Genomic DNA, 57671 nt, shown 5'->3' with positions numbered 1-57671 from the left:
TGCCGTGACGACAGCGGCCAAACCTTTGGACAGAATCCAAGTGGTTGCCACGGTGTCCTCCGGTTCTCAGTAGTGGGTTAGCCGATTGACGGTGCTGCTCAAGGCAGGGCAGCGAGCAGCGGTGCCACCGGACCGGCCGGGCTGGCCGCCGGCGCGGGTGCCGCGGGTGCGGCGGGGGCCGCCGGTGCGCCGGGGGCCTGCCCCGACGCCAGCGCCGGCAGATCCTTGGGCAGCGTCACCTGCGCGGGCACGCTGACCGGCAGGCCGGCCGGCATCGCCGGCATGTTGACCTGCGCCTGCGGCAGCTGCGGGGCGGGCGGCGTGGCGGGCGCCGCCGGTGCCGACAACCCCGGGATCGCCGGCAGGCCGGGGATCGACGAAGAGGCCGGAGCGGCGGGAGCCGCGGCCGAGGGCTGCGCGCCCGTCAATCCCTGGATCATTCCGGGGATGCCACCGGTCGCCGTCGACGGCGCCGAGGGCGCCGCCGCCTGCGGCAGGCCCGGGATGGAGGGCACGGCCGCCGGGGACGACGCGGTCACCGGCGAGCCGGCCGCCGGAACACCCGGGAAGCTGATGCCCGGGGTGGCCGGCGGCGCCGGCGGCGTGGCGCCCAGCGCGGTCGCGAGGTTCTGCAGGATTTGCGGTGCGTTGGCCGCCGAGCTGATCAGCTGCTGCGGGATGTTGGGCACCGGCGGAGTGGGCACGGGGTCGGCGTGGGCGATTCCGCCCGTCAGTAGCGCTGCGGACGAGCCGACCACGACGGCGGCTGCACGCAAGTAAGTCCAAATGGTTGGCATGACTCTCCCTGGTTGATCGATTACAGGTCCCGCCGCCGAAGCTACTTTGATGCAGATGGGACTCAAGTGACACGTGTGGCATTTATTTGATCGTTACCGATACGAGCGACAGCGGTGACCGGTCGCGCGAAAACCGCTTGAAAACGGGTCATCTGGGCACCGAGGCCACGGCGGCGCGCGCCCCGATCGCTAAAGTCGGGCGGATAGACACCACCTCGGCCGCCCCGGCGGCACCCAGCACCCGGCGTGCAGCGGACGTCCTCGCGGTGGCGGCCCCGCTGCTGCTCGTCGCGAGCGTCGCCGCGCGCCTGGCCTGGACGTACCTGGTCCCCAACGGCGCGAACTTCGTCGACCTGCACGTCTACCTCGGCGGAGCGGCCGCGCTCGACCACCCCGGCACGCTGTACAGCTACGTCTACGCCGACCAGACGCCGGACTTCCCGCTGCCGTTCACCTATCCGCCGTTCGCGGCCATCGTCTTCTACCCGCTGCACCTGTTGCCGTTCGGCCTGGTGGCCCTGGGTTGGCAACTGGCGACCATCGCCGCGCTGTACGGCGCCGTCCGGATCAGCCAGCGCCTGCTGGGCGTGCCGGCCGGCGCCCACGGCCGGCGTGTCGCGATGGTGTGGACGGCGGTCACCATCTGGATCGAGCCGCTGCGCAGCACCTTCGACTACGGGCAGGTCAACGTGTTGCTGATGACCGCGGTGCTGTGGGCGGTCTACAGCACGCGATGGTGGGTGTCGGGTCTGCTGGTCGGATTGGCGGCCGGCATCAAGTTGACTCCCGCGGTCTCCGGTGTGTACCTGGCCGGTGCCCGGCGGTGGGCCGCGACGGTGTTCTCAGCCGTCATTTTCCTTGCCACCATTGGGATTTCGGTCCTCGTCGTCGGCGACCAGACGCGCTACTACTTCACCGAGCTGCTCGGCGACGCCCACCGGGTCGGCCCCATCGCCACCTCGTTCAATCAGTCCTGGCGCGGCGGTCTCTCACGAATCCTGGGTCACGACGTGGGATTCGGACCGTTGCTGGTGACCGCCGTCGCGGGCACCGCGGTGCTGGCCGTGCTGGCTTGGCGCGCACTGGACCGCTCCGACCGGCTGGGCAGGTTGATCGTGGTGGAGGTGTTCGGGCTGCTGCTCTCGCCGATCTCCTGGACACACCACTGGGTGTGGCTGGTGCCGCTGATGATCTGGGCGATCCACGGCCCGGTGCGCGCCTGGCGCGGCGCGCGCCTCGTGGGGTGGGGTTGGCTGGCGCTGACCCTCATCGGGGTGCCGTGGTTGTTGAGCTTCGCGCAACCGAACATCTGGCAGATCGGCCGGCCGTGGTATCTGGCCTGGGCGGGGTTGGTCTACATCGTCGCGGCGGTAGCGACGTTGATCTGGATCGCGGCCGCCGGCCGCCGCGCCGGTCACCAGGTCACCGCGCCGAGCGTCACGCCAGCGTGACCGCCGCCGGCGAGCGTCACGCCAGCGTGACCGCCGACGGCGAGGGCGAGGGCAGGCGAGCCCAGGCGAGGGCTAGCTGCCGACGATCCTGTTGATATCGCGCGCCATGTCGACGTCGTTTTGGGTGATACCGCCCTCGGAATGCGTGACGAGCGCGAAAGACACTGTCCGCCAACGAATATCGATGTCGGGGTGGTGATCCTTGCTTTCCGCGTGCTCGGCTACCCGGCGCACGGCGTCGATGCCGTCCAGGAAGCTGGGAAACTTGATCGACCGCCGCAGCGCGCCGTCGGCACGCTCCCATCCGTCCAGATCGGGCAGTGCGGCGTCGATTTGCTCATCCGTTAACACAGCCATAGCTCTGTCCTCAAGGCGCTTTTGCGGTAGGGGTGCCGGGTCCACCGTCCACCACGCCCCAGCTTAGTTTCCCGTCACCAGATGTACAGGACACGTCGCGAAAGAGCGGTGAACCCCAGCGGCCGGTCGACTACGAGGCGACCGCGGGACCCGGCGCCTGATTCTTCGGGTCCAAGGGCACCACGACGCTGGCTTCCGAAGGACTCGTTCGTTCTTGATAGGCGGATTCCAGGCTGGCCGGAAGACCTTGGAGGTCGCGGGCCACGTCCATCAGTTCCTCCAAGATCATGATGCGTTGCTGATTCGCTTCCTCGACCGTGCGCCGTGCCCGCTCATCGAGATCATCGGCCTTCTGCTTCGCCTCGGCGAGGAGCCGCGCGCACTCACGCTCAGCTTCCTGGCGCGCCTCGTCGATCGACGCTTGGGTCTCCGCACGCATCGTCGCGAGTTCGGCCTCGAGTTCCTTCTGGGCTTCCTCGCGCTCCGTTTCCAACGCCTCCCGCTGTGCGGCCATGTCCGCCAACAGCTCTTGGTGCTCTCGATGCGATGCTTCGACCTGCGCCGCGGCCGCCGCGATCATCGACTCCGCCTCGGCCTGCGCCTCGGCCTGCATCCGGGAAATCTCCTCGAGCGTGCGGCGCAGCATCTTCGTCATCCGATGCTGGATCGCGTACGGCGTCGGCGAGGTGTCCGAGAGGTGGGCAACCTCGTCCTTGAGGCAGGCGACTTCGATCCGCAGCGCGGCCAATTGGTCGCCGGATTCGTTTCGCTGCGCCCTGAGGTTCTGAACTTCGTCGATCAGAAGCTTCTGCTTGGCCAGCAACGCCTCGACGTAGGCATCGACCGCGGCGGGGTCATAGCCCCGGAACACGCGTGAGAACGCCGTTGCGGGTTCGGTGATCATGTGCCAACCCCCATTCTGCAAAAGTGCCTGGCAGAGGCCACACCGGCCACCGTCAAGTATTCCACGGTCTCCGCGAAACCGTAAGAGAGTTGTTGTGCGGCAAGGGAATTGGGTGCGATGCGCGGGTAAGGAGGGCGGCGTGCGCGCCGACGGTATACCGTCACTGGCCATGCCGACCCAGATCGTGGTCGCCGGGGCCCTCATCCGCGGTTCGCGCCTGTTGGTGGCCCAGCGCGCCCGCCCGCCGGAGTTGGCCGGGCGCTGGGAACTGCCCGGCGGCAAGGTCGCGCCCGGCGAGACCGAGCGCGACGCGCTGGCCCGCGAGTTGGCCGAGGAGCTGGATCTGCGGGTCGGCGACATCGCGGTGGGCGACCGGCTCGGCGGGGACATCGCGGTCGACGGTGGGATGACGCTGCGCGCCTACCGGGTGCGGTTGCTGCGCGGCCGACCGGAAGCGCGCGACCATCGGGCTCTGCGCTGGATCACCGCGGCGCAGCTGCACGACCTCGACTGGGTGCCGGCCGATCGCGGCTGGCTGGGCGACCTGGCGCGGGTCCTTTAACCAAGTCCACAGACTTCCGGCAGCTGACGCACAGCCGTGTTGCAGGTCGTCGCAGTGAACTGAATAGAACAATATGACTTGTAATAACGACGCCACACGAATCTGCCCTGGATGTGCGTGCCGATAGCGAGCCGAGTGCTTGTTCCGACCGTGCCGTCCCGGCTTCGGTGCCGGACCGGCAGGCTTCCCGCTGCCCGCATACCGGCGCGGCTCACCTGGTGTTTTGCCAGCCGGTCGCGCGCCCTCGCCGCGGCGGCGGCGGCCTATGCTGGGCCCGTATCGCCCCCAGCCCGCGGGCCTGAAATGCCGACGGACGAGCCGATCCGGGCTGGTGTGGACGGGTGGGTCCACCCCGCCGGTCACAACTGAGAGCGTGCCCAGCTCGCGGCGTGACGCTATCGACCAGGAGGAGTACTTCTTGACTGCCACACCCCACGTCGGTGGAGTGCTCGAGGAGCTGCTGGAGCGCAGCGGGCGGTTCTTCACGCCGGGCGAGTTCTCCGCCGACCTGCGCACGGTGACCCGGCAGGGCGGCCGCGAGGCCGACGTGTTCTACCGCGACCGGTGGAGCCATGACAAGGTGGTTCGCTCCACGCACGGGGTGAACTGCACCGGGTCGTGCTCGTGGAAGATCTACGTCAAGGACGGCATCATCACCTGGGAGACCCAGCAGACCGACTACCCGTCGGTCGGTCCGGACCGGCCCGAGTACGAGCCGCGGGGCTGCCCCCGCGGCGCGTCGTTTTCCTGGTACAGCTACTCGCCCACCCGGGTGCGCTACCCGTACGCACGCGGCGTCCTGGTCGAGATGTACCGGGAAGCCAAGGCACGCCTCGGCGATCCGGTGCTGGCCTGGGCCGACATCCAGGCCGACCCCGAGCGCCGCCGCCGCTACCAGCGGGCCCGCGGCAAGGGCGGACTGGTCCGGATCACCTGGGCCGAGGCCACCGAGCTGATCGCCGCCGCCCACGTGCACACCATCAAGACCTACGGCCCCGACCGGGTGGCCGGATTCTCGCCGATCCCGGCGATGTCGATGGTGTCCTACACCGCCGGCTCCCGGTTCTTCGAGCTGATCGGCGCCCCGATGACCTCGTTCTACGACTGGTACGCCGATCTGCCGGTGGCCTCGCCCCAGGTGTTCGGCGACCAGACCGACGTCCCCGAATCCGGGGACTGGTGGGACGCAGCGTATTTGATGATGTGGGGCTCGAACGTCCCGATCACCCGCACGCCCGACGCGCACTGGATGGCCGAGGCGCGCTACCGCGGCACCAAGGTGGTCACTGTCAGCCCGGACTACGCCGACAACACCAAGTTCGCCGACGAGTGGATGCCCTGCGCCGCCGGCACCGATGGGGCGCTGGCGATGGCGATGGGCCACGTCATCCTCTCGGAATGCTATGTGCAAGAACAGGTTCCGTTCTTCACGGACTATGCCCGCCGCTACACCGATCTGCCGTTCTTGATCAAGCTCGAAGAGCGCGGCGACATGCTGGTGCCCGGCAAGAACCTCACCGCGGCCGACCTCGGCGAGGCGGTCGAGAATGCGGCGCTCAAGCCCGCGCTGCTCGACGAGACCACCAATTCGGTTGCGGTGCCGCACGGTTCGCTGGGCTTCCGGTACGGCGAGTCGGGCGTGGGGAAGTGGAACCTGGACCTGGGCGACCTGGTGCCGGCGCTCAGTGTGCGGGCCGCCCCGACCGAGGACGGGGAGACGGCGCTGGTGCACCTGCCCAGCTTCGACACCGTCGACGGCGAGGGGAAGTCCGTGGCGCGCGGCGTCCCGGTGCGCCGCGTCGGTAAACACCTGGTGTGCACGGTCTTCGACCTGATGCTCGCCCAATACGGGGTGGAGCGGCCGGGGCTGCCCGGTCAATGGCCCACCGGCTATGACGACGCGACCCAGCAGAACACCCCGGCCTGGCAGGAGGCGATCACCGGCGTGTCGGCCGCCCAGGCCATCCGGGTGGCGCGGGAATTCGCGCGCAGCGCAGAGGAATCCGGCGGCCGCTCCATGATCATCATGGGCGGCGGCATCTGCCACTGGTTCCACAGCGATGCGATCTACCGCGCGGTGCTGGCGCTGCTGATGCTGACCGGGTCGATGGGCCGCAACGGCGGCGGCTGGGCGCACTACGTCGGCCAGGAAAAGGTGCGCCCGCTCACCGGATTTCAGACCATGGCGATGGCGACGGACTGGGTGCGCCCGCCGCGCCAGGTGCCCGGCGCCTCGTACTGGTACGCCCACACGGATCAATGGCGGTACGACGGCTGCGGGGCGGACAAGCTGGCCAGCCCGGTGGGCCGGGGCCGGTTCGCCGGCAGGCACACCATGGACCTGCTGGCCTCGGCGGTGGCGATGGGGTGGAGCCCGTACTACCCGCAGTTCGACCGGTCCAGCCTGGACGTCGCCGACGAGGCGCGCGCCGCCGGCCGCGATGTCGCCGAGTACGTCGCCGAGCAGCTCGGCCGCCGCAACCTCAAACTCGCGGTGACCGATCCGGACAACCCCGTCAACTGGCCGCGGGTGCTGACCGTGTGGCGCGCCAACCTGATCGGTTCGTCGGGCAAGGGGGGCGAATACTTCCTGCGGCATCTGCTGGGTACCGACTCCAACGCGTCGGCGGTGCCGCCCGAGGACGGGGTGCGGCCCGTCGACGTGACCTGCGAGGGAGACATCCCCGAGGGCAAGCTCGACCTGATGATGTCGATCGACTTCCGGATGACCTCGACGACGCTGGTGTCCGACGTGGTGCTGCCGGCGGCGACCTGGTACGAGAAGGCCGACATCTCCAGCACCGACATGCACCCGTATGTGCACGCGTTCAGCGCGGCGACCGACCCGCCCTGGGAAACCCGTTCGGACTTCGACGCTTTCGGCGCCATCGCCCGCGCGTTCAGCACCATGGCCAAGGAGCACCTGGGCACCCGCACCGACGTGGTGCTCACCGCGCTGCAACACGACACACCCGACGCGATGGCCTATCCCGATGGCGCCGAACACGATTGGCTGCGCAGCGGGGCGACGCCGGTGCCCGGACGCACCATGGGCAAGCTCACCGTGGTGGAGCGCGACTACGCCGCCGTCTACGACAAGTGGCGCACGCTCGGCCCGCTGGTCGACAAGTTCGGGTTGACCACCAAGGGCGTCACCGTGCATCCGTTCCGCGAGGTCGAGGAATTGGCCGCCCGGTTCGGGGTGCTGAAATCCGGTGTGGCGGCGGGCCGCCCGGCCATCACGACCGCCGCGCGGATGGCCGACGTGCTGCTGCTGCTGTCGGGCACCACCAATGGCCGGCTGGCGGTCGAGGGTTTCCACGAGCTCGAGAAACGCACCGGGCAGCGGCTGGTGCATCTGGCCGAGGGCAGCGAGGACAAGCGCATCAGCTACGCCGACACCCAGGCGCGGCCGGTTCCGGTGGTCACCAGCCCGGAATGGTCGGGCAGCGAGACGGGTGGCCGCCGGTATGCGCCGTTCACCATCAACATCGAGAACCTCAAGCCGTTCCACACGCTGACCGGACGGATGCACTTCTACCTGGCGCACGACTGGGTCGAGGAACTCGGCGAGCATCTGCCGGTGTTCCGACCGCCGCTGGACATGGCGCGGTTGTTCGGCCAGCCGCGGCTGGGCGCATGCGAGGACGGAATCGGGCTCACCGTGCGGTATCTGACCCCGCACTCGAAGTGGTCGTTCCACTCCACCTACCAGGACAACCTGTACATGCTGTCGCTGTCCCGCGGCGGCCCGACCATGTGGATGAGCCCGGGAGACGCGGCGAAAATCCAAGTGCGCGACAATGATTGGGTCGAGGCGGTCAACGCCAACGGCATCTACGTGTGCCGGGCCATCGTCAGCCACCGGATGCCCGACGGGGTGGTGTACGTCTATCACGTCCAGGAGCGCACCGTGGACACGCCGCGCACCGAAACCAACGACAAGCGCGGCGGCAACCACAACGCGCTGACCCGGGTGCGGATCAAGCCCAGCCACCTGGCGGGCGGGTACGCCCAGCACGCGTTCGCGTTCAACTACCTGGGGCCGACCGGCAACCAGCGCGACGAGGTGACGATCGTCCGTCGTCGCAGCCAAGAGGTGGTGTACTGACATGAAGGTCATGGCGCAGCTGGCGATGGTGATGAACCTCGACAAGTGCATCGGCTGCCACACCTGCTCGGTGACCTGCAAGCAGGCCTGGACCAACCGGTCGGGCACCGAATACGTGTGGTTCAACAACGTCGAAACCCGTCCGGGACAAGGCTATCCGCGCACCTATGAGGACCAGGAGCGGTGGCGTGGCGGCTGGATCCGCGACAAGCGGGGCCGGCTGCGATTGCGTGACGGCGGCCGTTTCCAAAAGCTGCTGCGCATCTTCGCCAATCCCAAGCTGCCGGTGATCGGCGACTACTACGAGCCGTGGACCTACGAGTACGAGAACCTGACCACCGCACCCGCCGGTGACACCTTCCCAACGGCCGCGCCGAAAAGCCTGATCAGCGGCGAGCCGATGAAGGTGTCCTGGGGACCGAACTGGGACGACAACCTGGCCGGGTCGCCGGAGATCCTGGCCGAGGACCCGATCCTGAAGAAGGTCAGCGAAGAGGTGAAACTCTCGCTCGAGCAGACCTTCATGTTCTACCTGCCCCGGATCTGCGAGCACTGCCTCAACCCGTCCTGTGTGGCCTCGTGCCCGTCGGGCGCGATGTACAAGCGCAGCGAGGACGGCATCGTGCTGGTCGATCAGGACCGCTGCCGCGGCTGGCGGATGTGTGTGTCCGGATGTCCTTACAAGAAGGTGTATTTCAACCACAAGACGGGCAAGGCCGAGAAGTGCACGCTGTGCTATCCGCGGATGGAGGTGGGGCTGCCCACCATCTGCTCGGAGACCTGCGTGGGCCGGCTGCGCTATCTGGGTGTGGTGCTCTACGACATGGACCGGGTACTCGAGGCGGCGTCGGTGGAAAACGACACCGACCTCTACCGGGCGCAGTGCGATATCCTGTTGGACCCCAACGACACTGACGTCATCGCGGGCGCGCGGGCGCAGGGCATTCCCGACGAGTGGATCGAGGCCGCGCAGCGTTCCCCGGTGTACGCGCTGATCCACACCTATCGGGTGGCGCTGCCGCTGCACCCGGAATACCGGACCATGCCGATGGTGTGGTACATCCCGCCGCTGTCGCCGGTGGTCGACGCGGTCAGCCGCGACGGCCACGACGGCGAGGACCTGGGCAACCTGTTCGGCGCGCTGGACGCGCTGCGCATCCCGATGCAATACCTGGCCGAGCTGTTCACCGCCGGTGACACCGCGGTGGTCGAGGGCGTGTTGCGGCGGCTGGCGGCGATGCGCTCCTACATGCGCGACATCAACCTCGGCCGCGAAACCCAGCCGCACATCCCGCATTCGGTGGGCATGACCGAGGAACAGATCTACGAGATGTACCGGTTGCTGGCCATCGCGAAATACGAAGAGCGCTATGTCATCCCGACGGCGTTCGCGCCGCAGGCCCGCGACCTCGAGCAGATGGGCTGCTCGTTGACCGGCGACGGCGGGCCGGGCATGTACGAGTCGGAGCCGGTGGCCGTGGAGACCTTCCACGCCCTCAAGCAGCGCGGCGGCCCCACCGAGGCAGAGCCCGGCAGCACCCGGCCGCGGGTGAACCTGCTGAACTGGGACGGCGGCCAGGTGCCCGCCGGCATGTTCCCCGAGGCGCAGCGGCGATGAGGCTGCTGTCGGCGCTGCGGGAGCGCTCCAGCAGCCGGGTGATGCAGGATCGCCTGGTGTGGCAGGCGGCGTCGCTGCTGCTGGCCTACCCCGACGACGGGTTCGGCGGGAGGCTGGACACCGTGGAAGAGTTGCTCGGCCATGTCAGCGGCCCGGCCGGCGCGCTGCTCGGGCAGACGGCCGCGGCGCTGCGCGGCCGCGAACCGATGGCCGCGGCCATGGACTACGTCGCGACCTTCGACATGCGCCGGCGCGCCACCATGTACCTGACCTACTGGACCGCCGGGGACACCCGCAACCGCGGCCGCGAGATGCTGGCCTTCGCCACCGCCTACCGCGAGGCGGGCGTGCAGCCGCCCAGCAACGAGGCGCCCGACCACCTGACCGTGGTGCTCGAATTCGCCGCCACCGTCGACCCCGACGCCGGGCGGCGGCTGTTGATCGCGCATCGGGTGCCGATCGACGTGCTGCGCTGCGCCCTGGCCGACGCCAAGTCGCCGTACGAGCCGGCCGTCGCGGCCGTCTGCCAGACCCTGCCCGCGGCAACCGATCAGGAGGCGCGCCGCGCCGAGCGGCTGGCCCGTCAACTGTTAGAGGCCGGCCCGCCCGCGGAAGCCGTTGGGCTGCAACCGTTTACCTTGACCGTGCCACCTCGAGCCGAAGGAACCCCCGGTGTTTAGCAACGTCCTGTTCTGGGACATCTCGCCCTACGTCACGCTGTCGGTGCTGATCGTGGGCACCTGGTGGCGCTACCGCTACGACAAGTTCGGCTGGACGTCGCGGTCGTCGCAAATCTACGAGTCGCGGCTGCTGAGCATCGCCAGCCCGATCTTCCACTTCGGCATCCTGGCCGTGTTCGCCGGACACGTGATGGGGTTGTTCATCCCGCCGCGGGTGACGCACATGCTGAAGATGAGCGACCACCTCTACCACATGCAGGCCGTCATCGCCGGGTCGGCCGCCGGCTTCGCCACCCTGGCCGGCGTCGGGCTGCTGATCTACCGCCGCTTCACCCGCCCGGCGGTGTCGGCGGCCACCACCCGCAGCGACAAGGTGATGTACGTGGTGCTGGTGCTGGCCATCGTGGTCGGCCTGTACTGCGACCTGATCGGCACCGGCCCGCACGGCGGGGAGTTCCACTACCGCTACACCGTGGGGTTGTGGTTCCGCCGCATCTGGATCCTGCAGCCGCACGGCGAGGTGATGGTCAACGCGCCGCTGGACTACCAGTTGCACGCCCTGATCGGCATGGTGCTGTTCACGCTGTGGCCGTTCACTCGGCTGGTGCACGTGTTCAGCGCCCCGGTCGTCTACCTGTTCCGGCCCTACATCGTCTACCGCAGCCGCGAGGTGGCGGCCAAGGACCAATTGGTGGGCACGGCGCCGCGCCGCCGCGGCTGGTAAGACAGCGCGCCCCGGCGTTCAGTGTGCAGCCAGGTAGGCGACACGCCGATGGGGCCCGCCCAGGATGCACACTGAAACGCCCAGGATTCACACTCGACGAGCGGACCCGAGCGGCCCGGGTTATCCAGCCGGTTCGCTATCGGTGGCCCCGCGCTGCCAGAATCTCCGACGTGCCATTTCGCAACGTCGCCATCGTCGCCCACGTCGACCACGGCAAGACCACCCTGGTGGACGCGATGCTGCGGCAGTCCGGGGCGCTGCACCACCGCGGCGACGACACCCAGGAGCGCATCCTGGACAGCGGTGACCTGGAGAAGGAAAAGGGCATCACCATCCTGGCCAAGAACACCGCCGTGCACCGCCACCACCCCGACGGCAGCGTCACGGTCATCAACGTCATCGACACCCCCGGGCACGCCGACTTCGGCGGCGAGGTGGAGCGCGGGCTGTCCATGGTGGACGGGGTGCTGCTGCTGGTCGACGCCTCGGAGGGGCCGCTGCCGCAGACCCGGTTCGTGCTGCGCAAGGCGCTGGCCGCGCACCTGCCGGTGATCCTGGTGGTCAACAAGACCGACCGGCCGGACGCCCGGATCGCCGAGGTGGTGGAGGCCAGCCACGACCTGCTGCTCGACGTCGCCTCCGACCTGGACGACGAGGCCGCCAAGGCCGCCGAGCACGCGCTGGGCCTGCCGACGCTGTACGCCTCCGGCCGCGCCGGCGTTGCGAGCACCGAGCAACCGGCCGACGGCGAGGTGCCCGCCGGGGAGAACCTCGACCCGCTGTTCGACGTGCTGCTCGAGCACATCCCGGCGCCGTCGGGCGACCCGGAGGCGCCGCTGCAGGCGCTGGTGACCAACCTCGACGCGTCGACCTTCCTGGGCCGGCTCGCCCTGATCCGCATCTACAACGGCAAACTGTGCAAGGGCCAACAGGTGGCCTGGATGCGCGAGGTCGACGGGCTGCCGGTGATCACCAGCGCCAAGATCACCGAACTGCTGGCCACCGAGGGCGTCGAGCGCAGCCCCACCGACGAGGCGATCGCCGGCGACATCGTCGCGGTGGCCGGGCTGCCCGAGATCATGATCGGCGACACCCTGGCCGACCCCGACCACGCCCACGCGCTGCCCCGGATCACCGTCGACGAGCCGGCGATCTCGGTGACCATCGGCACCAACACCTCGCCGCTGGCCGGCAAGGTGCCCGGCCACAAACTGACCGCCCGGCTGGTCCGCAACCGGCTGGACCAGGAGCTGGTCGGCAACGTGAGCATCCGGGTCGTCGACATCGGCCGGCCCGACGCCTGGGAGGTGCAGGGCCGCGGCGAGCTCGCCCTGGCCGTGCTGGTCGAACAGATGCGCCGGGAGGGCTTCGAGCTCACCGTCGGCAAGCCGCAGGTGGTGACCCGCACCATCGACGGCCAGCTGCACGAGCCGTTCGAGGCGATGACGATCGACTGCCCCGAGGAGTTCGTCGGCGCCATCACCCAGCTGATGGCCGCCCGCAAGGGCCGCATGGAGGAGATGACCAACCACGCGGCGGGCTGGGTCCGCATGGACTTCATCGTGCCCAGCCGCGGGCTGATCGGCTTCCGCACCGACTTCCTCACCATCACCCGCGGCACCGGCATCGCCAACGCCGTGTTCGACGGCTACCGGCCGTGGGCGGGGGAGATCCGGGCCCGCCACACCGGGTCGCTGGTCTCCGACCGCGCCGGCACCATCACGCCGTTCGCCATGATCCAGCTCGCCGACCGCGGCCAGTTCTTCGTCGAACCCGGCCAGGACACCTACGAGGGCATGGTCGTCGGAATCAACCCGCGCGCAGAGGATCTCGACATCAACGTCACCCGGGAGAAGAAGCTGACCAACATGCGGTCCTCGACCGCCGATGTCATCGAGACGCTGGCCAAGCCGCTCGAGCTGGACCTGGAGCAGGCCATGGAATTCTGCGCGGCCGACGAATGCGTCGAGGTGACTCCGGAGATCGTGCGGGTGCGCAAGGTCGAGCTGGACGCCACCTCGCGGGCGCGCAGCCGGGCCCGCGCCAAGGCCCGGGGCTGAACCACTGGTGGTCGGACGGGCTGCTGTGCGGCTGCTCGATACCCTGATCAGCGTGCCGAGACGAGTGCGCCGGGTGTTCATGGTGCTCGGCGGCCTGGTTTCGGTGGTCGGCCTGGTGCTTTCGGCGTGCACGGTCAACCCGCCGCCGGCCCCGCAGAGCACCGACACGCCGCACAATTCGGTGCCGCCGCCGCCCCGGGTCAGCCAGATCATCATGGGCATCGACTCGATCGGGGCGGGCTTCAATCCGCACCTGCTCTCCGACCTGTCCCCGGTCAACGCGGCGATCAGCGCGCTGGTGCTGCCCAGCGCGTTCCGGCCGGTGCCCGATCCCAACACGCCCACCGGCTCCCGCTGGGAGATGGACCCGACCCTGTTGGTGTCCGCGGAGGTGACGAGCCAGAACCCGTTCACGGTGACCTACAAGATCCGGCCCGAGGCGCAGTGGACCGACAACGCCCCGATCGCCGCCGACGACTTCTGGTATCTGTGGCACCAGATGGTCAGCCAGCCCGGGGTCGTCGACCCGGCCGGCTACGACCTGATCACCGGCGTGCAGTCGCTGGAAGGCGGCAAGCAGGCGGTGGTCACCTTCTCCGAGCCCTACCCGGCGTGGAAAGAGTTGTTCAACAACATCCTTCCGGCGCACATCGTCAAGGACGTGCCCGGCGGTTTCGCCGCCGGTCTGGCCCGGGCGCTTCCGGTCACCGGCGGGCAGTTCCGGGTGGAGAGCATCGACCCGCAGCGCGACGAGATCCTGATCGCCCGCAACGACCGCTATTGGGGGCCCCCGGCCAAGCCCGGGCTCATCCTGTTCCGGCGCGCGGGAGCGCCTGCGGCCCTTGCCGATTCGGTGCGCAACGGCGACACCCAGGTGGCGCAGGTGCACGGCGGCTCGGCGGCGTTCGCGCAGCTGTCCGCCATCCCCGACGTGCGGACCGCCCGGATCGTCACACCGCGGGTCATGCAGCTCACGCTGCGCGCCACCCAGCCCAAACTTGCCGACACGCAAGTGCGTAAGGCGATCCTGGGATTGCTCGACGTCGACCTGCTCGCGGCGGTGGGCGCGGGCAGCGACAACACCGTCACCCTGGACCAGGCCCAGATCCGGGCGCCCAGCGACCCCGGCTACGAGCCGACCGCCCCGCCGGCGATGACGACACCGGCGGCGCTGGCGTTGCTGGAAGGCGCCGGGTACAAGGTGGAGCCCAACACGTCGGCCTCACCGGCGACGCCCGCCCCGGGTCCGCCCAACACCGGGCCGCCCGAGGTCATCCGGGGCCGGATCAGCAAGGACGGCCAACAGCTCTCGCTGGCCATCGGGGTGGCGGCCAACGACCCGACCGCGGTGGCGGTGGCCAACACCGCCGCCGACCAGCTGCGCAACGTCGGCATCGCCGCCACCGTGCTGGCGCTGGACCCGGTCACCCTCTACCGCGACGCGCTGAACGACAACCGGGTGGACGCGATCGTCGGATGGCATCAGGCGGGCGGCAACCTGGCCACCCGGCTGGCCGCCCGCTACGGCTGTCCGGCGCTGCAGTCCACCCAGGTGCCGGCCTCCACCGAGCCGACGCCCACGTCGCCCGCCCCGGGCGGGCCCGCCCCGTCGACCGGACCGGCCACCAGGTCGGCAACCCCCACCTCGACACCACCGCCGAGCCGGCCCGCCGACCCCAATGCCCTGGTACAGGCGCCGTCCAACCTCACCGGCATCTGCGATCGCAGCATCCAGTCCAACATCGACGCCGCCCTCAACGGCACCAAGAACATCAACGACGTGATCACCGCGGTCGAACCGCGACTGTGGAACATGTCCACGGTGCTGCCGATCCTGCAGGACACCACCATCGTGGCGGCCGGCCCGAGCGTGCAGAACGTCAGCCTGTCCGGCGCGGTCCCGGTCGGCATCGTCGGTGACGCCGGCCAATGGACCAAGACCGGGCCGTAGCTAGTCGGCGGCGCGGTCCGAACCCCGCGGCGGGATCACGGTATCGACGATCAGGGCCAGTTCCCGCCGGTTCGGCGGCGACCCGTTCAGCAGGAAATGCTGGTTGATCAACGCCGACCCGATGCGAGCGGTGAGCGGGGTGATCGACTTCGGATCGAGGTCGCCGTCCTGCACGGCGGACTGCAGGATCGACTCCACGATCTTCAGCCGCGGCCGGACCACCGCGTCGGCGAAGATGGCCCGCATCTCGGGCTCGTGCAAGAGCTGCTGGATGACCTCGATGCCGGGAAACGCGGTCTTGCCGGCCAGCAGGTCGCGCTGCGCGGTGAACATCGCCAGCAGGTTCTCCCGGGCCGACCGGCCGGACCGCAGCTCGGGCACCGGCGGCAGCGCGAAAACCAAAGCGGCGTGCACCAGTTCGCACTTGGTGTCCCAGCGCCGGTAGAGCGCGGCCTTGCCGGTGTGGGCCCGCGCCGCGATGCCCTCCATGGTCAGGCCCCCGTAACCGACTTCCGTCAGCTCGGCCAGGGTGGCCTCGTAGAGGGCGCGTTCGAGGACCTCGCCGCGCCGACGGCTTCGGCTGCCGGTCCGGTCGGTCAGCTGGGGCATTTCTTGATAGTAGCCGTGCGCGTTCCTATCTGCTGCTTCCCGGCGCAGCAACCGCACCACGGCGGCCGGTAGGGTGCGCTGCATGGCTGAGACGCCGCGGCTGCTGTTCGTCCACGCGCATCCCGACGACGAGAGCCTGGGCACCGGCGCCACCATCGCGCACTACACCGCGGCCGGCGCGGACGTCCGGGTGGTGACCTGCACGCTGGGCGAAGAGGGCGAGGTGATCGGCGAGCGGTGGGCCGAACTCGCCGTCGATCGCGCCGACCAGCTCGGCGGCTACCGGATCGGCGAACTGACCGCCGCGCTGCGGGAGCTGGGCGTCGGCGAACCGTGCTATCTGGGCGGCGCGGGCCGCTGGCGCGATTCCGGCATGCCCGGCACCCCCAAGCGGCGCCGGCAGCGATTCATCGACGCCGACGAGCGCGAGGCCGTCGGCGCGCTGGTGGCCGTCATTCGCGAGCAGCGCCCGCACGTCGTCGTCGGCTACGACCCCGCCGGCGGGTACGGCCACCCCGACCACGTCCACGTGCACACCGTGACGACGGCCGCCGTGGCCGCGGCCGGCGCCGGCGACTTCCCGGGCGAGCCGTGGGCGGTACCCAAGTTCTACTGGTCGGTGTTCGCGACCCGGCCGTTCGAGGCGGCCGTGCAGGCGCTGACGCCCGAGGACCTGCGGCCGGACTGGTCGATGCCCTCGGCGGAGCAGTTCACCTTCGGCTACGCCGACGACCACATCGACGCCGTCGTCGCGGCGGGCCCGCACGCCTGGGCGGCCAAGCGGGCGGCGCTGGCCGCGCACGCCACCCAGGTGGTCGTCGGGCCGACCGGCCGCGCCTGCGCGCTGTCCAACAACGTGGCCCTGCCCATCCTGGACGAGGAGCATTACGTCCTGGTCGCCGGCGCGGCCGGCGCGCGCGACGAGCGCGGCTGGGAGACGGATCTGCTCGCGGGCCTGGAATTCGGCGCCGCCCCCAGGCGGTAGGCTGCCAATCAGGCAGCCACGGAAGGAATTCGCATGGACCCCGACCTGGACCCTAATCAGCAGCACTGGCAGGACCGGCTCGACAGCCTGCAGTGGGTTATCGGCTCGATACTCTCCAACATCGACAGCGTTCCGACCTGACCGAAACCAAGCCGCGCGTCGCGTCCGGTGAAGACAGCGGCGCGACAGACCCCGCGATTCGTTTCGTTGTCCTGGCGCTGTTGGCGGTCGACGGGGTTCTCTCCGCACTGGCCGGGGCCCTGCTGCTGCCTTTGTATATCGGGACGGTTCCCTTTCCCATCAGCGGATTGATTTCCGGGCTGCTCAACGCGGCGCTGGTGTGGGCCGCCGGGCGCTGGACCCGATCACCGCGGCTGGTCGCGCTGCCGCTGTGGACCTGGCTGCTGACCGTCGCGGTGATCAGCATGGGCGGCCCGGCCGACGACGTCATCCTGGGCGGCCGCGGGGTGATGGCCTACGGGGCCCTGCTGCTGCTGGTGCTCGGGGTGGCGCCGCCGGTCTGGGTGCTGTGGCGGCGCGGCCGCGGCGGCTGAGTCGCCGTGTTCCGGGCCGGGATGTCGCCCGCTTGCCGGTGTGGGCGTGGCGCTACTGTTGACAGTTGCCCATCCGGGACCCGCTACGGGTGCCACGATTTCACATGTTGGGACGCGCGGATGAAATTCGATCGTGGGGAAGTTACACCAAGGTGCTGTTGACTCCGGGCGAGGAGCCTACCGCCCTACCTGATCCTGTGGTTCCGGCCAGGGCCTCATCGCGGGCCACGCCGAAGGCGACCGCCTCGGCGTTACGACGGGTGTTGCGGCGGGCTCGAGATGGCGTTGCGCTGAACATCGACGAGGCGGCGGTCGCGATGACCGCGCGCGGGGACGACCTGGCGGACCTGTGCGCCAGCGCGGCCCGGGTCCGCGACGCAGGCCTGGAGTCGGCCGGCCGGCGCGGCCCGGGCGGCGGGCTGCCGATCACCTACTCGCGCAAGGTTTTCATCCCGGTCACCCACCTGTGCCGGGACAACTGCCACTACTGCACCTTCGTCACCGTGCCGGGCAAACTGCGCGCCCGAGGCGCGGGCCTGTACCTCGAGCCGGACGAGATTCTCGACATCGCCCGCCGCGGCGGTGAACTCGGTTGCAAGGAAGCACTATTCACCCTCGGCGATCGCCCCGAGGATCGCTGGCCCGAGGCGCGGGAGTGGCTGGAGGCGCGCGGCTACGATTCGACGCTGTCCTACGTGCGGGCGATGGCGATCCGGGTGCTCGAGGAGACCGGGCTGTTGCCGCACCTGAACCCCGGCGTGATGAGCTGGTCGGAGATGGCGCGGCTCAAGCCGGTGGCGCCGTCCATGGGCATGATGCTCGAGACGACGTCGCGGCGGCTGTTCGAGACGAAAGGCCTTGCGCACTACGGCAGCCCGGACAAGGACCCGGCGGTGCGGCTGCGCACGCTGACCGACGCGGGCCGGTTGTCGATTCCGTTCACCACGGGTCTGCTGGTCGGTATCGGCGAGACACTCGCCGAACGCGCCGACACCTTGCACGCGATTCGCAAGTCGCACAAGGAGTTCGGCCATGTGCAAGAAGTGATCGTGCAGAACTTCCGGGCCAAGGAACACACCGCCATGGCCGCGGTCCCCGACGCCGGCATCGAGGATTACCTGGCGACCGTGGCGGTGGCGCGGCTGGTGCTGGGCCCCGGGATGCGGATTCAGGCCCCGCCGAACCTGGTGTCCCGCGACGAATGCCGGGCGCTGATCGCCGCCGGGATCGACGACTGGGGTGGTGTGTCACCGCTGACGCCCGACCATGTCAACCCCGAGCGGCCGTGGCCGGCGTTGGACGAATTGGCCGCCGTCACCGCCGAATCCGGCTACGAGCTGGTCCAGCGGCTGACCGCGCAGCCCAAATACGTGCAGGCGGGTGCGGCCTGGATCGACCCGCGGGTGTCCGGGCACGTCCGGGCGCTGGCCGATCCGGTGACCGGTCTGGCCCGCGACGTCAATCCGGTGGGGCTGCCGTGGCAGGAACCCGACGACGTCGGCTCCTCGGGCCGCGTCGACCTCAACGCGGCGATCGACACGCAGGGCCGCAACAGCGAGACCCGCAGCGACATCGACAGCGCCTTCGGCGACTGGGAGTCGATCCGCGCGCACGTGCACGAGCTGGCCGCGCAGGGCGCCAGAGCGCCGGAACGCCTGGACAGCGACGTGCTCGCCGCGCTGCGCTCCGCCGAACGCGACCCGGCCGGCTGCACCGACAGCGAATACCTGTCGCTGGCCACCGCCGACGGTCCTGCGCTGGAAGCCGTTGCCGCCCTTGCAGATTCGTTGCGCCGCGACACCGTCGGCGACGACGTGACGTTCGTGGTGAACCGCAACATCAACTTCACCAACATCTGCTACACCGGCTGCCGGTTCTGCGCCTTCGCGCAGCGCAAGGGCGACGCCGACGCGTACTCGCTGTCTACCGAGGAGGTCGCCGACCGCGCCTGGGAGGCGCACGTCGCCGGCGCCACCGAGGTGTGCATGCAGGGCGGCATCGACCCCGAACTGCCGGTCACCGGCTACGCCGATCTGGTCCGCGCGGTCAAGGCGCGGGTGCCGTCGATGCACGTGCACGCGTTCTCGCCGATGGAGATCGCCAACGGGGTGACCAAGAGCGGGCTGTCGATCAGGGAGTGGCTGATCAGCCTGCGCGAGGCCGGGCTGGACACCATCCCCGGCACCGCGGCCGAGATCCTCGACGACGAGGTGCGTTGGGTGCTGACCAAGGGCAAGCTGCCGACCTCGCTGTGGATCGAGATCGTCACCACCGCACACGAAGTGGGGCTGCGGTCGAGCTCGACCATGATGTACGGCCACGTCGACAACCCCCGGCACTGGGTGGGCCACCTCAACGTGCTGCGCGACATCCAGGACCGCACCGGCGGTTTCACCGAGTTCGTGCCGCTGCCCTTCGTGCATCAGAGCTCGCCGCTGTATCTGGCCGGCGCCGCCCGTCCCGGCCCCACCCATCGGGACAACCGGGCGGTGCACGCGCTGGCCCGAATCATGTTGCACGGCCGCATCTCCCAGATCCAGACCAGCTGGGTCAAGCTCGGTGTGCAGCGCACCCAGGTGATGCTCAACGGCGGCGCCAACGACCTGGGCGGCACGCTGATGGAGGAGACCATCTCCCGGATGGCCGGCTCCGAACACGGGTCGGCCAAGACCGTGGCCGAGCTGACCGCGATCGCCGAGGGCATCGGGCGCCCGGCGCGCCAGCGCACCACCGACTACACCCCGCTGGCCGCCTAGTTCGCTTTCCTGTCACAGCCGGCGGGTATACCCGAGACCGTGAAGCGACGAATTGACGACGATCGATTTCCGGAGTGGCGTCCGTTCTGCGACGCGGCGCAACGGCGCGGTCCCGACGCGGGCACCTGGTGTGAGGCCTGGACGGTGCGCGACGTCGTCGTCCACCAGGCCGGAAACGCCGAGGAGCTGGCCCGGGTGCTCGGCGCTCACCTGGCGGGCGAGCCGGTGGCCACCCGCGGTTTCGAGGAGCGGGAAGGCCCGCTGCGCGTCCTGAACGACGCCGACCTGTGGGGCGCGCTGGCCGACCGGATGGCCACCCTCAACGAGGTCGCGGAGGCCGCCGAAGCCATCCCCGCCGACACCGACGTGGCCTGGACCGGCCGCACCATGAAGGTGCCGTGGTTCGCCGAGCACATGCGCGAAGAACTCGTCCTGCACGGCTGGGACATCACCGGGGACTCCGACGGCGGCGGGGCCTTCCAGGCGGGGCTGGCCGAGCCGTGGATGACCACGCACAGCGTGCTCGCGGTCGGCCGGCCGCTGCTGGTGAAGGGGGCCAGGCAACTGCAACCCGGCGAGCGGGTCGAAGCCCGGCTGCGCGTCGACGGCACCGACGACGTGGTGCTGGACGCCGATCCGGAGCGGATCAGCATCGGGTTCGCCGAGCCGCAGGGCCCGGCCACCCTGGAAACCGACGCGGCCGCGCGGGTGCTGCTGCTGTGGGGGCGCAGGCCCGCCGACCCGTCACGCATCCGCAGCCGCGTCGGACCGCAGGTCCTGGGACGGGTGCGCTGCCTGCTCGGCGGCTACTGAACGGCTTCCGGCGACCCGGCGCGCTCAGAAGTTGTTACAGGTGACCGCGACCTGGTTGATGTCGTTGATGTACTGCTGCGCGGCCGGCATGCCCTGGATCTGCTGGGCCATCTGCTGACGCTTCGCCGGCGGGGAGGCCAGGAACCGCTGGATGTAGGACTGCGCCATCGGCGACGAGTTCAGCTGCTGGGCAGCCGCCGGGTCGGACGCGTTCAGCGCGGCGATCACCTGCCCGTAGTTGCAGGTGGTGTTGATGATCGCGTCCATGGGGTCGGCGGATGCGACACCGGCCGCGGCGGTCAATGCCACTGCCGCGCTGCCCACCGCAACGCCCAATTTGCTCAACGACAGCCTCATGTGTGGACACCTTCCCCAGTCAATGCACCGCTATTCCGGCGAGAACATCTGCCCAGCGGTTGCCGTCTTTCGGTTGAGATTACCAGGCCCCGCGAGCGTGCTTGTACCGCAACAGATATCGAAGACCGCCGGGTCGACGCAACTCCGCGCAGGTCAGCGGCGTGTCGACGGTGTTCGCGCTGGGCGAAACGGGGCCCGCGCGCGGGCTGCGAGACTGTCAGTCTTAAATCGGTAACCCGAGGGGCGCGCCAAATGGTTGACCTGTATCTGCAACGTCTAGTATCAGTAACCGAAAGCTCCGCCGGAAGCGGTCGCGACGCGCCGGTGAAAGCTTGAACAGCAGCCCACGCGTTGAGCCCTAGTGCACGGACTAGAACATGGAGGAGACGTCTGTGACGTACACGATCGCCGAACCCTGTGTCGACATCAAGGACAAGGCCTGTATCGAGGAGTGCCCGGTCGACTGCATCTACGAGGGCGCCCGGATGCTCTACATCCACCCCGACGAATGCGTCGACTGCGGGGCGTGCGAGCCCGTCTGCCCCGTCGAAGCGATCTATTACGAAGACGATGTGCCGGACCAGTGGAGCCAGTACACGCAGATCAACGCCGACTTCTTCGCCGAGCTGGGTTCGCCCGGCGGGGCGGCCAAGGTCGGGCTGACCGAGAACGACCCGCAGGTGGTCAAGGACCTGCCACCGCAAGGCGAAGGCGACTGAGCGGCCCGGTGCCACACCAGCTCAGGAAGCGTCGCCCGGCCGTCTCGGCGGCCCTGCCGGAGTTTCCCTGGGACACGCTGGCCGAGGCCAAGGCGCTGGCCGGTTCGCATCCCGACGGCATCGTCGACCTGTCCGTCGGCACCCCCGTCGACCCGGTGGCGCCCGTGATCCAGCAGGCGCTGGCCGCCGCCGGCTCGGCGTCCGGATACCCCGCCACCGCGGGCACCGCCCGGCTGCGGGACTCGGCGGTGGCCGCCCTGGCCCGCCGGTTCGGGGTGGTCGGGCTGACCGAGGCCAGCGTGCTGCCGGTGATCGGCAGCAAGGAGCTCATCGCGTGGCTGCCCACCTTGCTGGGCCTGGGGCCGGCGGACCTGATCGTGGTGCCCGAGCTGGCGTATCCGACCTATGACGTCGGCGCCCGGCTGGCCGGGGCGCGGGTGCTGCGCGCGGACTCGCTGACCCAGGTGGGCCCGCAATCCCCGGCGCTGTACTACCTGAACTCCCCGAGCAACCCGACCGGGCGGGTGCTGGGCGTCGATCATCTGCGCAAGGTGGCGGCATGGGCCCGCGACCGGGGCTGCCTGGTGGCCTCCGACGAGTGCTATCTGGGATTGGGCTGGGACGCGCAGCCGCTGTCGATCCTGCATCCGCAGGTCTGCGACGGCGACCCCACCGGGCTGCTCGCGATCCACTCGCTGTCCAAGAGCTCGTCGCTGGCCGGCTACCGGGCCGGTTTCGTCGCCGGGGACGCCGAGCTGATCGCCGAGCTGCTGGCGGTGCGCAAGCACGCCGGGATGATGGTGCCGACGCCGGTGCAGGCGGCCATGGTGGCCGCCCTCGACGACGACGCGCACGAGCGGGCGCAGCGGCAGCGCTATGAACGGCGCCGGGCCGCCCTGTTGCCCGCGCTGCGGTCGGCCGGCTTCGCCGTCGACCATTCCGAAGCCGGCCTGTATCTGTGGGTCACCCGCGGCGAGCCGTGCCGGGACACGATCACCTGGCTGGCGCGGCGCGGCATTCTGGCGGCGCCCGGCGAGTTCTACGGCCCGCGCGGCGCGCAGCACGTGCGGGTCGCGCTGACGGCCGACGACGAGCGTATCGCCGCCGCGGTGCGCCGGCTCGCCTGATCGCACCGGCTCGCCTGATCGCACCGGCGGCCGTGCGGGCGTGCACAATGCTCGGAGGCGTCTCACATAAGGACGGTGCTCGTGACCAGTTCGACCGGCAACCTGCGCATCCCGCTCTCGTTCGGGGATGTGGCCAAGCGCGTGTTTCTGGGCAAGCCGCTGATCACCGAGGACATCGCGTCCGAGAAGTTGTCCAATGGTGTTGCGCTGGGCGCACTTTCGCCGGACGCGGTGTCGTCCGTCGCCTACGGTCCCGAGCAGATCCTGATCGAGCTGTTGCCGCACGCGGGGCTGGCCGCGTTCCTGTTGCTGCTGCCCATCACCGGCGTCATCCTGCTCATCCTGGTGCTGGTGGCCGCCTCCTACCGGCAGGTCGTCATGGCCTACACCCGCGCGGGCGGCTCCTACATCGTCGCCCGGGACAATTTCGGCCCCCGGGTGGCGCAGATCGCCGCCGCCGCGCTGCTGATCGACTACGTGGTGACCGTGGCCGTGCAGTCGGCCGCCGGGACGGTCGCGGTGGTGTCGGCGATCCCCGTGCTGGGCCCCTACAGCCTGGCGATCACGGTCGGCGTGGTGCTCGTCATCTGCTACGCGAACCTGCGCGGATTGCGGGAAGCGGGAATGCCGTTCGCGGTGGCGACCTATTCCTTCATCGTCATGGTGGGCCTGACCATCGTGATCGGCGTCGTGCGCGCGGTCATCGGCAACCTGCCGATCTACGATCCCGCGCACCTGGCCGGGACCGTGCCGGTCCATCAGGGCAACGGGCTGGTGCTGGGCGCGACGATCCTGGTGTTGCTGCGGGCCTTCGCCAACGGCGGTTCGTCGCTGACCGGGGTCGAGGCGATCTCCAACACGGTGGACTACTTCCGAAAGCCGCAGGGCCGCAACGCCCGTCGGGTGCTCACCGCGATGGCCAGCATCCTGGGCTTCCTGCTGGCCGGGGTCGCCTATCTGGCCCACGTCACCCACGCCACCCCGTACCTGACCGAATACCCCTCGGTGCTGTCCCAGATCGGCCACGCCGTCTACGGCGGCGGCGTGGTGGGCGACATCTTCTTCGTCATGGTCCAGGCGTCGACGGCGGCCATCCTGTTCACCGGCGCCAACACCAGCTTCAACGGGTTCCCGGCGTTGGCCAGCTTCGTCGCCGAGGACCGCTTCCTGCCCAGGCAGTTGACGAAACGCGGTCACCGCCTGGTGTTTTCGAACGGCATCATCACCCTGACCGCGCTGTCGGTGGCGTTGCTGGTCGCGACCGGGGGCTCGGTCAACGCGCTGGTGCCCTTCTACGCGATCGGCGTGTTCACCGGGTTCGCGATGGCCGGTTACGGGATGACCAAGCACCACTTGACCCATCGGGAAGCGGGCTGGCGGCACCGGCTGACGATCAACCTGTCCGCGGCGGTCCTGTCGACGATCGTGGTGGGCATCTTCGCGGTGGCGAAGTTCACCGAGGGCGCCTGGCTGGTGGTCGTGGTGTTCCCGCTGCTGGTGTTCGTGCTGACCCGGCTCAACCGCGAATACCGGGCCGAGGCAGCCATTCTCGAAATGTTCCGCACCGACCGCCCGGAGCTGGTGAAGTACGCGCGGCACAAGGTGCTGGTGTTCGTCGACTCGGTCGACCTGGCGGTGATCGAGGCGCTGCGATACGGCCGGGGCCTGCGGGCCGACGAGCTGGTGGCGGTGCACTTCATGGTCGACCCGGCGCACGCCGCGCAGCTGCGGAACCGCTGGGACCACTTCTCGCTTGACACACCGCTGCGGATCGTGGACTGCCCGGACCGGCGGATCAGCCGGTCCGCGCAGCTGATGGTCGCCAAGGTGCGCGACGAGCATCCCAATACCAACGTGACGGTGCTGCTGCCGCGACGGACCTTCGCGCGGCTGCTGGGCCGCCTGCTGCACGACCGGACCGCGGACAAGGTCGCCCGGGCCGTCAGCCAGATCCCCGACGCCGCGGCGACGATCGTGCCCTACGACGTGGAATCGCGGATCCGGGAGGCCTACCCGGACACGTTCGAGCAGCGCATCGCCAAGGAGCTCGACAAGATCCAGGCGTGGGTGTCCCAGGACGAGGACCAGAAGGTCGCGGCCTACGAGCATCCGGCGCGGTCGTCGGCGGTCATCATGGTGGCCGGCCTGATCTCCGGGCAGCGGGCCACCATCGAGGGGCGGGTCAGCGAGGTCGAGGACGTCGCCGAGCGCGGCGGCACCCGCCGGCGGATCGTGGTCGGCGACAGCAGCGGGGAGATCACGGTCATCTTCCATCACGGCCACGGCGGCGCCGACATCCAGCCCGGTCAGCTGTTGCGGATCAGCGGCAAGGCCCGCCAGGCCGGTCAGCGGGAATTGTCGATGGTCGATCCGGCATATGAGGTGATCGAGGATCCGGCCCGGGAAGCCGAGGAGTCCGGGGACTCCGAGGAATCCGGCGACTCGCAGCGGGCCGACAAGAAGTAACACTCGGCGCTGCGGGCGCATGAAATGGGCTGATTTCCAAGCGGTTTCGCTGCACACGCCGGCACGTGTTCCCGGCCGGCCGCTGGTGACGCGGATGCGTCGCGGGCGCGTTTCCGCTACCCCCGGGAGAAATTCTTCACTCCCGCCAAGCGGGCGTGGTTCCGCAGGTAAATTGACATCTGCACAATAACTGCTGTACGTACTTCCTCCGGCACGCGCGAAGAGACGGTCCGCGCCGGCCAGGGGAGTGGGCGAGAACAGGGGACTGCACATTGCGTGCCGCAACTGCCACACCCGTTGCCGTCATCGGAATGGCCTGTCGGCTTCCCGGCGGGATCGATTCCCCGCAACGCCTCTGGGAGGCATTGCTGCGCGGTGACGACCTGGTCGGCGAGATTCCCGCCGACCGGTGGGACGCGGACCTCTACTACGACCCCGAGCCCGGCGTGCCCGGCAGGTCGGTCACCCGGTGGGGGGCGTTCCTCGACGACGTCGGGGGCTTCGACTGCGACTTCTTCGGGATGACCGAGCGCGAGGCCACCGCGGTCGACCCGCAGCACCGGCTGCTGCTGGAAACGTCGTGGGACGCCATCGAACACGCGGGCCTGGACCCCGCGTCGCTGGCCGGATCGCAGACCGGCGTGTTCGTCGGGCTGACGCACGGCGACTACGAACTGCTGTCCGCCGACTGCGGCGCGGCCGAGGGCCCGTACGGATTCACCGGCACCTCCAACAGCTTCGCCTCCGGGCGGGTCGCCTACACGCTGGGCCTGCACGGGCCGGCGGTCACGGTGGACACGGCGTGCTCGTCCGGGTTGATGGCCGTGCACCAGGCCTGCGGCAGCCTGGGCGGCGGCGAAAGCGACCTCACCCTGGCCGGTGGGGTGGTGGTGACCCTGGAACCACGCAAGTCGGTGTCGGGTTCGCTGCAGGGCATGTTGTCCCCGACCGGCCGCTGCCACGCCTTCGACGTGAACGCCGACGGCTTCGTCTCCGGTGAGGGATGCGTGATGCTGTTGCTCAAGCGGCTCGACGACGCCCGGCGCGACGGCGACCGCATCCTGGCGGTGCTGCGGGGCACCGCCGCCAACCAGGACGGCCGCACCGTCAACATCGCCGCGCCCTCGGAAACGGCTCAGGTCGCCGTCTACCGAAAGGCGTTGCAGGCGGCGGACATCGACGCCACCACGGTCGGCCTCGTCGAGGCGCACGGCACCGGCACCCCGGTCGGCGATCCGATCGAATACTCCAGCCTGGCCGCGGTGTACGGAACCGACGGGCCGTGTGTGCTGGGGTCGGTCAAGACCAACTTCGGCCACTTGCAGTCGGCGTCCGGGCCGCTGGGGATGATGAAGGCGATTCTCGCGCTGCAGCACGGCGTGGTGCCACGGAATCTGCACTTCACCCGGTTGCCCGACGAGATGGCCCGGATCAACACGGAACTTTTTGTGCCGCAGGAGAATACGCCGTGGCCCAGCAACGGCCATCATCCGAGACGCGCCGCGGTGTCGTCGTACGGCATGTCCGGCACCAACGTGCACGCCATCCTGGAGGAGGCCCCTGCCCCGGAGGCGGCGGGTTCGGCTGCGCCCGAAACCGTTGGGCCACTGCTGTTTCCGTTGTCGTCCACCTCCGCCGAGCAGCTGCGGGTCACCGCCGCCCGGCTCGCGGCGTGGCTCGACGAGCAGGCCGGCGACGCGCTTGCCGGCCTAAGAGGCTGGGGCCTAAGGGATCTGGGCTACACGCTGACGCGCCGCCGTGCGCACCGCCCGGTGCGCACGGTGGTGTCGGCCAGCGGTTTCGCCGAATTGCGCACCGAACTGCGCGCGGTCGCCGACGGCGACATCCCGTATCAGCCCGCCGTGGGACAAGGCGACCGCGGGCCGGTCTGGGTGTTCTCCGGGCAGGGCTCGCAATGGTCGCAGATGGGCGCCGAACTGCTGGACAAGGAGCCGGTGTTCGCCGCGACGATCGCCGCCGTCGAGCCGTTGATCGCCGCCGAATCGGGGTTCTCGGTCACCCGGGCCCTGTCGGCCCCGCCGGCCGTGACCGGCATCGACAAAGTCCAGCCGACGATCTTCGCGATGCAGGTCGCCCTGGCCGAGACGATGAAGTCCTACGGGGTGCGTCCCGGCGCGGTGATCGGGCATTCGCTCGGCGAGTGCGCGGCCGCGGTGGTCGCCGGCGGGCTCTCGCTGGGCGACGGCGTGAAGGTCATCTGCCGCCGCTCCCGGCTGATGGCGCGGATCGCCGGCCGCGGCGCCATGGCATCGGTGGAACTGCCCGGCCAGCAAGTGCTTTCGGAACTGTCCATCCGCGGCATCTCCGACGTGGTCCTCTCGGTGGTCGCCTCACCCACCTCGACCGTCGTCGGCGGGGACGCCGAGGCGATCCGCGAGCTGGTCGCGGCCTGGCAGCAGCAGGACGTGATGGCGCGCGAGGTCGCGGTGGACGTCGCCTCGCACTCGCCGCAGGTGGAGTCGATCCTCGACGAGCTGGTGGAGGTGCTCGCCGAGCTGGAGCCAACGGCACCCGAGGTGCCGTACTACTCGGCGACCCTGTGGAATCCGCGCGAGCGGCCGTCGTTCGGCGGCGACTACTGGGCCGAAAACCTGCGCCACACCGTGCGATTCGCGGCGGCCGTGCAGGCCGCGCTCAAGGACGGATTCCGTGTGTTCGGTGAGCTGGCGCCGCATCCGTTGCTCACCCATGCCGTCGAGCAGAACGCCGCCAGCCTGGACGTGCCGATCGCCGCGCTGGCCGCGATGCGCCGCGAGCAGGAGCTGCCACTGGGGTTGCGCGGCTTCGTCGGCGACCTGCACAGTTCCGGCGCCCTGGTCGACTTCTCGGTGCAGTACCCCGCCGGGCGATTGGTGGATGCGCCGCTGCCCACCTGGGCGCACCGGCGGCTGATGCTTCGCCGCGAGTCGGTGCAGCGGGCGCACGGCTCGTCGGTCCAGGCGGTGCACCCGCTGCTCGGGGCGCACGTGCACCTGCGGGAGGAACCGGAACGGCACGTGTGGCAGGGCGAGGTCGGCACCGATGCCCACCCCTGGCTCGCCGATCACCAAATCCACGGTGTCGCAGCGTTTCCCGGAGCCGGCTATTGCGAGATGGCGCTGGCGGCCGCCGCCGCGACGCTCGGTGAGCGCGCCGAGGTGCGCGATGTCACGTTCGAGCAGACCCTGCTGCTGGCCGGCCGGACGGAGGTCTCCTCGACGGCGACGGTGACCGGGCCCGGGCGGCTCGAGTTCACCGTGGACACCCACGAAGACGGCGAGCGCATCCGGCGGGCCGGCGCGGTCCTGCACGCCTTGCCGCCAGAGCACGGCGGCGAGACCGGGCCGCCCGCGCACGACGTGGCAACGCTGATCGCCGACCACCCGTCCCGCATTGAGGGCGCCGAGTTGCGAAAGGCGTTCGGCGCCGTAGGTATTCAGTACGGCCCGGCCTTTTCGGGTCTGGCCGCGGTGTCGGTCGGCGACCGGGACGTCGGCACCGTGCTCGCCGAGGTGGCGCTGCCGGGCGCGATCCGCTCACAGCAGTCGGGTTATGGCGCGCACCCGGCCCTGCTGGATGCGTGCTTGCAGTCCGTCATCGCCGCGCCCGAGGTGCAGCGGGCGGGGGCCGGCGGTCTGCTGCTGCCGGTGGGCGTGCGCCGGCTGCGCAACTATCACTCGACGCGCAACGCGCACTACTGCCTCACCCGGATCACGTCCTCGCGACCCGGTGAATGCGAGGCCGACGTCGACGTGCTGGACCAATCCGGGACGGTGCTGCTGACGGTCGAGGGGCTGCGGCTGGCCGGCGCGGCCTCCGAACACGAACACGCCCAACGGCTGCTCGACGATCGGCTGTTGACCATCGAGTGGGAAGCCCGGGAACTGCCCGAGGCGCCGCAGGGCGAGCCGGGATCCTGGTTGCTGCTCAGCGCGTGCGACGCGGCGTCCAACGGCGATGACGCGTTGACGACGCAACTCGCCGACGTCCTGAAAACCGATGGCGCGCAATGCCGTACCGTGTCCCTGCCGCCGGGGGCGGTGGATACCGAAGAGCTGCGTTCGCTGCTGTCCGGCGGCGAGCCGGGCGGCAACGGTCACCGGCCGCTGCAGCGGCTCACCGGTGTCGTGGTGGTGGCCGCCGCCTCCGAGGCCGACCACCCGGCCGCGCCGCGGCGAGGCCGGGACTACGTGTCGCACCTCGCGACCGTCGCCCGCGAGCTCTCGGAGCTACCCGGCGAATCGCCCCGGTTGTTCGTGCTGACCCGCAATGCCGCGGTAGTCGTCGCCGGCGATGCGCCCAATCTGACCCAGGCCGGGCTGCGCGGGATGATGCGGGTGATCGACGCCGAGCATCCGCACCTGAGCGCCACCCAGATCGACGTCGACGACGCCACCGACCCCGGACACGTTGCGCGGCAACTACAAAGCCGCTCCGGAGAAGACGAGACCGCCTGGCGCGACGGGCAGTGGTACACCGCGCGGCTGCGCCCCGGCCCGCTGCGGCCGGCCGACCGGCGAACCACCGTCGTCGATCACGGGCGCGACGGCATGCGGTTGCACATCCGCACGCCCGGCGACCTGGAATCGCTGGAACTCACCGCGTTCGACCGGGTGCCGCCCGGGCCGGGGGAGATCGAGGTGGCGGTCGCCTCGTCGACCATCAACTTCGCCGACGTCCTGGTGGCCTTCGGGCGCTACCCGACGTTCGAGGGCTACCAGCAGCAATTGGGCGGCGACTTCGCCGGGGTGGTGACCGCCGTCGGACCGGGCGTCACCGAGCACCGGGTCGGCGACCGCGTCGGCGGCCTGTCCGGGAACGGATGCTGGGGCAGCTTCGTGCTCGCCGATGCCCGGCACGCGGTCACCCTGCCGCCGGAGATTCCACTCCGGGAGGCCGCCGCGGTGCCGACCGCGTCGGCCACCGCCTGGTACGGCCTGCACGACCTGGCCCGCATCGCGCCGACCGACAAGGTGCTGATCCACTCCGGGACCGGCGGCGTCGGGCAGGCGGCCATCGCCATCGCCCGGGCGGCAGGTTGCGAGATCTTCGCCACCGCGGGCAGCCCGCAACGCCGGCAACTGTTGCGCGACATGGGAATTGAGCACGTGTACGACTCGCGCAGCCTCGAGTTCGCCGAGCAGATTCGCCGTGACACCGACGGGTACGGCGTCGACGTGGTGCTCAACTCGCTGCCCGGCGCGGCGCAGCGCGCCGGGATCGAACTGCTGGCCCTGGGCGGGCGCTTCATCGAGCTGGGCAAGCGCGACATCTACCGCGACAGCCGGCTGGGGCTGTTCCCGTTCCGCCGCAACCTCTCGTTGTTCGCCGTCGACCTGGCGCTGCTGACCCACAGCCACCCGCACACCGTCCGGCGGTTGCTGACCACCGTGTACCAGCGCACCGCGGCCGGCGAGCTGCCGATGCCGCGCACCACGCACTATCCGCTGCAGGACGCCGTCGCCGCGGTGCGCCTGGTCGCCGCGGCCGGGCACACCGGCAAGGTGGTGCTGCAGGTGCCGCGGACCGCCAGCAGCGTGGCCGCCCTGCCGCCGGAGAAGGTGCGGCCGTTCCGCGCGGACGGCGCCTACATCATCACCGGCGGCCTCGGCGGCCTGGGCCTGTTCCTGGCCGGCGAAATGGCTTCCCGCGACGGCGATGTGGGCGCCGGGCGGATCGTGCTCAACTCCCGCTCGCAACCCGGCGAACAGGCCCGCCGGGCCATCGAGCGGCTGCGCGCCGCCGGGGCCGACATCGCGGTCGAGTGCGGCGACATCGCCCAGCCGGACACGGCCGAACGTCTGGTGACATGCGCGACCGCCACCGGGCTGCCGGTTCGCGGGGTGCTGCACGCCGCGGCCGTCGTCGAGGACGCCACCCTGACCAACGTCACCGACGACCTCATCGACCGGTGCTGGGCGCCAAAGGTGTACGGCGCGTGGAACCTTCACCAGGCCACCGCGGGGCAGCCGCTGGAGTGGTTCTGCCTGTTCTCCTCGGCCGCCGCGCTGGTGGGGTCTCCCGGGCAGGGCGCCTACGCGGCGGCCAACAGCTGGCTGGACGCGTTCGCCCGCTGGCGGCACGCCCGCGGCGCACCGGCCACCGCGATCGCGTGGGGGGCGTGGTCGCAGGTGGGCCGCGCCACCGCCCTGGCCGAAGACGCCGGCGTCGCGATCACACCGACCGAGGGGTTCCGCGCCTTCGAAACGCTGCTGCGCCACGACCGCCCGTATGCGGGCTACGCGCCGATCATGGGCACGCCGTGGCTGACCTCCTTCGCGCAACGCAGCCCGTTCGCCGAGGCGTTCCGGTCGGCGGGGCAGGGCCGGCCGGACGCCGGCAAGTTCCTCGCCGAGCTGCGGGCGCTGCCGCGCGAAGAATGGCCGTCGGCCATCCGTCGGCTGGTCTCCGGGCAGCTCAGCCTCTTGCTGCGCCGCACAATCGATCCCGATCGGCCGCTGTCGGACTACGGCTTGGATTCGCTGGGCAACCTGGAGCTGCGCACCCGCATCGAAACCGAGACCGGGGTGCGCATCAGCCCCGCCACGATCACCACCGTGCGCGGTCTGGCGGAGCATTTGTGTGACGAGCTGGCCGATCTGCCAGCCGCGCCGCCGGCTGGTGCCCCGCGCTAGCCGGCCGCGCCGCGATCGCTGACGTCGTGATTGCCGGCCTGCCGGGCGCAGTGCGCGCAGCAGAACATCGCGCCGCCCGATTCGACCCCGTGACCCAGGATCCGGCACTCGCAGTGCTCGCAGGTCGGCGCCAGCTCGACCGCGGCGCATTCCACGCTGTCGAACGTGGCGCTCCTGCCGTCGGTCCAGGTCACCGTGAACGCCTTGTCGTAGTCGTTGCCACAGGTATCGCAGATCGCCATCGGCCGTGACCTCCTCGAAGCGGGCGAACAGGCTGTGGTGACGGGCTTCCCGGCGCGGGTCGCGGCAAACATCGAACACCGCGACACCGGGGCGCCGGGGGAATCGTCCGGGCGGTGATTTCGGCCACCGACGATTGGGCTTACGCCCAGGGGGTATTGCTGCCCCATGAAGAAGACGGTCGAAATCGAGGTTGACGTCAACATGATTGACGACGCCATACGCCGGTTCCATCTGGCCGACGCCCGGGAGGCCGTCAATCTCGCGCTGCGCACTCTCATCGACGACGCCGGCCCCGGCCACCACGACGGCGAATTCGGCGACCTCGGCCCCTGGCGTGGCCCCGGGGACATCGCCACCAACACCGGCTAACCGCCGTAGGCCGGCCGCGGCATCCGGAAAGCGCGACGCCCGTTGCGCAGCACCGGGACACCGGCCGAGCGATCGGCGGTGCGCAGCGCCGGCGGGATTCCGGGGCCGGCGGGCGAATCCGGTGCGGACGCCGACACCAGCCGAACCATGCCGCCCGGCTGCCGGATCACCGTCTCGCCCAGGGGCGCAACGGGATTCGCCGCCGGCCACGCCGGCGGAACGGACAGCCTGCCCACCGTTGCCGCCCGCCCCAGCCCGCCCGACACCGACGGGCCGGCGACCGCGGCGGGCAGGCGGACCGCTCCCGCTGCGGCCTTGGCCGCCTGGATGTTGGCCAGGTTGAGCCCGGTGCCGAATTGTCCCCAGCCCAACAGGGTGCGGGCCGCGGCGAAGAACGACTGCCCCGGCGTGGTGACCACGGTGTTGAAGCCGCTGACCGAGTTGACCAACGACGACCAGCCCGGTGGTTGCGAATCGGCGGCGTGGCTCACCGCGGCCGCCTGGGCCGCCCGCCCGTGCGCGGTGGTGGTGCGGGGCGGGTGGGTGAACGGGGTGAGCGTGGTCGCGGCCGACGACGCCGCGGCATAGCCGTACATGGCGGTGGCGTCCTGGGACCACATCTCGGCGTAGCAGCTCTCGGTGGCCGCGATCGCCGGTGCGTTCTGCCCGAAGAAGTTGGTCGCGATCAGGGTGGCGAGCTGAATTCGGTTGGCGGCCACCACATGTGGTGGCACGGTGGCGGCGAACGCGGCCTCGTGGGCGGCCGCCGCGGCACGGGCCTGCGCGGCGGCCTGCCCGGCCCGCGCGGCCGTGCCGGTTGCCCACGCCACGTACGGTTCGACCGCGGCGGCCATCGCGGCGGCCGCGTCACCGGACCACGCGGGGCCGCGCAGTTCGGCCAGCGTGGCCGAGTAACCGGCGGCGTAGCTCTCCAGCTGGGCGGCCAGCTCCTCCCAGGCCGCCGCGGCGGCCGTCAAGGGACCCGACCCCGGGCCGGAATACATTCTGGCCGAGTTGATCTCGGGCGGCAGCGCCCCGAAATCAAGCATCGGCGATCCTTTCTCAGCCATCGGTGACACCACCCGCACTGTGGGGGTGAATTAACCAGCGGTTCGGCGACCGGCTACCCGCCGGCGGACGGCCGCGGCATCTTGAACTGGCGCGGCGCGACCCGCAGCACGTTGTTGACCGAGGGCCGCGACAACAGCGACGACGAAGCGCCCGCCGCCGGCGCCCCGTTCCACATGCCGGCCGCCGGGCCTTCGTGCCAGGACGGCCCGCCGTCGAGTTCGGCGTCCGACAGCCACAGCGGTTCGGCGGCGGTGCCGGCCGCCGGGTTGGTCGCCGCCCAAGTCTGCGGCACGGACAGTCGGCCGACCGTGGTGGCGGTGCCCGCGCCGGCCACGGCCGGGCCGGGGACGACCGCCGCCGTCGAAGTGCCGGCCGCCGCGGCGGCGCCGGGGACGGCTTTGAAGGCTTCGCCCGCCGACTGCAGGTTCGAGCGGAACAGCCCGGTGCCGAAGGTTCCGCCGGACGTGACGGTGCGGCTGATGCCGTCGCCGAGGTTCACCGGTGCGGTCAGGGTGTTGAAATTGTCGACCGCACTCAGCGCCGACGACCCCGACGACGACGAGGAGGAGCCGGAAGACCCTGCGCCGGAAAGGGTTTGCAGCTGATGCGGGACCGCGGACATGGCCCGGGACAGCGAGGCGTGCGACTGGTTGGCCGCCGAGCCGGTGGCGGACCGGGCCACCGCGGCGGCCTGGGCGCCGGGCCCGTCGGCGTTGGTGGTGCGCGGCGGCTCGTCGAACGGCCGCAACCTGGTCGCCCCCGACGAGGCGGCGGCGTAGCCGTACATGGCGGCGGCGTCTTGGGCCCACATTTCGGCGTAGGCGCCCTCGGCCTCACCGATGGCCGCGGTGTTCTGGCCCAGGATGTTGCTCGCGACCAGTTGCGCGAACAGGGCGCGGTTGGCGGTCACCACCGCCGGCGGCACCGTGGCGCCGAATGCCGCCTCGTAGGCGGCCGCCGCGGCGCGGGCCTGACCGGCCGCCTCCTCGGCTTGTGTCCCGGCCTCGGCCAGCCAGGCGAAATACGGGGCAGCGGCGCCGGCCATCGCGACCGAGGCACTGCCGGACCAACTTTCGCCGTGCAGGCGGGTGATCACCGCCGAGTAGCCGCGCGCCGCGGTCTCCAGCGCGTTGGCCAGGACGTCCCACGCCGCGGCCGCGGCGATCAGCGGTGCCGAGCCGGGCCCGGCATACATTCTGGTCGAATTGATCTCCGGCGGCAGGGCCCCGTAGTCCAGCATGCGTGTTCCCCTCTTGGTCGAGCGATTGCCGCACCCGCCGCGAGCGATTCACTGCGGCGTGTCCGGGCCGCGCCTGGCCGGCACCGGCAACCGAGTCAATGGCTTCGGTGGTTGATGTCCTCCCGCATCACATCGCCTGCCGCGCGTTTGCCGGGCGGCTGCCGACTCGCTTCACCCGAGAGCCGCCGATCGATCGCCGCGCGCAGCGACGACGAGTCCCACCCCTGCGCGCCGGGCCGTCAGCGCACCGCAGCGGACGCGACGGCACCGTTGCGCTCCGCCTGAGTCAAACCCACCGGCGCCCGCCCGACAACCCCTGAACCGCGGATGTACAGAAGATTAACAGCTAACGCCGCCGGCGATCCAAACACCCACGGCGCTGCCGAAGTGCCCGCACCCGGCCGTGATTGTGCTAAAGGCCCCGATCGGCGCCGGCCGATCGGCAAAGCCCCGGCCGGACGGCTGTGAACCGCAGCGAACAACGGGCGGCCGGTGTGGCCGGCGCCGTTCGCCACCACCGACGGGAACGTGTTTGCTGGCGAGCCCGAGTTCGGGGCTGCCGGAGCGCTGCCGGCCCGCGGAATAAAACACCCGTAAATCGGCCATCTTTACTTGTGGGCTGGTTCTTACCCGGTTTGATTGCTAGACAATATGGTGAAGCGTGTGACCGGTGCGGCGAGGTTGCCGCGCCGCGCCGCGCGCCGGTGCCGGCAGGCCAGGCTCCACCCGGAGCGGGCGCGGCATCCGGTGACGCACAGGTGGTAAGCGGCCGTTGGGGTTTCGCTGCCGTCTGGGAATACAGGAGTCGGAAATGTCGAACAACATCACCTGGCACGAACACAAGATCAGCCGCGGCGAACGCGAGCAACTCAACGGCCACAAGGGCTGCGTCATCTGGTTCACCGGGCTCAGCGGCAGCGGCAAGAGCACGGTCGCCAACGTGGTCGAGCAGAAGCTCTACGAGCGGGGCATCCGCAGCTACCTGCTGGACGGCGACAACGTCCGCTACGGGCTCAACGCCGGCCCGGATCTGCTCGAGGAGCGGCACGGACCCGAGTTCGCCCAGCGGTTCGGACTGGGATTCTCTGCCCAGGACCGCGAGGAGAACATCCGCCGGATCGGCGCGGTGGCGAAGTTGTTCTGCGAGGCCGGCATCATCGCGCTGACGGCCTTCATCAGCCCCTACGTCCGCGACCGGGACGCGATTCGGGCCACCCTCGACGACGGCGATTTCCAGGAGATCTTCATCGACACCCCGATCGAGATCTGCGAAAAGCGGGATCCCAAAGGGCTTTACAAGAAGGCGCGGGCCGGTGAGATCAAGGGATTCACCGGGATCGACGACCCCTACGAGGCCCCGCCGCGGCCCGAATTGCGGCTCGACGGCGCCGCCAAGGACGCCGAGACCCTGGCCGAGGAGGTGATCGCCCACCTGGAGCGGGTCGGCGTGATCGCCACCGACGGTCTTGCGCACACCCGGGGACGCGACGAGGTGACCGCATGAACTACACCGGCCACAACGGCAAGCCGCTGGTGGAGCGGGTGTCGACCGAGAACGCGGCGGCCCGCATCGAGGGCCTGCCGCGGGTGCCGATCTCGAAAGCCACCGCGCACGAGGTCATCAGCCTGTCCTACGGCTTCTTCACCCCGCTGACCGGGTTCATGGGCCGGCGCGAGGTCGACGCGACCCTGGACGAGTTCGCGCTGCCGGACTCGACGTTGTGGAGCATTCCGATCGTCTTCGACATGTCGGCCGACGACATCGCCGAACGCGACGTCAAGGAGGGCGCCAGCGTCGTTCTCGACTATCTCGGGGTGCCCATGGCCATCCTGGACGTCACCGAAATCTACGAGTACGACCTGGAGCGGATGGCCGAAAAGACCTACGGCACAACCGACCCCAGGCACCCGGGCGTCAAGAAAACGTTGGGCTACCACAATCGCTTCATCGGCGGCGACATCACCCTGATCAACGAACCGGTCTTCAACGAGCCGTTCAAGAGCTTCTGGCTCACCCCCAGGCAGCACCAGGACGCGTTGGCGGCCAAGCACTGGCACCGGGTCGTCGCCCATCAGACCCGCAACGTTCCGCACACCGGCCACGAGGCGTTGATGAAGCAGGCCTGGCTGGCCGCCAACGAGGACCAGCCCGTCGACAGCCTCGACACCGGCGTGCTGGTGAACGCGATCATCGGCCAAAAGCGCGTCGGCGACTACATCGACGAGGCAATCCTGTTGGCGCAGAACGCCTTGCGAACCAGCGGATACTTCCGCGAGAACGTCCACATGGTGTCGTTCACCCTCTGGGACATGCGGTATGCGGGGCCGCGCGAGGCGATCTTCCACGCCATCCTGCGCACGAACCTGGGCTGCACGCACCACATGTTCGGTCGCGACCACGCCGGCGTTGGCGACTTCTACCATCCGTACGACTCGCAGAACATCCTCAAGCAATACCGCAACCAGCTGGGCATCAAGCCGGTGTTCCTGCGGGAAAACTGGTACTGCCCGGTGTGTTTGGAGGTCACCAACTCGGCCCTGTGCGGCCACGAGGCGCAGGCGCAGAGCTTCAGCGGCAGCCTGATCCGCAGCATCCTGACCGACGAAGTCAAGCCGACGCAGAAGGTGATGCGCCACGAGGTGTTCGAGGTCGTGATGGAGTGCGCCGCCAAGCACGGTCAGGGTTCGCCGTTCGTCACCGAGGAGTATCTGGCCAACAGGCTTCCGGTCTTCACACTCAACCAGCTGGAGGGCTCATGAGCAGCGACCACGACAACAACGGCAAGGCGATCAAGATCAACGTCTGGATCAACGAGGAGAGGCTGGAGGCGCTGGCCAACGCGGGGATGGCCGAGCTGGCCAACGAGGCGTTCGCGGGCATGAAGCTGCTGGAGATCCACACCACCGAAGAGCAGAAAAACATTGTTCTGCAACGGTTTCCGGGGGCGAAGTATGACTCGTCCACCACCCGGTCCATCGAGCTGCTGCCCAAGCAGGCCAAGGACCGGCTGTTGGAGCTGTCGATCGCGATGCATTCCACCGGCCCCGACGTGATGGGCCGTTTCCTGGAGGAGACCGAGCCGGCGTAGCGCCGGACGCTCAGCCGTCCAACCGGATGAAGGCACCCCGGAGGTAGCGCTCGACGCAGGCCGCCCGCCGGATCTTGCCGCTGGTCGTGGTGGGAATCGATCCCGGGGCCACCGGCACCAGATCCGCGACGTTGAGCCCGTGCGCAATCGAGATCGCCGCGGTGACTTCGTTTTTGACCGCGTCGAGCTTGCGCCGCGCGTCCTCGTCGGAATCGCCGCGCCGCTTCAGCTCGATGATGGTGACCAATTTCTCGGTCTCGTCCGCCGGCACCGAGATGGCCGCGACCCGGCCGCCGGTGACGGCCTGCACCGTCGACTCGATGTCCTCGGGATAGTGGTTGCGGCCGTAGACGATCAGCAAATCTTTCATCCGGCCGACGATGAACAACTCCCCGGCGGAGATGAAGCCGAGGTCGCCGGTGCGCAGCCACGGCTGCCGCGGGGTGCCCGGCGACGGGTTGACCAGCACGCCGCCGAAGGTGCGTCGGGTTTCCTCCGGTTTGCGCCAATACCCCTGCGCCACGTTCTCGCCGTTGACCCAGATTTCCCCGACCGTTCCGTCCGCGCGTTCGGTGTTGGTGTCCGGGTCGACGATCCGCACCGTCGGCGACGTCGGCGCGCCGTAGCTCAGCAGCGGCGACCCGGTCTGCGCCGGGCACCGCTGCGCGCTGCCGGCCGACAGCTTTTCCGGCTCGAAGTGAACGACCTCGGGTGCGCCGGCCTCGGCGCGGCTGGCGACGTAGACCGTCGCCTCGGCCAGGCCGTAGGAGGGCTGCATCATGTGCTCGCGAAAGTTGTACGGCGCGAAGCGTTTACAGAACCGACGCAGCGTTGCCGGGTGGATGCGCTCGGCGCCGCTGACGATGCTGATGATGTTGCCCAGGTTGACGCCGGCCAGGTCGGCGTCGGTTGTCTTGCGCACGGCCAGCTCGAAGGCGAAGTTGGGCGCCGCGGAGAAGACCGGATCCGCCCGCGACATCGCCTGGATCCAGCGCGCGGGGCGCTGCAGGAACGCGACCGGGCTGGTGAGGTCGGCGGGGTAGCCGCCCAGGATCGGCGCGATGACGCCCTGGACCAGCCCCATGTCGTGGTAGAACGGCAGCCACGACACGCAGACCGTATCGCGCGGGGCCACCCCGTCGACGTCGGGGAAGAACGCGGCCATCAGCTGCTGGAAGTTCACCTGCAGGTTGCGGTGCGAGACCATGACGCCGGCCGGCAGGCGGGTGGAGCCCGAGGTGTACTGCAGGTAGGCGATGTCCGGGGCCCCGCTGATCCGGATGCTCGCCGAATTCGGTTCATCCAGGTCCAGCGAGTCGATTTCGACGACGGCCGGGGCGGGCCCGGTGTCCGGCCGACGCAGGTATTCGGTGACGGTCGCGGCGGCCGCGGCGGTGGTCAGCACCACGGCGGGGCCGGTGTCGGCCAGCACGGCGCTGACGCGTTCGTCGTGCGAACCGGGCTGGGGCACCGACAGCGGAACCGCGATCAGCCCGGCCTGGATCGCGGCCAGGAACGCCACGATGTAGGACAGGCCCTGGGGCGCGAGAATGACCGCCCGGTCGCCGGTGTCGCCGTGCCGCGCGACCTCGCGGGCAAGGTTCGACGTCCGCTGATAGAGCTGGGCCCAGGTCAGCGTCTCGGCGACGCCCGCCCAGTCCTGCTCGTAATCGGTGTAGCGGAACGCCACATCGTCGGGTTGCAGGCCGGCACGTTCCCGCAACAGGGACACCACCGACGAACCGTGCATGCGGGCTAGGTTACCGCTCCGGGGTTTTCGCGCCGGCCCGCCGCCGTGCGGGGCGGGCGTGCGGACCGGGACACCTTAGACTGGTGCACGCCAATAGCGTTGTGCACGTTACTGTTTCGATCCGTCCCAGGTGGCCGGCATCATCGGCGCGCGCGGGGCGTCGGCGAACTCGTCGAGCACCGGCGCGCTCAGTCCCGCCGGTGCGGCGGCCGCGCGGTTGGCCGCGGTTCCGGCGAACCCCAGCGTCGGCGCACCCAGCTGCGAGGCGGTCGTCGACGGCTCGGGATCCAGATACTCGTAGCCGCGGCCGAGCTGTTTGGCCGCGGCCCGGTGGCGGCGCCGCTGCGTCGACTCTTCCTCCGGCTGCGCCACCGCGGGGGCCTCGACGTTTTCGGGCGCGGCCGCCTCGCGTCTGCGGACGCCGGCGTTCGCGGCCCGCCGCGCGTCCGCGGTCAGGCCGCCGACCAGGTAGGCGAGGCTGTGCAGGGTGGCCACCGGCGGCCCCGACGGGGTGGGCGGCGGCGCGCCGGGTGCGGCCGCGGCGGGCGCCGCCGCGGACGTCGGGGCCGGCGCCGGCGCGGGGGACGGGGCCGGTGCCGGCGCGGGCGGCGGACTCGGTGCCAGCGCCACCGGGACGAGCGTCGGCGCCGGGACGAACGGGGGCACCGGAATAGCATGCAGCCCAGCCAAACCCGTCAAGCCCGCCAAACCACCCACCAGGGTGGGCACGACCAACGGGACCACCGAGACGGTCAGCAGCGGCAGAATCGCCGGGATCAGCACGATCATCTGCTCGAGCAACGTCTTGATCAACGCGATGGTGTCGGTGATGACGGTGCCGATCACCTCGATGGTGGTGAACAGCAGGGTCCACGCGATGGTCGCGGGATTGCCCGACGCGAACGCGGCGGCCAGATCCGCCGCGACGAAGCTGAACATCTGCGCCAAATAGCCGAAGTACGAACCGAAATCCATCGGGTAGCCGAGGGCGAACGCGATGTTGAACGGGTTGAGGAAGCTCAGCGGATTGCCCAGCGACGGCAGCCACGGGTCGAAGCCGGAGAACAGCGACTGGAAGAACGGGTTGTTCATCAACTGGTCGATCAGCGGCTGGATGTAGCGGTTGTAGAAGTCGACGAACCCGGTCTTCTCCAGCCAGTCCAGCCACTGGTCCTGCGTGTCGGGCGGATACGACGACGACTGCGCGGCCGTGGCCGCCGGCGCGGCGGCCGCCATCACACGCGGCGCCGGTTCGGTGTGCGGCGTGGCCGCCAGCGCGGCGGCCGCCACGTCCTGGTAGGTGCCCATCACGGTGGCCGCCTGGACCCACATCCGGGCATAGTCGGCCTCGTTCACCGCGATCGGAATGGTGTTGACGCCAAAGAAATTCGTCGCGGTCAACACGGCGTGTGCGGCGTGGTTGGCGGCCAGCTCGGGCAGCGTCGGCATGGCCGCCAGCGCCGCGGTGTAGGCGGCGGCGGCGACTTCCTGCTGGGCGGCCACGGCCGCGCTGTCGGTGCTCGCCCGCACCAGCCAGGCCAGATAGGGGGCGTGCGCGGCCAGGTAGGCGCCGGCCGTCGGGCCGTCCCAGTCGCCGGCCCGCACGGCGCCCAGCAGCGTGACCAGCTCGTCGGCCGACTCGGCGTACTGCACGCTCAGCGAGCTCCACGCCGCCGCGGCGGCGAGCAACGGCCCGGGCCCCGGCCCCGCGCTCAGCAGCGACGAATGCACCTCCGGGGGTGAGGCCATCCAGATGGGGGCGGTCATCGACCGCACCCCCGCAAAACCCTTGCCGCAGCGGGGGTATGGACGAAACGGGCGCGCCGTTGGGGCGCCGAAACGGTGGCAGCGTCGACGACGGCCACCCATGCCGGACGGGACATGGCGGTGACAGCTCTCTCGGGGTACATCCGCCCCGGGTCGCAGGACGCGATGACGCGAGTGTCCTGGCTCTCGGATCGCCGCTCGCCTCGCCTTCCAGCTTGTCAGCCGTGGCCGTTGAGGGTCGCTCCCCGATGACAGTGGCGGGACCGCGCCGGATTCGCACCGGCTTCCTGCATCGTCATCACCTTACGGGTGACATTCTTGCATCCGCCCCGGCGGACACGTCGGCGAATCGGGCGTTTGTGTCAGCGTTCGGCAGCCCGCAACGCCAGCGCGAACAGCAGCCGCACCTCGGGGTCGGCCAGCGACACCGACAGCAGCTTCTCGATCCGCCGCACCCGGTAGCGAACCGTATTGGGGTGCACGCGCAACGCGTGCGCGGCCGCGGCGATGTCGCCGAAGGCGTCCAGGTAGGTTCGCAGCGTCTGGGCCAGCACCGGTTCCCGGTCGTGCAGCGCCACGATCCGCGGATCGACCAACCGCTCGTCGCGGCCGACCAGGGTGACGATCTCGTCGAGCAGGACCGTGGTGCGCGCTTCGGCCAGCGACGTCACCTGCCCGAACGAAAGGGGATGGCGCTCAGCGCTGTCCAGCACGCGGTCCACCTCGGCGCGCGCCGCGGCGACCCCGGAAAGGCCCGGGACCGGCGCGGCGATGACCGCCCGCAGCTGCACCCCGAGCTCGGCGCGCAGCGCGGCGATGGTGCCGCGCACCCACGAGCTGACCGACCGGTTCGGCGGCTGGGGCAGCAGTACGTAGGTCCGCGAGCCGTGACCGGCGACGTGGGCGTCGTGCCGGAAAGCGCTGGCGCTCAGCGCGATCACGTCGGTCAGGCGGGTGTGGCGGGACGCACCCTCGGCCGCCGCCCAACCGACCAGGGCCGCGCAGCCGTCCGCGGCCAGACCGAGCTCGGCGGCGATCGCGGTGAGGTCCACGGGCGCAAGGGTTTCCGAGTCGGTCACACCGAGCAGCTGCTGCAGCCGCCGCGCCTGGGTGGACGGGCGGGCCGCCAGCCGCGCCATGATCCGGGCGGCCAGCACCGCGGCGCCGCGCAGTATCTGTTCGGCGTCGTCGGCCAGCGGCTGCGCGCCCTGCTGCACCCAGATGGTCCCGGCGAACACCGGCGGTCGCCGGGCATCCGGGTCGGGCTGGTGGATGCCGACCGCCAGCCGGGGTCGCAGCCCCAGCTCCGGCCGCTCGGCGACGCGCACCACCTGGGTGCCCGACCGCAGCGCGTCGAAGATGCCCCACTGGCCGATCCACTCGAGATGCTCGGGCGGGCCGGCCCGGCCCAGGATGGACAGCCGGCGCAGCTCGTCGGCCTCGTCGTTGGAGGCCGAATAGGCCAGCACCTGGGATTGGGCGTTTTCGATGCTGACCATGCCGTGGATGCGCTCGGCCAGTGACTGCGCCAACCCGAACAGGTCGGTGCCCGAGTCGTCCGCCGCGTCGGCGCGGTCGCCGTGATGTTCCAGCACGTGATTGACCAACTGGTACAGCCGTTCCCAGCGGGCCCGCGGATCGACGGCCACCACCGCCGATCCCGCCGCGACGGCCGTGCCGACCAGGGCGTCGGACGGCTCCTTGACGAAGACGGCCACCGGTACCCGGTCGCGGGCCTGGGTGTCGATCCAGCGCAGCGCCTCGTCGTCGCCGACGCCCAGCAGGAAGAACACGTCGGCGGAGCCCGCCGCCGCGGCCAGCCCGAGCCGCACATCGTCGGAGTCGATCAGCGCCGCCGACGCGACCGGTTGGTCCAGCCCACGCGGGGCGTCGACCAGGCTGACCATGGTCGCGTCCAGCGCGAGCAGCAGCTGACCCAGCCCGACACCGGCCATATTGTCCGATCTTACTACGATGCCCGGCCTATCTTGTCGGATCGGCTAAATCGCGGCGTGGCCGCCGCGAGGATCCTGGGCAGCATGGATGCGATCACTGGAATTTCCGAGGTGCCGGTGCCGGCCAACGAGCCGGTCCACGATTACGCGCCGCACTCCGCGGAGCGCGCCCGGTTACGCGCCGAGTTGGCCGCGCTGGCCGGCCACCCGATCGACCTGCCGCACGTCATCGGCGGCCGCCACCGGATGGGCGACGGTGAACGCATCGACGTCGTCCAGCCGCACCGGCACGCCGCCAAGCTGGGCACCCTGACCAACGCCGTGCACGCCGACGCGACCGCGGCCGTCGACGCCGCGATGGCCGCGAAAAGCGATTGGGCGGCAATGCCTTTCGATGAGCGGGCGGCGGTGTTTTTGCGGGCCGCCGATCTGCTGGCCGGGCCGTGGCGGGAGAAGATCGCCGCCGCGACGATGCTGGGCCAATCCAAGTCGGCCTACCAGGCCGAGATCGACTCGCCCTGCGAGCAGATCGACTTCTGGCGGTTCAACGTGGCGTTTGCCCGGCAGATCCTGGCGCAGCAGCCGATCAGCGGGCCGGGGGAGTGGAATCGCAGCGACTACCGCCCGCTGGACGGCTTTGTCTACGCGATCACGCCGTTCAATTTCACCTCCATTGCCGGCAACCTGCCGACCGCGCCGGCGCTGATGGGAAACACCGTGGTGTGGAAGCCGTCGATCACCCAGACCCTGTCGGCGTACCTGACCATGCAGTTACTCGAGGCGGCCGGGTTGCCGCCCGGGGTGATCAACCTGGTGACCGGCGACGGGTTCGCGGTTTCCGATGTGGCACTGGCGGATCGGCGGCTGGCGGGCATTCACTTCACCGGGTCGACGGCGACCTTCCAGCGGCTGTGGTACCAGGTGGGCACCAATATCGGTCACTACCACTGCTATCCGCGGCTGGTGGGCGAGACCGGCGGCAAGGACTTCATCGTCGCGCACGCCTCCGCACGCCCGGATGTGTTGCGCACCGCGCTGATTCGCGGGGCCTTCGACTACCAGGGTCAGAAGTGCTCGGCGGCGTCGCGGGCGTTCATCGCGCAGTCGGTCTGGCGGCGGATGGGCGACGAGTTTCTGGCCGAGACCGCCGCATTGCGCTACGGCGACGTCACCGATCTGACCAACTTCGGCGGCGCGCTGATCGACCGGCGGGCCTTCGTCAAGAACGTCGACGCCATCGAACGCGCGAAGGGCGCGCCGCACGTCACCCTCGCGGTGGGCGGCGAATACGACGACAGCGAAGGCTATTTCGTGCGGCCGACGGTGTTGCTGTCCGACGACCCGGCGGACGAGTCGTTCGCGACCGAATACTTCGGCCCGCTGCTGTCGGTGCACGTGTATCCCGACGACGACTACCAGCGAATCCTCGACGTGGTCGACACCGGATCGCGGTACGCGCTGACCGGTGCGGTCATCGCCGACGACCGGGCGGCGGTGCTGGCCGCGCAGGACCGGCTGCGCTTTGCCGCCGGGAACTTCTACGTCAACGACAAGCCGACCGGGGCGGTGGTGGGGCGCCAGCCGTTCGGCGGTTCGCGCGGCTCGGGAACCAACGACAAGGCCGGCTCTCCGTTGAACCTGCTGCGCTGGACGTCGGCCCGCACCATCAAGGAGACGTTCGTCCCGGCCACCGACCACACCTATCCGCACATGGGGGCCGACTGATGGCCGGGCTGTTCGCCCACACCCTGCGTCCGGCCATCCTGGCCGCGGGCCGGCGACCGGGGTTGCGCCGGGCCGCCGAAGCGCTGCCGGTGACCCGCCGGGTGGTGCACCGGTTCATCGCCGGGGAGACGATCGATTCCGCGCTGGACAGCGTGACGGCCCTTCGTGATTCGGGACGCTGCGTCAGCGTCGACCATCTGGGCGAGGACGTGTCGGACGCCGACGACGCCGATGCGGCGGTGCGGGTGTATCTGGAGCTCGTCGACCGCCTGGGCTGCCTCGGCGATGGGGCGGCCGTCCGACCGCTCGAGGTGTCGCTGAAACTGTCCGCGCTGGGCCAGTCGCTGGATCGCGACGGTGAGAAGATCGCCCGGGAGAACGCGTGGGCGATCTGCGCGGCCGCGCAGCGGGCCGGCGTGTGGGTGACGGTGGACGCCGAGGGCCACACCGCGACCGATTCGACCCTGCGCATCGTGCGCGACCTGCGGCGCGAATTCGATTGGCTGGGCGTGGCATTGCAGGCCTACCTGCGGCGCACGCTCGGCGACTGCGAGGAGTTCGCCGCCGCCGGCGCGCGGGTGCGGCTGTGCAAGGGCGCCTACGACGAGCCCGCCTCGCTGGCCTACCGCGATCCCGCCGCGGTCACCGATTCCTACCTGCGCTGCCTGCGGGTGTTGATGGCCGGTTCGGGCTATCCGATGGTGGCCTCCCACGATCCGGCGATCATCGAGGCAGCGCCGTCGCTGGCCCGCGAATCAGGGCGTGGCACCGGTGAATTCGAATACCAGATGCTGTACGGCATCCGCGACGACGAGCAGCGGCGGCTGGCCGAGGCCGGCCACACCGTCCGGGTCTACGTACCCTTCGGCACCCAGTGGTACGGCTACTTCATGCGCCGGCTCGCCGAACGCCCCGCCAACCTGACATTCTTTCTGCGCGCGCTGGCCGCGCGTCGGCATTGAGTGTGCGGTCCGGGGCTTGCGGAGTTGCATCAGGTCGACGACACGCCGACGACGTCCGCCGCCGCTACACACTCAACGCCGAGGATGCACACTCAACGCCGCCGCGGGCGCTCGCTGGCGAACCCGCGTACCACATGCGCGCGTACGAATTCCGCCGTCACGTCGGGATCGTCCAGGTTCAGCGTCGGCGACGGTGTGCTGAACAACGAGAACAGGATGCGCGCGAACCATTCACCGGCCGCCTCGACGTCGAGGTCCTTGCGCACCTCACCGGTGAGCCGGGCGGCGGCCAGATACGGGGCGAAGAACTCCACGCATTCGCGCAGCAGCACGGCGGCGTCCTTGGTCAGCAGCAGGCTGATCGCGTCCTCGTCAAAGTACTTCTCCGAAGCGATGACTCGGCGGGCCTGGGTGACGAACACCGCCGCCGCGCAGAGCCTCTCCTCGAGCGTGCCGCCGCGGTCCATGGCCTTGGCCATCTCGCGGTAGAAACGCTCGGAGGCGTGTTCGGCGCAGGCCTCGACGATCGCGGCCTTGTCGGAAAAGTATTCGTAGATAGTGCTTCTCGACACGCCGGCCTGCTTGGCGATGTCGACGATGGTGGCCTTCTGCAATCCCTGCCTGCCGAAACACGTGAACGCGGCCGCGACGATCAGCTCGCGGGTGTCGGTCGCCGGGGACACGTCGGTCGACATGGAATCAGCGCGCCTTTCCCTCAGCCGGCCGGCGCGAGGATCAGACCACTCGTGGGCACGCCGGTTCCCGAGGTGACCAGCACGTGCTCGACATCGGCGACCTGGTTGTGGGAGGTGCCGCGCACCTGCCGCACCGCCTCGGTGATGCCGTTCATGCCGTGGATGTAGGCCTCACCGAGCAGCCCGCCGTTGGTGTTGATCGGGAACTCGCCGCCCAGAGACAACCGCTCGACGGTGGCGAAATCCTTGGCCTCACCGCGGCCGCAGAAGCCGAGTTCTTCGAGCTGGACGAACACGAACGGGGTGAAATGGTCGTAGATGAAGGCGGTTTGGATGTCCTGCGGCTTGCACCCCGAATCCCGCCACAACTGCCGCGCGACCACCCCCATCTCGGGAAGCCCGGTGATGTCGTCGCGGTAGTAGCTGGTCATCATCTCGCCGTCGGCCGCCGCGCCCTGGGCGGCCGCGGCGATGACGGCCGGCGGCCGGCGCAGGTCGCGGGCGCGTTCGACGCTGGTGACGACCAGCGCCACCCCGCCGTCGCTTTCCTGACAGCAATCCAGCAGGCGCAGCACCGGTTCGACGATCCAGCGCGAATTCTGGTGGTCTTCCAGGGTGATCGGTCGCTGGTAGAACCACGCGTCGGGATTGGTTGCCGCGTGCTTGCGGTCCACCACCGCGATCCGGCCGAAGTCCTCGTTGGTCACCCCATAGGTCGACATGTAGCGCTGGGCATGCAGCGCGACCCACGCCGCCGGGGTGAGCAGCCCGAACGGCGCGTAATGCGCCATGAACAATGGGGTTTCGGCCATGTTGCGGCCACTGCCGCCGAACCGGAAGCCGGAGCGTTCGTTGAAGGCGCGCCAGCACACCACCACGTCGGCGACCCCCGTCGCCACGGCCATCGCGGCGTGCACCACGGTGCCGGCCGCCGCGCCGCCGCCGTGGTGCACGCGGGAGAAGAAGCTCAGGTCGCCGATGCCCACGTTGCGCGCGATGTCGATCTCGTCGCTGGAATCCATGGTGAAGGTGACCATGCCGTCGACGTCGGCGGGCGTCAGACCGGCGTCGTCCAGCGCGGCGCTGACCGCCTCGCACGCCAATTGCAGTTCGCTGCGCCCGGATTCCTTGGAGAACTCCGTCTGGCCGATCCCGACGATGGCCGCGGCGCCGGGCAAGATGCTGCTCATGAGCCCGCACCGTCGAGCAGGCTGAGCACCGCGGTGCCGGAGACGTGATCGCCGAGGCTGTTGGACGCCTTGAAGGTCACCTCGACGAAGTTCTCAGCCGGCGGTGGCCCTGCTGGGCCACGAGTCTTGCCGGTGACGCTGCCGGTGAACCGCAGCGGGTCGTCCGGAAAGCACGGCACGCCAAGGCGAATCGACAGCTTCTTGACCATCGCCTCGGGCCCGGCCCAGTCGGTGAGGAACCGCACGCAGTAGCCGTTGGTGGTCAGGATGTTCATGAACAGGTTGGGCGAACCCTGCTTCTTGGCGTAGTCGCGGTCGTGGTGCACCGGCATGAAGTCGCGGGTGGCGATCGCGCCGGCAACGATCATCGTCGTGGTGATCGGGATTTCCAGCGGCGTGACCTCCTCGCCGACCGAAATGTCCTGCCATCGCAACGTGCGGTTGGCGGTCCTCGTCATGCGTGTCCTTCCGAATAGGTTGCGCCGAGGTGGGCCAGCTGCGCCGAAGCCGGACCGAGGGTGAGCTCGTTGTGCTTGGCCCACAGGAAATAGCGGTGCAGGGGATAGGTGACGTCGATGCCGATGCCGCCGTGGACGTGCTGGGCGGTGGCGGCCACCCGAGCGCCGGCCTCGGCGGCCCAGAACTTCGCGATGCGCGCCGCCCGGTCGGCGGGCCGGCCGTGGCCGACCAGCCAGGCCGCCTGCCAGGTGGTCCACCGGATCGCCTCGACGTCGATGAAGGCGTCGGCCATCCGCTGCTGCACCGCCTGGAAGCTGCCGATCGGGCGGCCGAATTGCTCACGGCCCGTGGTGTATTCGGCCGCGATGCGCAACGCCCGCTCGACGACGCCGAGCTGGATCGCGCACAGCGCCACCAGCGCCCGGGTGAGCAGTGACTCGACCAGTCCCATGCCGGCGATCCGGTCCGCCTCGGAAACACGTGCGCCGTCTAAGAATACGTCCGCGTGCGGTTCGCGATTCGTGGTGGGCACCGGGCGGATCTCGACGCCAGCGGCGTCGGCGGCCAGCAGGAACAGGCCCACGTCGCCGCCGTCCAGGGCGGCGGGAATCAGCATCGTGTCGGCGAGTTGGGCGGCCGGCACCAACTCCTTGGCGCCGTCGAGGCGCCAGTTCGGGCCGTCGCGACGCGCGGTGGTGGCCGGGCGGGCCGGATCCGAACGGCCGGGTTCGGCCAAACCCGCTGTCAGGATGCGCGATCCGGCGATCACGCCCGGCAAGACCCGCTGCTGCTGTTCTGAGCTGCCGTGCCGGGCGATCGAGTCGGCGCCCAACACCAGCGTGGCGTAGGCGGGCACCGGCGCGACGCCGTAGCCCACCTCCGCCAGCAGCACCCCGAGCTCCACGAAGCCGCCGCCTGAAGCACATGAGCCGCCGACCGCCTCCGGCAGCGCGGCACCCAGCAGGTCGGCGGCGGCCAGCTCTTCCCAGAGCGCGGCGTCGTGGCGGGTGTCGCCGGCCTCCAACTCGGTCAGCCGTTCCGGGGTGGCGCGGCGCTCGAACAGATCGCGGGCCAGCTTGCCGATCGTCTCCTGCTCTTCGGTGAACGAGAAGTCCATGACGGGCCTATGCGCTCGGCCGGAACTGGTGCAGCACCAGCTCTTGCGAGCCGTCGAAGGTTTGGTAATAGACCTCGACCGGCAGTCCGGGCGTCACCTCGGCCGGGTCGATGCCGGTCAGGTTGGACACCAGCCGCACCCCCTCCTCGAGTTCCACCAGCACGACGATGTAGGGGTACTCGAAGAACGGAAACTTCGGCTCGTGCGGCATCACGTAGCTGTACACGGTGCCGCGCCCCGACGACCCGACGGCCTGCCAGTCCAGCGACCGGCAGTGCGGGCACATCGGCCGGGGTGGGTGACGCAGCTTCCCGCAGCCGCTGCAGCGCTGGATCAGGAGTTTGTTCTCCCGCAACCCGTTCCAGAAGAATTCGGTGTCTGCGGTGATCGCCGGAGCCAGACGGGCCGCCATCAGCCGGCCGGCCTGAAGCGCAGCACCCGGAATCGCTGGCGCCCCAACACCTCGCCGTTCTGGTCGGTGTAGGTCGTCAGCCAGGTCAGGAAGAAGCCGGTGCCCAGGGCCGTCTTCTTCTCGTCGGAGACCGACTCGTAGACGGTCGTCGCGCTGATCACGTCGCCCAGCCTCGGGTATCGCTCGATCTCGAACTCCGAGTTCGTCGCCACCGTGCTGGTGTAGCCGGCCTCATCGAGGAAAGCCGTTGGATTGCCGTCGATTTCGACGGGCGCCCCACCGCGCTCGCCGATTCCCTCCAGCTTCGGCGACGGCATGGTCCAGGTCTGCAACATCACCGGGGGCGAGACGATGCCGCCGAACCGTGACGACGCGGCGAACTCCGGATCAAGGTAGACGGGGTTCATGTCGGCCATCGCGTACGCCCAGTGCCGGATCATCGGCTGGTTCACCGGGTCGGGTGCCAGCGAGGGTTTTCCGGTGCCGCCGGTCGGCTGGCCGACCAGGGCCCGCACCTTGGCGCTGACGGTTTCTGAGTCGGTCACTGCGGTCCTGTCCTCCTTGCTAATTCGCGGCCCGAAGGTCGCGCGGTGCGCGGGGCATGCCCAACGCGGCCATGGCGATGATGTCACGTTGAATCTCGTTGGCGCCGCCCCCGAAGGTGTTGATGACGGCCTGACGGTAGGCGGATTCCAGCGCGCCACGCAGCGGAGCCTCGGCGCCGCGCCGCACCCCGTTGCCGTCGAGCACCTCGAGCAGCTCCCGGGCGACCTGCTGCGTGAGCTCGGTGCCGAACACCTTCGCCGCCGAGGCTTCGCCCATGTTGAGCGCACCCTTCGTCATCGCCGCGTTCACCCGCAGGTTGACGAGCTTGTAGGCGGCCACCTGCGCTTCGACCCGGGCCAGCGCCGATCGCACCCAGGGCTGGTCGATGACCCGGCCGCCGTCGAGTTCGGTGGACAGCGCCCAGTCCAGCGTCTTGTCGAACAGCGGCTCGAGCGCGCCCAGATTGCCCAGGGCGGCGCGCTCGAAGTTCAACTGCGTGGTGATCAGCTGCCAGCCCTGGTTCTCGGCCCCCACCAGCGCGCTGACCGGCACCCGCACGTCGTCGTAGAACGTGTAGAAGGTCGAGATGCCCGGCATGGTGTGCAGCGGTTGCCAGGAGAATCCGGGCGAGGAGGTCGGCACGATGAGGATGGAAATGCCCTTGTGCTTCTTGGCATCCGGATCGGTGCGCACGGCCAGCCAGATGTAGTCGGCGTAGGCGGCGCCGCTGGTGAACATCTTTTGACCGTTGATCACATACTCGTCACCGACGCGCACGGCCGTCGTGTGCACCGAAGCCAGGTCGCTGCCCGCCCCCGGCTCGGAGTAGCCGATGGCGAATTCCACGGTGCCGTCCAGGATCGCCGGCAGAAACCGTCGCTTCTGCTCGTCGGTGCCGTAGTGCATCAACGTCGGGCCGACGGTGTTGAGCGTCACCAGCGGGATGGGTGCGCTCACCCGGCGCGCCTCCTCGGCGAAGATGAACTGCTCGATGGCCGAAAACCCTCGTCCACCATACTCTTTGGGCCATCCGACACCCAGCAGGTTGGCCGCCGCCAGGGCGCGGACGCATTCGTGCACCGCGGGACCGCCGTCCATCTGCTCGCTGACCGCGGCGACGCGTTCGGGCGTCATCACGGTCTGAAGCGTCGCGCGGATCTCGGCGCGCAGCTGCTGTTGCTCCGGCGTGTATTCCAGATCCATCGGCTCAGGCCCCCATTCGCACCGGCATGCGTTTCACCCCGGGCACCATGGTGGCCCGCATCCGGTCCACCTCGCCCACCAGCTCGATGCGGGGATACCGGCGCAGCAGCTCCTCGAAGAACACCGTCGCCTCCAGTCGCGCCAATTGTGCGCCCACACAAGAATGTTCACCGCAGCCGAAGGCGATGTGCGGGTTCGGGTGGCGGGTCACATCGAATTCCTCGGAGTCCGGGCCGAATACGTCCTCGTCCCGGTTGGCCGACCCGTAGAGCATCACCACCACCTCGCCGGCGCGGACCCGCTGTCCGCGGATCTCGACGTCGGCCGTCGCGGTGCGGGCCATGTGTACCACGGGACTGTTCCACCGCAACATCTCCTCGACCGCAAGCGGGATGCGGGCGGGCTCCTCGACGAGCAGGCGGTATTGGTCGGGATGCGCGATCAGGGCCAGCGTCCCCAGCGCGATCAGGTTGCGGGTGGTTTCGTTGCCGGCCACCAGCAGCAGAAAGGCGAAGTTGAGCAGGTCTTCGTCGGTCAACCGGTGCTCGTCGATCTCGGCCTCGGCCAGCACCGAGAGCAGGTCGGCGCGCGGTCGCGCGCGGCGTGCCGCGATCAGCCGCTGGAAGTACTCGTAGAGCTGCCCGGCCGCCACCGCCGGGTCCAGCTCGATCTCCGGGTCGGCCGTCCCGGTGGCCGCATCCGACCACGCCCGGAATTGCTCCCAGTCGTCGGGCGGGGCCCCGATCAATTCGGCGATCATCCGGGTGGGCAGGGGAGCGGCGATCTGTTCGGCGAACTCGTGCACGGCGCCGCGTTCGATGCCGTCGAGAATGCCGCGCACGATCTCGCGGATCTTCGGTTCCAGCACCGAAACACGCCGCCGGGTGAATCCGGAGTTGATCAGCTTGCGCAGCTGCCGGTGCCGCGGCGGATCGGTGAAGATCAGGCTGCCCTGCTGCACCGGGTTGGGCAGCTGCGGATCCGGGATCGTGATGCCCCGGGTCGAGGTGAACAGAGCCGGATTGCTCGACACGAACCGAATGTCCTCGTATTTCAACAGCGCCCAGAAGTTGGTGACGTCGTTCCAGCACACCGGCGCCGTCGCGCGCAGCTCCCGGTAAGCGGGATACGGGTTACCCGCGTAGAAGTCCGGGGAATGCAGCGGGAAGCTCGGCGAGCGCAGCGGCGGATGAGTCTGCACGGCAAGCCCCTCTCGCAGGACACCCGATCCGACAGATTGGTTCAATCTGTCTGCCGACTGTGTCTACTCTGCGCCGCCGCGTGCTGTCAACACGGTGCCAAAGTAATGAGATAGCTCGATTTTCACGCGAAGGATGATTGACGGGCGACACGCGGGGGTGTACACCAAGTGATCAGATGACCGGAGGAAGCAACATGGCCGATCCGCCCGCTCTTGTCCAGACCTACCAGCTCTACATCGACGGCCAGTGGGTCGAGCCGCAGGACGGTCGCTACGACGACCTGTCCCCGTCCACCGAGGCCGTCATCGCCACCGCACCCGACGCGAGTGTGGCGCAGGTCGACGACGCGATCGCGGCCGCGCGCCGCGCCTTCGACAGCGGGCCGTGGGGCCGGATGTCCGCCGACCAGCGCGCCCGGTGCCTGAACCAGCTGGGCGAGGCGCTCACCAAGCACGCCGACGACTTCTTCGCGCTGTCCCAAACGGAGTGGGGCTGCATCGGCAACGAGCGCATCATGCAGATCGACGGCGCCGGGTTCATGTCCATGCACGCCGCCCAGCTCGCGACCCAGCTGGTCGACCAGGAGGTCGCCGGCATCAGCGCCGGCACCACGTTGTTGCGCCACGTGCCGCTGGGCGTGGTAGCGGTGCTCACGCCCTGGAACTTCCCGCACTGCCTCAACGTCATGAAGCTGAATCATGCGCTGGCCGCGGGCAATACGGTCGTGCTCAAGCCGTCTCCGCTGACACCGCTGGCCGGGCTGGCGCTGGCGCGCCTCATCGACGAGCACACCGACATCCCGCCGGGGGTGGTCAACGTCGTCACGCCCTCGGGGGTCGAGGCGGCCAAGCTGCTCACCACCGATCCGCGCATCGACATGGTGAGCTTCACCGGCAGCTCGGCCGTCGGCCGCCAGGTGATGTCGGCCGCCGGCGACACGATCAAGCGAATCCTGTTGGAGCTGGGCGGAAAGTCGGCCAGCATCGTCCTCGACGACGCGAACGTCACCGACGAAATGCTGGAACAGATGCTGTTCCAATCCTGTTCGCTGCATGCCGGACAGGCCTGCATCCTGCACAGCCGGCTGCTGTTGCCCGATTCGCTGCACGACGACGTCGTCGATCGGCTGGCCGCGTTGGCCCGCGACGTCAAGGTGGGCGACCCCACCGATCCCGACGTGCAGATGGGTCCGCTGATCAGCGCGGCGCAACGCGACCGGGTCGAGGCGCACATCGCGGGCGCACGCAGCGACGGGGCCACGCTGGTCACCGGCGGCGGGCGACCCGCCGGGCTGGACGTCGGCTACTACGTCGAACCGACGATCCTGTCCGGGGTGGAGCCCAATTCGACCGTCGCGCAAGAGGAAGTGTTCGGCCCGGTGTTGTCGGTACTGCGCTACCGCGACGACGACGACGCCGTCGCCATCGCGAACAACTCCCGATACGGGCTCTCCGGTGCGGTGTGGGGTGACGACGTGGATCGCGCCGTCGGCGTCGCGCGCCGCATTCGCACCGGGCAGATCGCGGTCAACGGCATCAGCCCCGCCGGCGCGCCGTTCGGCGGCTTCAGGCTCAGCGGGCTGGGCCGCGAGGGCGGCGGAATCGGCGGGCTGCACCAGTACATGGAGCCGATGGCCATCGGGGTTCCCGCGTGACGGCACCCCTTGCGGGGCTGCACGTCGTCGAAATCGCCAGCGAGATCTCGGGTCCCTACGCGGCCAAGCTCCTTGTCGATCTGGGCGCCGAGGTCATCAAGATCGAGCCGCCCGCCGGGGACCCGCTGCGGCGCTGGGGCCCGTTCGCCTCGGGCGTTGTCGACCCGGACCGGTCGGGCCTGTTCGAGTACATCAACGCCGGCAAACACGGTGCCACGCTTGACTTCTCGGAGACCGCCGACGTCGCGGCGGCGCGGGAACTCATCGCCCGGGCGCACCTGCTCATCGACGACTCCGGATCCGCAACGCTGCAGGGATACGGGCTCGGGCCCGACGACCTGCAGCGGATCAACCCAAACCTGGTGTTACTGCGCATCTCTGGGTTCGGCCAGACCGGACCGTTCCGCCGCCGCCCGGCGACACCGCTGACCCTGCAGGCGGCATCGGGCTGGATCAGCTCCCGCGATCCGCAGCGTCCACCGGTTCAGGTCGGCGCCCGGATCGCCGAGTACGTTGCCGGCGCCTACGGCGCGCTGGGCGCACTGACCGCCCTGCGTTCACACCCCGCCGGACAGGTCACCGAAGTCGATGTCTCCCAGCTGGAATCGTTGCTGTCCACGTTGCCGTATCCGATGTTGATGGCTCAGCGGATGCGCCGGCTCGGGCTGCCCGCCAACCTGCGGTCGGCGCCCATGCTGGGCGTGGTGCGGGCCGCCGACGGCTGGGTCGGCATCAACTGCCTGACGGGCCAGCACTGGCTCGACGTCTGCGCGATGCTCGGCCTGCCCGAGTTCGGCGAGCACCAGCTCGCGATCATGCTGGGCGGCCCGGAGCGCGCCGACTTCTTCGCCAAAGCTGAGCCGGTGCTTGCCGGCCAGACCGTCGCCGAGATCGTGGAACTCGCTCAGGCGCTGCGGATTCCGGCCGCGCCCGTCAACGACGGCGCCACTGTGCTCGATTGCCCGCAATACGCCGAGCGGGGGTTCTTCGTCGACACCGGGTCGTTTCGGCGGCCCGGGCCGCCATTCCGGTTCTCGAAAACCCCTGTGCCGCAGCCACGTCCGGCGCCACTGTCTGGGGCGTCGCGAACGACGTGGACCGGTGACGGCCGAGCGCTGCACCGAGCGCCCGGGCCGCTGCCCTTCGCCGGGCTGCGGGTGCTCGACCTCACCACGTTCTGGGCCGGCGCCTACCTGACCTGCTACCTCGGGGCGTTCGGCGCCGACATCGTCAAGGTCGAGTCGATCCAGCGCCCCGACGGGCACCGCTATTCGGGGGCGTTCGCCTACGAGGGCGACGACTGGTACGAGCGCAGCCCCATCTGGCAGGGCACCAACCTCAACAAACGCGACCTCACGCTGGACCTGACGTCGCCGCGGGGCCTCGACCTGGCGCGGCGGCTGGCCGCCCGGGCCGACATCGTGGTGGAGAACTTTTCGCCGCGCGTCGTCGAAAATTTCGGGCTGGACTACGACTCGCTCACGGCGCTGAACCCCGACGTGATCGTGGTGCGGATGCCCGGCTACGGCCTGCACGGCCCGTGGCGCGACTACGTCGGCTGGGCGCTGAACTTCGAGCAGACCGCCGGAATGTCGGCCGTCACCGGCTTTCCCGACGGCCCGCCGTGCAACCCCCAGGGCCCGGCCGATCCGATCGTCGGCGTGCACGCCGGGGTCGCGCTGCTGGCCGCGCTCGAGCACCGCAACCGCACCGGCGCCGGCCAACTCGTCGAGGTGGCCCAGATCGAGGTCGCCGCCGCGGTCACCGCCGAACCGGTCATCGAGTACTCGATGACCGGTGTGGTGCGGCCGCGGGAGGGCAACCGCCGGCGCGGCTGGCTGCAGGGCGTCTACCCGACCAACGAGAAAGAAGTGTGGGTGGCGCTGTCGGTGCCCGGTCAGCCGATCGACCACGACGCCTTCGACGAGCTCGTCGCCGCCTGGACCCGCACCCAGACCGCCGCGGCGATCGTCGAAACCCTTCAGGCGCAAGGGATCGCGGCCGAGCGGGTGATCACCGGCGACCAGATGTACGATCCCGGGCTGATCGGGGCCCAGCTGGACGCGCGTGGCTACTACGAGGAGCTCGAGCACCGGATCACCGGGCCGCACCGCTACCCCGGGTGGCCCTTTCGCATCGCGCCCGGCCCGCGGCGGCACCACCGCACCGCCCCGCCGACGCTCGGCCAGCACAACGACGAGGTGCTGCGCGAGCTGGGCCTGTCCGAGGCGGAGATAGCGGACCTGCGTCAGCAGCGGGTCATCGGCGAGCGGGTGCTCAACGCATAGCCGCCGGCAACGCATGCCCGGCCCTTTGTAAACCGCGCGTGACATGCCAAGCTGCTCGACATGGCCATCGAGATCGCCCGCCCCAAACTCGAGGGAAACGTCGCCGTCGGTGAGGACCGCCAGATCGGGTTCGCCGAATTCGGCGACCCGCAGGGGCGCGCGATGTTCTGGTTGCACGGCACCCCCGGCGCCCGCCGGCAGATCCCGGTCGAGGCCCGCCTGTACGCCGAGAACCACAAGATCCGGCTGATCGGGCTGGACCGCCCGGGCATCGGGTCGTCGACGCCGCATCGCTACCAGAACATCCGGGCGTTCGGCGAGGACCTGCGGACCATCGCGGACACGCTGGGCATCGACAAGATGGCCGTCATCGGGGGTCAAGTCCCGGGAAGTGGTGTAGTGCTGCGTGATCCGGTGGGTTAGGCGGTGAGTGCGGGCATGTCGTTGGCTCCTATGTCGGGGTTGTCGTCGGTGATGGTGGTCAGGCGGCAGCGGGTG

44 protein-coding genes, 1 pseudogene and 1 riboswitch (1 of these 46 running past the window's edge) are annotated in these 57671 nt (G+C 69.9%); of the genes and pseudogenes, 25 read left to right on the top strand and 20 right to left on the bottom strand.

The features are described 5' to 3' along the window. Positions 1-51, bottom strand: partial view of an Rv1157c family protein gene (locus H7I87_RS05415; RefSeq protein ID WP_062891135.1) — the start only. The gene continues 1059 nt to the left of window position 1, outside the view; the window shows 51 of its 1110 coding nt (coding positions 1-51); its start codon is at positions 49-51; its stop codon lies off the left edge, out of view. A 47-nt stretch (positions 52-98) separates the two neighbouring features. After that, entirely contained in the window at positions 99-797 is a 699-nt protein-coding gene (locus H7I87_RS05410) for a hypothetical protein (RefSeq protein ID WP_003875450.1), read from the bottom strand. 137 nt (positions 798-934) lie between these two features. On the opposite strand from H7I87_RS05410, the gene H7I87_RS05405 reads away from it, so the two are divergent. Further along, the gene (locus tag H7I87_RS05405) at positions 935-2248 is read left to right on the top strand and encodes a mannosyltransferase (protein ID WP_023861252.1); all 1314 of its coding nucleotides are present in this window, start codon (positions 935-937) and stop codon (positions 2246-2248) included. A 72-nt stretch (positions 2249-2320) separates the two neighbouring features. Here the strand turns inward: H7I87_RS05405 and H7I87_RS05400 are convergent, their stop codons facing one another. Together H7I87_RS05400 and H7I87_RS05395 are read right to left on the bottom strand one after the other, a co-directional pair. After that, positions 2321-2605, bottom strand: coding sequence for a 4a-hydroxytetrahydrobiopterin dehydratase (locus tag H7I87_RS05400; RefSeq protein WP_033726661.1), 285 nt, complete (start codon positions 2603-2605; stop codon positions 2321-2323). Between the two features lie 130 nt (positions 2606-2735). Further along, a complete protein-coding gene (locus H7I87_RS05395; protein WP_033711792.1) occupies positions 2736-3509 on the bottom strand; it encodes a coiled-coil domain-containing protein in 774 nt (257 codons plus the stop codon). A gap of 169 nt (positions 3510-3678) precedes the next feature. Between H7I87_RS05395 and H7I87_RS05390 the strand changes: the two genes are divergently transcribed. The 7 genes from H7I87_RS05390 to H7I87_RS05360 all read left to right on the top strand — a co-directional run bounded on the left by H7I87_RS05390 (position 3679) and on the right by H7I87_RS05360 (position 15215). Continuing rightward, positions 3679-4071, top strand: coding sequence for a (deoxy)nucleoside triphosphate pyrophosphohydrolase (locus H7I87_RS05390; RefSeq protein ID WP_031353928.1), 393 nt, complete (start codon positions 3679-3681; stop codon positions 4069-4071). A 418-nt stretch (positions 4072-4489) separates the two neighbouring features. After that, entirely contained in the window at positions 4490-8182 is a 3693-nt protein-coding gene (locus H7I87_RS05385; protein WP_033711794.1) for a nitrate reductase subunit alpha, read from the top strand. Between the two features lies 1 nt (position 8183). Continuing rightward, positions 8184-9800, top strand: a complete 1617-nt coding sequence (gene narH / locus H7I87_RS05380) for a nitrate reductase subunit beta (protein ID WP_011724063.1) — start codon at positions 8184-8186, stop codon at positions 9798-9800. Then, positions 9797-10480, top strand: coding sequence for a nitrate reductase molybdenum cofactor assembly chaperone (gene narJ / locus H7I87_RS05375; RefSeq protein WP_009975497.1), 684 nt, complete (start codon positions 9797-9799; stop codon positions 10478-10480). The genes narH and narJ overlap by 4 nt, the downstream gene beginning before the upstream one ends. Further along, positions 10473-11204, top strand: a complete 732-nt coding sequence (gene narI, locus H7I87_RS05370) for a respiratory nitrate reductase subunit gamma (RefSeq protein WP_003875458.1) — start codon at positions 10473-10475, stop codon at positions 11202-11204. Before narJ ends, narI begins: the two co-directional genes overlap by 8 nt. A 170-nt stretch (positions 11205-11374) precedes the next feature. Further along, on the top strand, positions 11375-13264 hold the full coding sequence (gene typA, locus H7I87_RS05365; protein WP_009975500.1) for a translational GTPase TypA: 1890 nt from the start codon (positions 11375-11377) through the stop codon (positions 13262-13264). Between the two features lie 46 nt (positions 13265-13310). Continuing rightward, a complete protein-coding gene (locus H7I87_RS05360; RefSeq protein ID WP_162151413.1) occupies positions 13311-15215 on the top strand; it encodes an ABC transporter family substrate-binding protein in 1905 nt (634 codons plus the stop codon). Here H7I87_RS05360 and H7I87_RS05355 read toward each other — a convergent pair whose 3' ends face one another. Then, positions 15216-15824, bottom strand: a complete 609-nt coding sequence (locus H7I87_RS05355) for a TetR/AcrR family transcriptional regulator (RefSeq protein WP_009975502.1) — start codon at positions 15822-15824, stop codon at positions 15216-15218. Between the two features lie 82 nt (positions 15825-15906). On the opposite strand from H7I87_RS05355, the gene mshB reads away from it, so the two are divergent. The 4 genes from mshB to H7I87_RS05335 all read left to right on the top strand — a co-directional run bounded on the left by mshB (position 15907) and on the right by H7I87_RS05335 (position 20932). Then, on the top strand, positions 15907-16809 hold the full coding sequence (mshB, locus tag H7I87_RS05350) for an N-acetyl-1-D-myo-inositol-2-amino-2-deoxy-alpha-D-glucopyranoside deacetylase (protein ID WP_009975503.1): 903 nt from the start codon (positions 15907-15909) through the stop codon (positions 16807-16809). Between the two features lie 92 nt (positions 16810-16901). Further along, on the top strand, positions 16902-17363 hold the full coding sequence (locus tag H7I87_RS05345; RefSeq protein ID WP_003875463.1) for a hypothetical protein: 462 nt from the start codon (positions 16902-16904) through the stop codon (positions 17361-17363). A 104-nt stretch (positions 17364-17467) separates the two neighbouring features. Next, positions 17468-20119, top strand: a complete 2652-nt coding sequence (locus tag H7I87_RS05340; protein ID WP_080516336.1) for a bifunctional FO biosynthesis protein CofGH — start codon at positions 17468-17470, stop codon at positions 20117-20119. Positions 20120-20158: 39 nt separating this feature from the next. Further along, positions 20159-20932, top strand: a complete 774-nt coding sequence (locus tag H7I87_RS05335) for a maleylpyruvate isomerase N-terminal domain-containing protein (protein ID WP_011724067.1) — start codon at positions 20159-20161, stop codon at positions 20930-20932. A gap of 24 nt (positions 20933-20956) precedes the next feature. Here H7I87_RS05335 and H7I87_RS05330 read toward each other — a convergent pair whose 3' ends face one another. Beyond that, positions 20957-21289, bottom strand: a complete 333-nt coding sequence (locus H7I87_RS05330) for a hemophore-related protein (protein WP_003875466.1) — start codon at positions 21287-21289, stop codon at positions 20957-20959. A 392-nt stretch (positions 21290-21681) separates the two neighbouring features. Between H7I87_RS05330 and fdxA the strand changes: the two genes are divergently transcribed. The 4 genes from fdxA (at position 21682) to pks2 (ending at position 32236) form a co-directional block, all read left to right on the top strand. Then, positions 21682-22008 carry a ferredoxin gene (gene fdxA, locus H7I87_RS05325; RefSeq protein ID WP_003875467.1) on the top strand — a complete coding sequence of 109 codons (327 nt, stop codon included), beginning with the start codon at positions 21682-21684 and terminating at the stop codon, positions 22006-22008. 8 nt (positions 22009-22016) lie between these two features. After that, complete coding sequence (dapC, locus tag H7I87_RS05320; RefSeq protein WP_011724069.1) at positions 22017-23135, top strand: succinyldiaminopimelate transaminase; 1119 nt, start codon at positions 22017-22019, stop codon at positions 23133-23135. An 81-nt stretch (positions 23136-23216) separates the two neighbouring features. Further along, on the top strand, positions 23217-25601 hold the full coding sequence (locus H7I87_RS05315; RefSeq protein ID WP_003875469.1) for an APC family permease: 2385 nt from the start codon (positions 23217-23219) through the stop codon (positions 25599-25601). Positions 25602-25873: 272 nt separating this feature from the next. After that, positions 25874-32236: a sulfolipid-1 biosynthesis phthioceranic/hydroxyphthioceranic acid synthase gene (gene pks2, locus H7I87_RS05310; RefSeq protein WP_024636953.1), complete on the top strand. Its 6363-nt coding sequence runs from the start codon at positions 25874-25876 to the stop codon at positions 32234-32236. On the opposite strand, the gene H7I87_RS05305 is transcribed toward pks2, so the two are convergent. Further along, entirely contained in the window at positions 32233-32478 is a 246-nt protein-coding gene (locus tag H7I87_RS05305; protein ID WP_009975516.1) for a metallothionein, read from the bottom strand. The genes pks2 and H7I87_RS05305 overlap by 4 nt on opposite strands. 166 nt (positions 32479-32644) lie before the next feature. Here H7I87_RS05305 and H7I87_RS05300 point away from each other — a divergent pair, with 166 nt between their 5' ends. Beyond that, positions 32645-32848, top strand: coding sequence for a type II toxin-antitoxin system VapB family antitoxin (locus tag H7I87_RS05300; protein WP_009975517.1), 204 nt, complete (start codon positions 32645-32647; stop codon positions 32846-32848). On the opposite strand, the gene H7I87_RS05295 is transcribed toward H7I87_RS05300, so the two are convergent. Together H7I87_RS05295 and H7I87_RS05290 are read right to left on the bottom strand one after the other, a co-directional pair. Further along, the gene (locus H7I87_RS05295; RefSeq protein ID WP_009975518.1) at positions 32845-33897 is read right to left on the bottom strand and encodes a PPE family protein; all 1053 of its coding nucleotides are present in this window, start codon (positions 33895-33897) and stop codon (positions 32845-32847) included. The genes H7I87_RS05300 and H7I87_RS05295 overlap by 4 nt on opposite strands. A gap of 74 nt (positions 33898-33971) precedes the next feature. After that, positions 33972-35159, bottom strand: coding sequence for a PPE family protein (locus H7I87_RS05290; protein ID WP_009975519.1), 1188 nt, complete (start codon positions 35157-35159; stop codon positions 33972-33974). A gap of 811 nt (positions 35160-35970) precedes the next feature. On the opposite strand from H7I87_RS05290, the gene cysC reads away from it, so the two are divergent. From cysC to H7I87_RS05275, 3 genes are read left to right on the top strand one after another with little or no spacing between them, the layout of a single operon-like run. Further along, positions 35971-36663, top strand: a complete 693-nt coding sequence (gene cysC / locus H7I87_RS05285) for an adenylyl-sulfate kinase (protein ID WP_003875476.1) — start codon at positions 35971-35973, stop codon at positions 36661-36663. Next, entirely contained in the window at positions 36660-37919 is a 1260-nt protein-coding gene (gene sat / locus H7I87_RS05280; RefSeq protein ID WP_011724073.1) for a sulfate adenylyltransferase, read from the top strand. The genes cysC and sat overlap by 4 nt, the downstream gene beginning before the upstream one ends. Further along, on the top strand, positions 37916-38248 hold the full coding sequence (locus tag H7I87_RS05275) for a DUF6955 family protein (RefSeq protein WP_003875478.1): 333 nt from the start codon (positions 37916-37918) through the stop codon (positions 38246-38248). Before sat ends, H7I87_RS05275 begins: the two co-directional genes overlap by 4 nt. 10 nt (positions 38249-38258) lie before the next feature. Here H7I87_RS05275 and fadD21 read toward each other — a convergent pair whose 3' ends face one another. The 3 genes from fadD21 to H7I87_RS05260 all read right to left on the bottom strand — a co-directional run bounded on the left by fadD21 (position 38259) and on the right by H7I87_RS05260 (position 43720). Next, entirely contained in the window at positions 38259-39998 is a 1740-nt protein-coding gene (gene fadD21, locus H7I87_RS05270) for a fatty-acid--AMP ligase FAAL21/FadD21 (RefSeq protein WP_009975522.1), read from the bottom strand. A 108-nt stretch (positions 39999-40106) separates the two neighbouring features. Beyond that, positions 40107-41765, bottom strand: coding sequence for a PPE domain-containing protein (locus tag H7I87_RS05265; protein WP_033725933.1), 1659 nt, complete (start codon positions 41763-41765; stop codon positions 40107-40109). 152 nt (positions 41766-41917) lie between these two features. Then, positions 41918-42098: riboswitch (cobalamin riboswitch) on the bottom strand. 29 nt (positions 42099-42127) lie between these two features. After that, entirely contained in the window at positions 42128-43720 is a 1593-nt protein-coding gene (locus tag H7I87_RS05260) for a PucR family transcriptional regulator (RefSeq protein ID WP_009975528.1), read from the bottom strand. 84 nt (positions 43721-43804) lie between these two features. On the opposite strand from H7I87_RS05260, the gene pruA reads away from it, so the two are divergent. Next, positions 43805-45445: an L-glutamate gamma-semialdehyde dehydrogenase gene (pruA, locus tag H7I87_RS05255; RefSeq protein WP_009975529.1), complete on the top strand. Its 1641-nt coding sequence runs from the start codon at positions 43805-43807 to the stop codon at positions 45443-45445. Continuing rightward, positions 45445-46407, top strand: coding sequence for a proline dehydrogenase family protein (locus H7I87_RS05250; RefSeq protein ID WP_009975530.1), 963 nt, complete (start codon positions 45445-45447; stop codon positions 46405-46407). The genes pruA and H7I87_RS05250 overlap by 1 nt, the downstream gene beginning before the upstream one ends. A 92-nt stretch (positions 46408-46499) precedes the next feature. On the opposite strand, the gene H7I87_RS05245 is transcribed toward H7I87_RS05250, so the two are convergent. Genes H7I87_RS05245 through H7I87_RS05210 form a run of 8 tightly spaced genes read right to left on the bottom strand, consistent with a single transcriptional unit; the run spans position 46500 to position 53230 of the window. After that, on the bottom strand, positions 46500-47102 hold the full coding sequence (locus H7I87_RS05245; protein ID WP_009975531.1) for a TetR/AcrR family transcriptional regulator: 603 nt from the start codon (positions 47100-47102) through the stop codon (positions 46500-46502). A 20-nt stretch (positions 47103-47122) separates the two neighbouring features. Beyond that, positions 47123-48292, bottom strand: coding sequence for a lipid-transfer protein (locus H7I87_RS05240; RefSeq protein WP_011724076.1), 1170 nt, complete (start codon positions 48290-48292; stop codon positions 47123-47125). Further along, complete coding sequence (locus H7I87_RS05235; RefSeq protein WP_003875486.1) at positions 48289-48750, bottom strand: MaoC family dehydratase; 462 nt, start codon at positions 48748-48750, stop codon at positions 48289-48291. Before H7I87_RS05235 ends, H7I87_RS05240 begins: the two co-directional genes overlap by 4 nt. After that, positions 48747-49868, bottom strand: coding sequence for an acyl-CoA dehydrogenase family protein (locus H7I87_RS05230; protein WP_063966977.1), 1122 nt, complete (start codon positions 49866-49868; stop codon positions 48747-48749). The genes H7I87_RS05235 and H7I87_RS05230 overlap by 4 nt, the downstream gene beginning before the upstream one ends. Positions 49869-49875: 7 nt before the next feature. Continuing rightward, a complete protein-coding gene (locus H7I87_RS05225; protein ID WP_031343936.1) occupies positions 49876-50280 on the bottom strand; it encodes a Zn-ribbon domain-containing OB-fold protein in 405 nt (134 codons plus the stop codon). Continuing rightward, entirely contained in the window at positions 50280-50825 is a 546-nt protein-coding gene (locus H7I87_RS05220) for an FAS1-like dehydratase domain-containing protein (RefSeq protein ID WP_023881157.1), read from the bottom strand. Before H7I87_RS05220 ends, H7I87_RS05225 begins: the two co-directional genes overlap by 1 nt. 19 nt (positions 50826-50844) lie before the next feature. Further along, entirely contained in the window at positions 50845-52029 is a 1185-nt protein-coding gene (locus H7I87_RS05215) for an acyl-CoA dehydrogenase family protein (RefSeq protein ID WP_063966978.1), read from the bottom strand. A 4-nt stretch (positions 52030-52033) separates the two neighbouring features. Then, positions 52034-53230, bottom strand: coding sequence for a cytochrome P450 (locus H7I87_RS05210; RefSeq protein ID WP_033726683.1), 1197 nt, complete (start codon positions 53228-53230; stop codon positions 52034-52036). A gap of 194 nt (positions 53231-53424) precedes the next feature. Here H7I87_RS05210 and H7I87_RS05205 point away from each other — a divergent pair, with 194 nt between their 5' ends. The 3 genes and pseudogenes from H7I87_RS05205 to H7I87_RS05195 all read left to right on the top strand — a co-directional run. Beyond that, positions 53425-54885: an aldehyde dehydrogenase family protein gene (locus H7I87_RS05205; RefSeq protein WP_033726689.1), complete on the top strand. Its 1461-nt coding sequence runs from the start codon at positions 53425-53427 to the stop codon at positions 54883-54885. After that, positions 54882-57173, top strand: coding sequence for a CaiB/BaiF CoA transferase family protein (locus H7I87_RS05200; protein WP_009975542.1), 2292 nt, complete (start codon positions 54882-54884; stop codon positions 57171-57173). The genes H7I87_RS05205 and H7I87_RS05200 overlap by 4 nt, the downstream gene beginning before the upstream one ends. A 60-nt stretch (positions 57174-57233) precedes the next feature. Next, positions 57234-57548: pseudogene (locus tag H7I87_RS05195) on the top strand (alpha/beta fold hydrolase); the annotation flags it as partial. Positions 57549-57671 lie beyond the last annotated feature (123 nt).

Source organism: Mycobacterium timonense, assembly GCF_025821985.1.
Taxonomy (GTDB): Bacteria; Actinomycetota; Actinomycetes; order Mycobacteriales; family Mycobacteriaceae; genus Mycobacterium; species Mycobacterium avium.
Note: the sequence above shows the minus strand (reverse complement) of the source record. Positions and strands in the feature narration are given on the sequence as shown.

Bases quoted from the DNA above. Each gene is read 5' to 3' on its own strand.
- H7I87_RS05290 (WP_009975519.1), bottom strand. From the start codon at position 35,159: ATGCTGGACTACGGGGCCCTGCCGCCGGAGATCAATTCGACCAGAATG.
- H7I87_RS05250 (WP_009975530.1), top strand. From the start codon at position 45,445: ATGGCCGGGCTGTTCGCCCACACCCTGCGTCCGGCCATCCTGGCCGCG.
- H7I87_RS05225 (WP_031343936.1), bottom strand. From the start codon at position 50,280: ATGGCGGCCCGTCTGGCTCCGGCGATCACCGCAGACACCGAATTCTTC.
- pruA (WP_009975529.1), top strand. From the start codon at position 43,805: ATGGATGCGATCACTGGAATTTCCGAGGTGCCGGTGCCGGCCAACGAG.
- H7I87_RS05305 (WP_009975516.1), bottom strand. From the start codon at position 32,478: ATGGCGATCTGCGATACCTGTGGCAACGACTACGACAAGGCGTTCACG.
- H7I87_RS05340 (WP_080516336.1), top strand. From the start codon at position 17,468: ATGTTGGGACGCGCGGATGAAATTCGATCGTGGGGAAGTTACACCAAG.
- H7I87_RS05295 (WP_009975518.1), bottom strand. From the start codon at position 33,897: ATGCTTGATTTCGGGGCGCTGCCGCCCGAGATCAACTCGGCCAGAATG.
- fadD21 (WP_009975522.1), bottom strand. From the start codon at position 39,998: ATGCACGGTTCGTCGGTGGTGTCCCTGTTGCGGGAACGTGCCGGCCTG.
- sat (WP_011724073.1), top strand. From the start codon at position 36,660: ATGAACTACACCGGCCACAACGGCAAGCCGCTGGTGGAGCGGGTGTCG.
- narJ (WP_009975497.1), top strand. From the start codon at position 9,797: ATGAGGCTGCTGTCGGCGCTGCGGGAGCGCTCCAGCAGCCGGGTGATG.
- H7I87_RS05230 (WP_063966977.1), bottom strand. From the start codon at position 49,868: ATGGACTTCTCGTTCACCGAAGAGCAGGAGACGATCGGCAAGCTGGCC.
- H7I87_RS05215 (WP_063966978.1), bottom strand. From the start codon at position 52,029: ATGGATCTGGAATACACGCCGGAGCAACAGCAGCTGCGCGCCGAGATC.
- H7I87_RS05330 (WP_003875466.1), bottom strand. From the start codon at position 21,289: ATGAGGCTGTCGTTGAGCAAATTGGGCGTTGCGGTGGGCAGCGCGGCA.
- cysC (WP_003875476.1), top strand. From the start codon at position 35,971: ATGTCGAACAACATCACCTGGCACGAACACAAGATCAGCCGCGGCGAA.
- H7I87_RS05235 (WP_003875486.1), bottom strand. From the start codon at position 48,750: ATGACGAGGACCGCCAACCGCACGTTGCGATGGCAGGACATTTCGGTC.
- H7I87_RS05410 (WP_003875450.1), bottom strand. From the start codon at position 797: ATGCCAACCATTTGGACTTACTTGCGTGCAGCCGCCGTCGTGGTCGGC.
- H7I87_RS05355 (WP_009975502.1), bottom strand. From the start codon at position 15,824: ATGCCCCAGCTGACCGACCGGACCGGCAGCCGAAGCCGTCGGCGCGGC.
- H7I87_RS05240 (WP_011724076.1), bottom strand. From the start codon at position 48,292: ATGAGCAGCATCTTGCCCGGCGCCGCGGCCATCGTCGGGATCGGCCAG.
- narH (WP_011724063.1), top strand. From the start codon at position 8,184: ATGAAGGTCATGGCGCAGCTGGCGATGGTGATGAACCTCGACAAGTGC.
- H7I87_RS05265 (WP_033725933.1), bottom strand. From the start codon at position 41,765: ATGACCGCCCCCATCTGGATGGCCTCACCCCCGGAGGTGCATTCGTCG.
- H7I87_RS05260 (WP_009975528.1), bottom strand. From the start codon at position 43,720: ATGGCCGGTGTCGGGCTGGGTCAGCTGCTGCTCGCGCTGGACGCGACC.
- H7I87_RS05275 (WP_003875478.1), top strand. From the start codon at position 37,916: ATGAGCAGCGACCACGACAACAACGGCAAGGCGATCAAGATCAACGTC.
- H7I87_RS05395 (WP_033711792.1), bottom strand. From the start codon at position 3,509: ATGATCACCGAACCCGCAACGGCGTTCTCACGCGTGTTCCGGGGCTAT.
- H7I87_RS05390 (WP_031353928.1), top strand. From the start codon at position 3,679: ATGCCGACCCAGATCGTGGTCGCCGGGGCCCTCATCCGCGGTTCGCGC.
- H7I87_RS05205 (WP_033726689.1), top strand. From the start codon at position 53,425: ATGGCCGATCCGCCCGCTCTTGTCCAGACCTACCAGCTCTACATCGAC.
- H7I87_RS05245 (WP_009975531.1), bottom strand. From the start codon at position 47,102: ATGTCGACCGACGTGTCCCCGGCGACCGACACCCGCGAGCTGATCGTC.
- H7I87_RS05300 (WP_009975517.1), top strand. From the start codon at position 32,645: ATGAAGAAGACGGTCGAAATCGAGGTTGACGTCAACATGATTGACGAC.
- mshB (WP_009975503.1), top strand. From the start codon at position 15,907: ATGGCTGAGACGCCGCGGCTGCTGTTCGTCCACGCGCATCCCGACGAC.
- H7I87_RS05400 (WP_033726661.1), bottom strand. From the start codon at position 2,605: ATGGCTGTGTTAACGGATGAGCAAATCGACGCCGCACTGCCCGATCTG.